Annotated in this window: 55 protein-coding genes, 1 pseudogene and 3 other annotated features (1 of these 59 running past the window's edge); of the genes and pseudogenes, 11 read left to right on the plus strand and 45 right to left on the minus strand. The window is 48.3% G+C overall.

Translation table 11 applies throughout. The annotated features are described in order from the left end of the window. Positions 1 to 260: pseudogene (locus PMI05_RS26255) on the minus strand (glycosyl transferase family 1); the annotation flags it as partial. Positions 261 to 471: 211 nt separating this feature from the next. On the opposite strand from PMI05_RS26255, the gene PMI05_RS26260 reads away from it, so the two are divergent. Both PMI05_RS26260 and PMI05_RS26265 read left to right on the plus strand, forming a co-directional pair. After that, the gene (locus tag PMI05_RS26260) at positions 472 to 1,605 is read left to right on the plus strand and encodes a glycosyltransferase (protein ID WP_039961427.1); all 1,134 of its coding nucleotides are present in this window, start codon (positions 472 to 474) and stop codon (positions 1,603 to 1,605) included. A 162-nt stretch (positions 1,606 to 1,767) separates the two neighbouring features. After that, positions 1,768 to 2,595 (plus strand): M55 family metallopeptidase, encoded by an 828-nt coding sequence (locus PMI05_RS26265; protein ID WP_007728484.1) that lies wholly within the window; start codon positions 1,768 to 1,770, stop codon positions 2,593 to 2,595. Between the two features lie 257 nt (positions 2,596 to 2,852). Here PMI05_RS26265 and PMI05_RS26270 read toward each other — a convergent pair whose 3' ends face one another. The 6 genes from PMI05_RS26270 to PMI05_RS26295 all read right to left on the minus strand — a co-directional run bounded on the left by PMI05_RS26270 (position 2,853) and on the right by PMI05_RS26295 (position 9,001). Further along, positions 2,853 to 3,053: a cold-shock protein gene (locus PMI05_RS26270; RefSeq protein ID WP_007728493.1), complete on the minus strand. Its 201-nt coding sequence runs from the start codon at positions 3,051 to 3,053 to the stop codon at positions 2,853 to 2,855. 106 nt (positions 3,054 to 3,159) lie between these two features. After that, positions 3,160 to 3,924 (minus strand): DUF4179 domain-containing protein, encoded by a 765-nt coding sequence (locus PMI05_RS26275; protein WP_007728494.1) that lies wholly within the window; start codon positions 3,922 to 3,924, stop codon positions 3,160 to 3,162. After that, positions 3,903 to 4,490 carry a sigma-70 family RNA polymerase sigma factor gene (locus PMI05_RS26280; RefSeq protein ID WP_007728495.1) on the minus strand — a complete coding sequence of 196 codons (588 nt, stop codon included), beginning with the start codon at positions 4,488 to 4,490 and terminating at the stop codon, positions 3,903 to 3,905. Before PMI05_RS26280 ends, PMI05_RS26275 begins: the two co-directional genes overlap by 22 nt. 145 nt (positions 4,491 to 4,635) lie before the next feature. Further along, positions 4,636 to 5,934, minus strand: coding sequence for a nucleotide sugar dehydrogenase (locus PMI05_RS26285; RefSeq protein ID WP_007728499.1), 1,299 nt, complete (start codon positions 5,932 to 5,934; stop codon positions 4,636 to 4,638). 281 nt (positions 5,935 to 6,215) lie between these two features. Next, entirely contained in the window at positions 6,216 to 6,626 is a 411-nt protein-coding gene (locus PMI05_RS26290; protein WP_007728502.1) for a DUF350 domain-containing protein, read from the minus strand. 17 nt (positions 6,627 to 6,643) lie between these two features. Beyond that, positions 6,644 to 9,001 (minus strand): endonuclease MutS2, encoded by a 2,358-nt coding sequence (locus tag PMI05_RS26295; protein ID WP_007728505.1) that lies wholly within the window; start codon positions 8,999 to 9,001, stop codon positions 6,644 to 6,646. A gap of 245 nt (positions 9,002 to 9,246) precedes the next feature. Between PMI05_RS26295 and PMI05_RS26300 the strand changes: the two genes are divergently transcribed. Next, positions 9,247 to 9,621, plus strand: coding sequence for a phage holin family protein (locus PMI05_RS26300; RefSeq protein ID WP_007728508.1), 375 nt, complete (start codon positions 9,247 to 9,249; stop codon positions 9,619 to 9,621). A gap of 96 nt (positions 9,622 to 9,717) precedes the next feature. Here the strand turns inward: PMI05_RS26300 and zapA are convergent, their stop codons facing one another. The 3 genes from zapA to pheS all read right to left on the minus strand — a co-directional run bounded on the left by zapA (position 9,718) and on the right by pheS (position 13,549). After that, positions 9,718 to 9,993, minus strand: coding sequence for a cell division protein ZapA (gene zapA, locus PMI05_RS26305; RefSeq protein WP_007728510.1), 276 nt, complete (start codon positions 9,991 to 9,993; stop codon positions 9,718 to 9,720). Positions 9,994 to 10,075: 82 nt separating this feature from the next. Then, entirely contained in the window at positions 10,076 to 12,499 is a 2,424-nt protein-coding gene (gene pheT, locus PMI05_RS26310; RefSeq protein ID WP_007728515.1) for a phenylalanine--tRNA ligase subunit beta, read from the minus strand. Positions 12,500 to 12,514: 15 nt separating this feature from the next. Beyond that, positions 12,515 to 13,549, minus strand: coding sequence for a phenylalanine--tRNA ligase subunit alpha (gene pheS / locus PMI05_RS26315; protein ID WP_007728518.1), 1,035 nt, complete (start codon positions 13,547 to 13,549; stop codon positions 12,515 to 12,517). Positions 13,550 to 13,729: 180 nt separating this feature from the next. Beyond that, positions 13,730 to 14,016 (minus strand) — a binding site (T-box leader). 120 nt (positions 14,017 to 14,136) lie between these two features. Here pheS and PMI05_RS26320 point away from each other — a divergent pair. Next, entirely contained in the window at positions 14,137 to 14,856 is a 720-nt protein-coding gene (locus tag PMI05_RS26320) for a DUF2225 domain-containing protein (protein ID WP_039961445.1), read from the plus strand. Here PMI05_RS26320 and PMI05_RS26325 read toward each other — a convergent pair. Both PMI05_RS26325 and PMI05_RS26330 read right to left on the minus strand, forming a co-directional pair. Further along, positions 14,853 to 15,680, minus strand: a complete 828-nt coding sequence (locus tag PMI05_RS26325) for an RNA methyltransferase (RefSeq protein ID WP_007728523.1) — start codon at positions 15,678 to 15,680, stop codon at positions 14,853 to 14,855. The genes PMI05_RS26320 and PMI05_RS26325 overlap by 4 nt on opposite strands. Before the next feature lie 4 nt (positions 15,681 to 15,684). Beyond that, entirely contained in the window at positions 15,685 to 16,338 is a 654-nt protein-coding gene (locus PMI05_RS26330) for a TrkA family potassium uptake protein (protein WP_007728524.1), read from the minus strand. Between the two features lie 171 nt (positions 16,339 to 16,509). Here PMI05_RS26330 and sspI point away from each other — a divergent pair, with 171 nt between their 5' ends. Further along, positions 16,510 to 16,746 carry a small acid-soluble spore protein SspI gene (gene sspI / locus PMI05_RS26335; protein ID WP_007728525.1) on the plus strand — a complete coding sequence of 79 codons (237 nt, stop codon included), beginning with the start codon at positions 16,510 to 16,512 and terminating at the stop codon, positions 16,744 to 16,746. Positions 16,747 to 16,773: 27 nt separating this feature from the next. On the opposite strand, the gene PMI05_RS26340 is transcribed toward sspI, so the two are convergent. From PMI05_RS26340 to PMI05_RS26385, 10 genes are all read right to left on the minus strand, one after another. Further along, complete coding sequence (locus PMI05_RS26340; RefSeq protein ID WP_007728526.1) at positions 16,774 to 17,904, minus strand: endospore germination permease; 1,131 nt, start codon at positions 17,902 to 17,904, stop codon at positions 16,774 to 16,776. A 13-nt stretch (positions 17,905 to 17,917) separates the two neighbouring features. Further along, entirely contained in the window at positions 17,918 to 19,048 is a 1,131-nt protein-coding gene (locus PMI05_RS26345; protein ID WP_007728527.1) for a Ger(x)C family spore germination protein, read from the minus strand. Continuing rightward, positions 19,041 to 20,201, minus strand: coding sequence for an endospore germination permease (locus PMI05_RS26350; protein WP_007728528.1), 1,161 nt, complete (start codon positions 20,199 to 20,201; stop codon positions 19,041 to 19,043). The genes PMI05_RS26345 and PMI05_RS26350 overlap by 8 nt, the downstream gene beginning before the upstream one ends. Beyond that, positions 20,198 to 21,739, minus strand: coding sequence for a spore germination protein (locus PMI05_RS26355; protein ID WP_039961434.1), 1,542 nt, complete (start codon positions 21,737 to 21,739; stop codon positions 20,198 to 20,200). Before PMI05_RS26355 ends, PMI05_RS26350 begins: the two co-directional genes overlap by 4 nt. Positions 21,740 to 21,865: 126 nt before the next feature. Continuing rightward, positions 21,866 to 23,146 carry a kynureninase gene (gene kynU / locus PMI05_RS26360; protein ID WP_007728531.1) on the minus strand — a complete coding sequence of 427 codons (1,281 nt, stop codon included), beginning with the start codon at positions 23,144 to 23,146 and terminating at the stop codon, positions 21,866 to 21,868. A gap of 94 nt (positions 23,147 to 23,240) precedes the next feature. Further along, positions 23,241 to 23,624: a DUF1294 domain-containing protein gene (locus PMI05_RS26365; RefSeq protein WP_007728533.1), complete on the minus strand. Its 384-nt coding sequence runs from the start codon at positions 23,622 to 23,624 to the stop codon at positions 23,241 to 23,243. Between the two features lie 3 nt (positions 23,625 to 23,627). Then, complete coding sequence (locus tag PMI05_RS26370) at positions 23,628 to 24,245, minus strand: DedA family protein (protein WP_007728536.1); 618 nt, start codon at positions 24,243 to 24,245, stop codon at positions 23,628 to 23,630. A 173-nt stretch (positions 24,246 to 24,418) separates the two neighbouring features. Further along, the gene (locus PMI05_RS26375; RefSeq protein WP_007728538.1) at positions 24,419 to 25,087 is read right to left on the minus strand and encodes a DNA alkylation repair protein; all 669 of its coding nucleotides are present in this window, start codon (positions 25,085 to 25,087) and stop codon (positions 24,419 to 24,421) included. Between the two features lie 44 nt (positions 25,088 to 25,131). Then, on the minus strand, positions 25,132 to 26,910 hold the full coding sequence (locus PMI05_RS26380; protein WP_007728540.1) for a B12-binding domain-containing radical SAM protein: 1,779 nt from the start codon (positions 26,908 to 26,910) through the stop codon (positions 25,132 to 25,134). 122 nt (positions 26,911 to 27,032) lie between these two features. Next, entirely contained in the window at positions 27,033 to 27,539 is a 507-nt protein-coding gene (locus PMI05_RS26385; protein WP_007728543.1) for a molybdenum cofactor biosynthesis protein B, read from the minus strand. Between the two features lie 175 nt (positions 27,540 to 27,714). Here PMI05_RS26385 and PMI05_RS26390 point away from each other — a divergent pair, with 175 nt between their 5' ends. Both PMI05_RS26390 and PMI05_RS26395 read left to right on the plus strand, forming a co-directional pair. Then, a complete protein-coding gene (locus PMI05_RS26390; protein ID WP_007728544.1) occupies positions 27,715 to 29,157 on the plus strand; it encodes a PLP-dependent aminotransferase family protein in 1,443 nt (480 codons plus the stop codon). 86 nt (positions 29,158 to 29,243) lie between these two features. Beyond that, a complete protein-coding gene (locus PMI05_RS26395) occupies positions 29,244 to 30,590 on the plus strand; it encodes a TrkH family potassium uptake protein (RefSeq protein ID WP_007728546.1) in 1,347 nt (448 codons plus the stop codon). Between the two features lie 72 nt (positions 30,591 to 30,662). Here the strand turns inward: PMI05_RS26395 and leuB are convergent, their stop codons facing one another. The 10 genes from leuB to PMI05_RS26445 all read right to left on the minus strand — a co-directional run bounded on the left by leuB (position 30,663) and on the right by PMI05_RS26445 (position 41,193). Next, positions 30,663 to 31,757 (minus strand): 3-isopropylmalate dehydrogenase, encoded by a 1,095-nt coding sequence (leuB, locus tag PMI05_RS26400; RefSeq protein ID WP_007728548.1) that lies wholly within the window; start codon positions 31,755 to 31,757, stop codon positions 30,663 to 30,665. 78 nt (positions 31,758 to 31,835) lie between these two features. Continuing rightward, positions 31,836 to 33,374 carry a 2-isopropylmalate synthase gene (locus PMI05_RS26405; RefSeq protein ID WP_007728550.1) on the minus strand — a complete coding sequence of 513 codons (1,539 nt, stop codon included), beginning with the start codon at positions 33,372 to 33,374 and terminating at the stop codon, positions 31,836 to 31,838. A 56-nt stretch (positions 33,375 to 33,430) separates the two neighbouring features. Beyond that, on the minus strand, positions 33,431 to 34,453 hold the full coding sequence (ilvC, locus tag PMI05_RS26410) for a ketol-acid reductoisomerase (protein WP_007728552.1): 1,023 nt from the start codon (positions 34,451 to 34,453) through the stop codon (positions 33,431 to 33,433). A 56-nt stretch (positions 34,454 to 34,509) separates the two neighbouring features. Continuing rightward, positions 34,510 to 35,016, minus strand: coding sequence for an acetolactate synthase small subunit (ilvN, locus tag PMI05_RS26415; protein WP_007728554.1), 507 nt, complete (start codon positions 35,014 to 35,016; stop codon positions 34,510 to 34,512). A 1-nt stretch (position 35,017) separates the two neighbouring features. Further along, positions 35,018 to 36,754 carry a biosynthetic-type acetolactate synthase large subunit gene (gene ilvB / locus PMI05_RS26420; protein ID WP_007728555.1) on the minus strand — a complete coding sequence of 579 codons (1,737 nt, stop codon included), beginning with the start codon at positions 36,752 to 36,754 and terminating at the stop codon, positions 35,018 to 35,020. A 673-nt stretch (positions 36,755 to 37,427) separates the two neighbouring features. Next, positions 37,428 to 38,567: a sulfate adenylyltransferase gene (sat, locus tag PMI05_RS26425; protein WP_039961437.1), complete on the minus strand. Its 1,140-nt coding sequence runs from the start codon at positions 38,565 to 38,567 to the stop codon at positions 37,428 to 37,430. Beyond that, a complete protein-coding gene (locus tag PMI05_RS26430; protein WP_007728561.1) occupies positions 38,549 to 39,250 on the minus strand; it encodes a phosphoadenylyl-sulfate reductase in 702 nt (233 codons plus the stop codon). The genes sat and PMI05_RS26430 overlap by 19 nt, the downstream gene beginning before the upstream one ends. Positions 39,251 to 39,487: 237 nt before the next feature. Next, positions 39,488 to 39,721, minus strand: a complete 234-nt coding sequence (locus tag PMI05_RS26435; RefSeq protein WP_007728563.1) for a hypothetical protein — start codon at positions 39,719 to 39,721, stop codon at positions 39,488 to 39,490. Positions 39,722 to 39,881: 160 nt separating this feature from the next. After that, positions 39,882 to 40,121: a hypothetical protein gene (locus tag PMI05_RS26440; protein WP_007728564.1), complete on the minus strand. Its 240-nt coding sequence runs from the start codon at positions 40,119 to 40,121 to the stop codon at positions 39,882 to 39,884. 157 nt (positions 40,122 to 40,278) lie between these two features. After that, a complete protein-coding gene (locus PMI05_RS26445) occupies positions 40,279 to 41,193 on the minus strand; it encodes a R2-like ligand-binding oxidase (protein WP_255344523.1) in 915 nt (304 codons plus the stop codon). Positions 41,194 to 41,384: 191 nt separating this feature from the next. On the opposite strand from PMI05_RS26445, the gene PMI05_RS26450 reads away from it, so the two are divergent. Next, a complete protein-coding gene (locus PMI05_RS26450; protein ID WP_007728566.1) occupies positions 41,385 to 42,071 on the plus strand; it encodes a LuxR C-terminal-related transcriptional regulator in 687 nt (228 codons plus the stop codon). 66 nt (positions 42,072 to 42,137) lie between these two features. Here PMI05_RS26450 and PMI05_RS26455 read toward each other — a convergent pair whose 3' ends face one another. The 10 genes from PMI05_RS26455 to PMI05_RS26500 all read right to left on the minus strand — a co-directional run bounded on the left by PMI05_RS26455 (position 42,138) and on the right by PMI05_RS26500 (position 52,349). Continuing rightward, positions 42,138 to 42,503, minus strand: a complete 366-nt coding sequence (locus PMI05_RS26455) for a hypothetical protein (protein WP_007728567.1) — start codon at positions 42,501 to 42,503, stop codon at positions 42,138 to 42,140. 158 nt (positions 42,504 to 42,661) lie between these two features. Next, complete coding sequence (rplT, locus tag PMI05_RS26460) at positions 42,662 to 43,021, minus strand: 50S ribosomal protein L20 (protein ID WP_007728568.1); 360 nt, start codon at positions 43,019 to 43,021, stop codon at positions 42,662 to 42,664. 91 nt (positions 43,022 to 43,112) lie between these two features. Then, positions 43,113 to 43,310 carry a 50S ribosomal protein L35 gene (gene rpmI, locus PMI05_RS26465; RefSeq protein ID WP_007728569.1) on the minus strand — a complete coding sequence of 66 codons (198 nt, stop codon included), beginning with the start codon at positions 43,308 to 43,310 and terminating at the stop codon, positions 43,113 to 43,115. Positions 43,311 to 43,340: 30 nt separating this feature from the next. Next, positions 43,341 to 43,847 carry a translation initiation factor IF-3 gene (gene infC / locus PMI05_RS26470; protein ID WP_007728570.1) on the minus strand — a complete coding sequence of 169 codons (507 nt, stop codon included), beginning with the start codon at positions 43,845 to 43,847 and terminating at the stop codon, positions 43,341 to 43,343. A 41-nt stretch (positions 43,848 to 43,888) separates the two neighbouring features. Further along, positions 43,889 to 44,039: a sequence feature (ribosomal protein L20 leader region), on the minus strand. A 71-nt stretch (positions 44,040 to 44,110) separates the two neighbouring features. Next, positions 44,111 to 45,130, minus strand: coding sequence for a GTP 3',8-cyclase MoaA (gene moaA / locus PMI05_RS26475; protein ID WP_007728572.1), 1,020 nt, complete (start codon positions 45,128 to 45,130; stop codon positions 44,111 to 44,113). Positions 45,131 to 45,344: 214 nt separating this feature from the next. Continuing rightward, positions 45,345 to 47,399 carry a methyl-accepting chemotaxis protein gene (locus PMI05_RS26480; RefSeq protein ID WP_007728573.1) on the minus strand — a complete coding sequence of 685 codons (2,055 nt, stop codon included), beginning with the start codon at positions 47,397 to 47,399 and terminating at the stop codon, positions 45,345 to 45,347. A 134-nt stretch (positions 47,400 to 47,533) separates the two neighbouring features. After that, positions 47,534 to 49,447: a threonine--tRNA ligase gene (thrS, locus tag PMI05_RS26485; protein WP_007728574.1), complete on the minus strand. Its 1,914-nt coding sequence runs from the start codon at positions 49,445 to 49,447 to the stop codon at positions 47,534 to 47,536. A 60-nt stretch (positions 49,448 to 49,507) separates the two neighbouring features. Next, positions 49,508 to 49,743, minus strand: a binding site (T-box leader). A 25-nt stretch (positions 49,744 to 49,768) separates the two neighbouring features. Beyond that, positions 49,769 to 50,689 (minus strand): putative sporulation protein YtxC, encoded by a 921-nt coding sequence (gene ytxC, locus PMI05_RS26490; RefSeq protein ID WP_039961439.1) that lies wholly within the window; start codon positions 50,687 to 50,689, stop codon positions 49,769 to 49,771. 182 nt (positions 50,690 to 50,871) lie between these two features. Next, entirely contained in the window at positions 50,872 to 51,978 is a 1,107-nt protein-coding gene (gene mqnC / locus PMI05_RS26495; protein ID WP_007728576.1) for a cyclic dehypoxanthinyl futalosine synthase, read from the minus strand. A 146-nt stretch (positions 51,979 to 52,124) separates the two neighbouring features. Beyond that, the gene (locus PMI05_RS26500) at positions 52,125 to 52,349 is read right to left on the minus strand and encodes a hypothetical protein (protein ID WP_007728577.1); all 225 of its coding nucleotides are present in this window, start codon (positions 52,347 to 52,349) and stop codon (positions 52,125 to 52,127) included. Between the two features lie 209 nt (positions 52,350 to 52,558). Between PMI05_RS26500 and PMI05_RS26505 the strand changes: the two genes are divergently transcribed. Further along, positions 52,559 to 53,125, plus strand: a complete 567-nt coding sequence (locus tag PMI05_RS26505) for a YqaA family protein (protein ID WP_007728578.1) — start codon at positions 52,559 to 52,561, stop codon at positions 53,123 to 53,125. Positions 53,126 to 53,178: 53 nt separating this feature from the next. Here PMI05_RS26505 and PMI05_RS26510 read toward each other — a convergent pair whose 3' ends face one another. Genes PMI05_RS26510 through PMI05_RS26520 form a run of 3 tightly spaced genes read right to left on the minus strand, consistent with a single transcriptional unit; the run spans position 53,179 to position 56,971 of the window. Continuing rightward, the gene (locus tag PMI05_RS26510; protein ID WP_007728579.1) at positions 53,179 to 54,990 is read right to left on the minus strand and encodes an acyl-CoA dehydrogenase family protein; all 1,812 of its coding nucleotides are present in this window, start codon (positions 54,988 to 54,990) and stop codon (positions 53,179 to 53,181) included. Then, positions 54,987 to 56,558, minus strand: a complete 1,572-nt coding sequence (locus PMI05_RS26515; RefSeq protein WP_007728586.1) for a class I adenylate-forming enzyme family protein — start codon at positions 56,556 to 56,558, stop codon at positions 54,987 to 54,989. Before PMI05_RS26515 ends, PMI05_RS26510 begins: the two co-directional genes overlap by 4 nt. Next, positions 56,555 to 56,971 carry a MerR family DNA-binding transcriptional regulator gene (locus tag PMI05_RS26520; RefSeq protein WP_007728588.1) on the minus strand — a complete coding sequence of 139 codons (417 nt, stop codon included), beginning with the start codon at positions 56,969 to 56,971 and terminating at the stop codon, positions 56,555 to 56,557. The genes PMI05_RS26515 and PMI05_RS26520 overlap by 4 nt, the downstream gene beginning before the upstream one ends. Before the next feature lie 168 nt (positions 56,972 to 57,139). Between PMI05_RS26520 and PMI05_RS26525 the strand changes: the two genes are divergently transcribed. Both PMI05_RS26525 and gerQ read left to right on the plus strand, forming a co-directional pair. Next, on the plus strand, positions 57,140 to 57,562 hold the full coding sequence (locus PMI05_RS26525; protein WP_007728590.1) for a cell wall hydrolase: 423 nt from the start codon (positions 57,140 to 57,142) through the stop codon (positions 57,560 to 57,562). Positions 57,563 to 57,594: 32 nt separating this feature from the next. Continuing rightward, positions 57,595 to 57,671: the start of a spore coat protein GerQ gene (gene gerQ, locus PMI05_RS26530; RefSeq protein ID WP_007728592.1), read on the plus strand. 376 nt of this gene lie beyond the right edge of the window; 77 of the gene's 453 nt are visible here — the first part of the coding sequence; it begins with the start codon at positions 57,595 to 57,597; its stop codon lies off the right edge, out of view.

Below are 57,671 nucleotides of genomic sequence, written 5' to 3' on the forward strand. Positions count from 1 at the left end.
TTGGCACTAGCTGATGCGGCTTGTCCCCCTCGATTCGGCAGCAACTGCCACTCCTTCGCACGGTGAATGGTGACATCACTCGGCAGCTGTGCCAAAAGGGATGGATCGAGCGTCGCATGATAAGCAGGATCTACTGTCAGCACATGGACATTCCAGCCAAACTCCCCCAAATATTTGGCCATTTTCAACGGTCTTGGCACGCCGCCTCCACCAATAGGAGGAAATATGTAGCATATGATCAACACGTTGTGCGTATTCATTTACGTAACCGTCCTTCTCCATTTCAATTTTCCATCATCAACGATACCATAAGTGCTGTCTTATTGCGAATCTAGCGGGCATCTGCTATAGTGAAAATGGCTTTGTTTATAAATGATCGTTCATTTTTTCGGTACACCGCCTCTATTCGGTCGTACCTCCATTTACATACCTCAGTAAGAGGTTTTTTAATTACGATTCGGGTGAATTCAGATGAGCAAATTACGAGTCCTCCACGTGATTGGCGGGGGGGAATTTGGCGGTGCTGAACAACATATTCTCAATTTGGTCACTACTTTTCCTGTCGACGAAGTAGATGTCGCAGTCGTATGCTTCTATGATTCTCTATTCGCGAGTAAATTGCGGGAATCAGGCATCCAAGTCATTACACTGAATCAGTTCGGACGTTTTGACTTACGATTGCTGCAGGCTCTGCGGAATGCCTTTTCCACATTCCAACCAGCGATCATCCATACGCATGGGATTAAAGCCAATTTCTTTTCCCGACTGGCAGCTCGCGGTATGAAGATGCCTTTGCTGACCACTGTTCACAGCTCCCTCCGTTATGATTATACAAGCTCCTTGGCCTATGCCATTGTCAACATAATGGAAATGAGCACGAGACATTGGAACCGTCATTATATCGCGATCAGTGGTGCGATTGCCGATATTTTACAGGGTCAGGGTGTTCGTTCGTCTGACATTAGTGTGATTTATAACGGAATGGACATGAAGCCTTATCGGCAAAACCATTTACGAGCGAATGACCGCAATCGACTACGTGCGGAATGGAACATACCAGAGGACGCCTTTTTGTTCGGGACAGCAGCTCGCTTTGTTCCCGTAAAAGGTCTCCCGATTCTGCTCGATGCTTTTCATACGCTAATGACGGACAAGACAGAGGCTCCTTATCTCGTGTTGATTGGAGACGGCTCTGAACGGGCTGCGCTCGAAGCCAAGGTAAAAGAATTGGGGCTGGAATCGCATGTTCGCTTTGCTGGATTTCGGCAAGATATTCCTGCGTGCTTGCATGCCTTAGATGGCTTTGTCCACTCTTCTCTGTACGAAGGGCTAGGTTATACCATCATCGAGGCGATGGCTTCGGAGGTTCCTGTCGTAGCAAGCAGTGTCGGCGGTGTGAAAGAGTTTGTTTTCGATGGCGATACGGGGTTGATCGTAGAACCGGGAAATCCCGCTTTGTTGGCGCAAGCAATGGAACGGCTATGGACTTCACCACAGTTGCGTGAGACCATGGTGCAAAACGCGCTGAACAAAGTAGAATCCACTTTTACCATTCAACTCATGACCGAACAAATTGTTGCTCTTTATCGTACGTTACTGAAATGACGAAAAGCACGGTGAAACGCGAACAGCGGGCATCGTGCTTTTTCATATGATTTGTTTGAAGAATCTGTTTTTATGGTTGCCTACTCATGATCAATCTGGTTACATATGAATTGGAACTATTTTGTATAACAAGCTGCACCAGACAGAAAGGGTGAAAATAAGATGAAACTATTTCTTTCGGTAGACATGGAAGGTATTTCAGGTATTGTGGATACGAGCTATATTAACCCAGATTCGGGGGTTAACTATCAGCGTGGTCGCCAGTTTATGACAGACGATGCCAATGCGGTTATTGAAGCTGCACTTGAGTCTGGTGTAACGGAAATTATTGTAGCAGACAGTCACAACACGATGAACAATATTCTCTGGGAAAAGCTCCATCCGAAAGCGAGACTGTTGGCAGGTTCTCCACGCGATTCGTCCATGATGCAGGGACTCGATGAGAGCTTTGATGCAGCGATGTTTATCGGCTATCATACCCGCCAAGGGATTCCTGGCGTGCTCAGTCATACGATGTCCGGTGTGGTTCACAATATGTATATCAACGGACAAGTCGTGGGTGAGTTCGGCTTTAACGCCGCGATCGCGGGCATGCACAACGTTCCTGTTGTCATGGTGTCTGGTGATAATCTCATCGCCGTCGAAGCACAGGAACTGATTCCAGGCATTCAAACTGCAATCGTGAAGGAAGCTGTATCCCGCACAGCTGCTATCTGTCTCTCGCGTGAAGAAGCGACCGCTGAACTGAAACGCAAGACAGCCAATGCCTTGCGCAACCGGAACAACATCCAGCCATTCCGTACAGCTGTACCTGTAGAGCTGGCGATGGAATTCTCCCATGCAGGACAAGCTGAGATGGCCGCAATTGTCCCGGGCACGCGCTATGAAACAGCAACAAACACGGTTTATTACAATGCAGCCAATCCGCAAGATATGTACAAAACGATGCGCGCCATGCTGAACCTGGCGTCGGGTGCTGAATTTTTTTAAAAAGCTAAGGGAGGAACGGAAGGGCTGAAATCAGTTCTTCCGTTCTATTCTTTTTTCCATTTTTTAATTGGTTTTATAAAGCCACTGAGAAAGAAGTGAATTTCCAGTCTTAGCGCCTCTGGAGCCGACAGTACCCTCCCTCAGCAGGGCGTAGGCCGAAGCGTAGACTGGAAATGCGCTTCTTTCCACCACTACAGCTACTTCAAACCAAATTAAAAAGCAGACCCATCACCTGAGTCTGCTTGTCGTTTCAGCTTTTATAGTCTCCGAACGTTCGTCGCTTGAGGACCGCGTTGACCGTTTTCTACGTCAAACTCAACCTCTTGTCCTTCGTCCAAGGATTTGTACCCTTCGCCCTGAATAGCGGAGAAGTGAACGAATACGTCATCTCCACCATCACGCTCGATAAAACCGAAACCTTTTTCGCTGTTGAACCACTTTACTCTTCCACGTTCCATTTTTGCCTCCTAGCATGTAACCCTTACATGACATTTGAAATATTGTCTTACCTCGGTTACTATTGCCATTTACGAGGCTTATTATACGTGACCAAACTTTTTTCTCCTACTTCGCAGCCTCTGTTGCTTCTTTGGCTTTGCTCTGGTCCACAATAAATTGTCCCTTCCAGTCGCCCTTTGTTTTACCGATCCGGTTCACATCGATATTTAAGGTGAGTGGCTGCGGTAGCTTGAATTCATGCGCGGCGAAGGCAAGAACGCCCTCTGGCTTGTCATGTTCGGCTATTCCAACCTCTACTTCCTTACCGGACTCGTCTGTTAAGTAGAAAGGCAAATTATCCTCTTTGCTAGTCCCGATAAAGCTTAGGACACTTGTCCCTTCCAAGCCTTTATCCTGGTACACAGGATTGCCATTTGCTTCGCCTACCACATCTAAACCTGTCGTATCGAATTCGAAAGGCACCAGTTCTCCATTTTGTTGTTCAATGCGATAGTGCAACAGAACTTTGCTATCTTCCGCATACACTTCCGTAAAATGAATCGTAATCCCCTGATCGGTAATTTTTTGATCGATCGGAATGGACAACCCTTCTGCCGCTGCTCGCTTAACCTCTTCACCCACCAAACCGTTCAAGTCTTTTGGATTGTCTGCAAAATAAGAGGTTCCATTTAAAGCCGCATATACTCCAGTCGGCAGTATAATAGCAGCAATTAATCCCATCATAACTAATTTTTTCTTCATCGTTACAGTCTCCTTTTTTTTGTGATAGCGATGAAAAGACTGCCTGACGCGCTGGTCGAGTTCATCAGGGATCGTGGTTTCGTCCATTTGTTTGGTGAGTGACTGTTTTATGATTTTTTCGATAGACATGTTTGGAGTTCCTCCTCATTCCATTCGACGTCAATCCACTCGCGGATTCGCTTTAATGCCAGATGATTTCTCGATTTTGCTGTGCCCACTGGTATTTGCAGCAGTTCGGCAATCTGATCGTACGTATAATCGTAGTAATACCGATAAATCACGACGATGCGCAGCTTGAACGGCAGCATTTGGATTGCTTGCTGCATCTCTGTGGCAGACTCCATCGCAAGCATTGGCTCATCCGGCGTTTCGACATGTTGCTCTTCTTCCAAGCTCTGTTTTCGTTCTAACAGACGGAATCTTCTCCAAATCTGTCTACGCCAGTTTTTCACCTGTCTAATGACAATCCCATTCACCCAGAAAAGAAACGGACGCTTGCGATCATAAGCAGGCAGTGATCTCCATAGCTGATAGTAAATTTCGCTTACAATATCATGAACATCTTCTTTATTCGTGACCATGGCTGCTACGGTACCGTAAATTTTTGTCCGTGTCATGCTGTAGACCACCTCAAAAGCTTCCTGGTCTCCATCTAGCAAACGGTCCAGCCACAGTTCTAACATTTGATCATTCATCGGAGGGCCCCCTGAATTTGTATACACCTTGTATTGGCTCTCTCGTTCAATATGGTTCACTACTTTATGAAAAAAACCTCTCCAAACGCTTTTACGTGCGTTTAGAGAGGTTTTCTCGTACGAATCACTGGGACTTGTTTAAGAATTAAATGCGCACCACAGTCGCCTTGCTGACAAGGTCACGCGGGATGCGGTTCTTCGTATCGAAGAGAATCGGCGCATCAGCCATCTTTTCAGCAACATTGGCCCAGTCCGCCTCAGCAAATTCCTTTTGAACAGCAGTCAGGAACAAAGCATCTGCTCCATTCACTGCTTTCTCCAGACTATCAACCTTGTGATCATACACAGTCGGAACAGCCGGATCGTAGGAACGAACGTCTACTCCTTTTGCTATGAGCACCTTGATCAGGTCGTGGACAGGGCTTACGCGGTCGTCATTGGAAAAGTCTTTCATCGCCATCCCCAATACAGCTACGCGGCTTCCTGCCAATGTCTTGCCATTATCCTTCAAGGCTTGTTCGAGCATGCCGATTAACACTTCAGGTACCGCATCATTCGTATTGCGAGCCAGTTGCAGAATCGGCATGTTTACTTCCAATTCACGTGCCTTAGGCTGCAAGTAGTACAGCGCATTCGGCAAGCAGAAGCCGCCTACACCCGGTCCTGGCGATAACAGGTTTACGCGTGTGTGCGTATTAGCAACCTTGATCAGCTCGAACGTATCGATGCCGAATGCCTCGGAGAAACGAGCGAATTCCTGCACCATCGCAATGTTCACATCACGCTGGATGTTCTCGATGACTTTTGCTGTCTCGACTACGCGGATATCCGTGATCGTGATGTCCGTCTCACTGATGAAGGACAACAACTCTTTTCCTTTTTCAGCGCTTTGTTCATTGATGCCACCCAGAACGAGCGGCATATGGATGAACTCTTCAAAAGCACGCCCCTCTGCAATTCGCTCCGAGCAGTATGTCAGGTAGAAATCGACACCAGCAACAAGACCGCTTGTTTCCTCCAAAATCGGCAGAATCACATCTTCTGTCGTTCCTGGTACGACGGTACTGCGGATCATGATAGTATCGCCTTTTTTCAATACACCACCGAGCGACTGTGCACAGCTTTTCAGCGGCCCGAGATTAGGATCGCCGTTATGAACAGGCAATCCGACTGTTACAATATAGTTATGGACTTCCGCAGCCGCTTCCTCGTAGGAGGACGTTGCACGGAAACGTTTTGCTTCAATCTGCTCTTTGAGGATCTCTGGCAACGTTTTTCCCTGATAGGACTCCAGGTGATGGGAATGTGCCGCATTGATCTCATCGACGACATGCGGTAAGACGTCAATACCGATGACGTTCGCTCCTTTCATGGCATAGGTAAGCGCCAACGGCAAGCCTACAAACCCCAATCCCACAACAGCTACGCGTACAGGTTGAGTCATTGCGTATCTCCTCTTTCACATTCTCTAAGTAAGGTCCGTATGACTGTAGTAGTCACGCGGCCAACTTGCGCATATTTTTAGGACAGGTAGTAAACACCTGCAGCGATAAAAAGCACACACAATCCGATGAGGACCTTGTACAACGTTTCCAAGGCTGTTCCTCCCCCATACAATCTTGGCTTGTCCTCTTTTTCGTAAAAAGGACTTTGATTGGGCAGAATAGTTTGGTACTCTTTCGCCAAATCAAATTATACTCTCGTTTGAAATAACGTTCAACCCGTCTAACGAGGCAAGGATGCCCCTATGATATACGAAAAACCGATGGACAGGACCATCGCAATAAAACCAATGGCCCTGTTATCTTTTGCAATTTCCTGATCGACATTAAATGTAGGGGTCATGAATTCAAAAATGAAGTACGCAGACAACAACAGGAAAAATCCGAATGTCGCCCAAATCAACGCTTCGCCCAAAGACAAATGCGCCTGAATGGAATAGCGGAAAATGTTCGCGATCCCAAAAATTTTCCCGCCTGTTGCCATTGCTACTGCCATGTTCCCACGCTTCAATTCTTCCCAAACACGATAACGCGTCACTAGTTCAAAAATGGCTAAGAATAAAACCATCGCCAGTCCAGACACAGTAAAATAAGCTGCAGTTGCAAAATATGGATTGTGTAGAAGGCTTTCCATATGTCCCTCCCGACCTCTTATTTCAATTCGGCAATGGTAGCACCTACGCCGCCTTCTCCTTGACCACCTAAGCGGAAGGATTTTACATTACGATGACTTCTCAAATACTCGTGTACGCCTTTGCGCAGTACTCCTGTCCCGTGTCCGTGAATGATGGAGACCGAGTGCAAGCCTGCCAACAGCGCATCATCTAAAAACTGATCGATTTCCCGAATGCTGTCCTCGACGTTGTAGCCACGCAAATCGAGATCCATCTTGATATTGTCACTGCGACGCTTCACAGAGGTGTACGGAGCCGCTTGCGGTTTTTGTTGGATCGAGTTTTGTACATGCATATCATCGCGCTTCACTTTCATTTTCATGATTCCGATCTGCACGAGGAATTCCTCATTGTTTACTTTTTCCAGCACGGTTCCTTTTTGTCCGAAGCTCGTCACCATTACCTCGTCGCCCACCTTGATCTGTGTGGCACGAACTGCTTTTGCCGGCTTCTTCACCTTTTCCTTCTCCAGCTCAAGGACGGCATTGCCCAAGCGCTTCTTCGCATCGATGAGACGATGCTCCTTGATTTCCATGCCTTCTGCCATCATTTCGCGCAGCTCGCGAATGATCGTTTCAGCTTCTTCTTTTGCGAGTTGAACAGCAATTCGCGCTTCGTCCTCTGCTCGCTCCATTCGCTTGTTTTTCTCTTCAGCAAATTGCGCGCGCTCTTCTTCCAGCTGTCTACGCAGCTCTTCCGCTTCCTGGCGTGCCGCTTTTGCCGCCAAACTGTCTGCTTCCGCTGACTTGCGATTACGCTCCAACGACGCGATCATGCTCTCGACCTGATTGTCTTCCTCACTGATCGAGCCGCGCGCTACATCAATGATGTGTTCTGGCAATCCCAGACGTCTTGCGATGGCAAACGCGTTGGATCTGCCAGGCACCCCGATGAGCAAGCGGTAAGTAGGACGCAGTGTCTGTACGTCAAATTCTACGCTGGCGTTGATGACCTCGGGCCTATCGTAGGCATACGCCTTCAATTCACTGTAGTGAGTCGTAGCAACCAATCTCGCGCCGGAATCAATCACATGGTCGATGATGGACATGGCCAGAGCAGCACCCTCTGTCGGGTCTGTTCCTGCCCCTAGCTCGTCAAACAGCACCAAGCTCTTGTCGTCCATTTTCGCCAAGATTTGAATAATATTGGTCATATGGCTCGAGAATGTAGACAGGCTCTGCTCGATGGATTGCTCATCCCCGATATCGGCAAAAATGGAGGAGAATACGGTCATCTCGCTCTCTTCCTCTGCCGGAATATGCAAGCCTGCCATGGTCATCAAGGACAGCAGTCCGATTGTTTTGAGGGAAACGGTTTTTCCGCCTGTATTCGGGCCTGTCACAACAATCGCCTGATACTCTCCACCTAGCTCCACATCTACAGGAACGACAACTTCTCGTGGAATGAGTGGATGACGCGCTTTTCGCATGTTTACGTATCCGCGATCATTGATGCGTGGGCAAATCGCCTTCATGCTCCAGGCAAGCTGAGCCTTGGCAAACATAAAATCGAGCTCTGTCAGCGCTTCTGTGTTCTCGATCAAAGCCTCTACCGCAAAGGATACCTGCTCCGTCAACACATACAGAATGCGCTCCACTTCACGCTCCTCGCGCAGGCGTAGCTCGCGAAGCTTGTTGTTCATCTCAACGATTACTTCCGGTTCAATAAAGAGCGTCGCCCCAGATGCCGACTGGTCGTGGACAATTCCGCCAAATACAGAACGATACTCCTGCTTCACCGGAATAACGAAACGATCGCCACGAATCGTAACGATGTTTTCCATCAGCATTTTTTGGTAAGTAGACGAACGTGTCATTTGATCGAGCTTTTCGCGAATGCGCGACTCGAGCTGTCTAATCTCCTGACGTACCTGTCGCAATTCAAGACTCGCGCTATCCAAAATATCGCCATTTTCATCAATACAGCGGCGAATTTCGGTTTCCAACTCGCGCAGGCCCTCAATACGCTCTGCCTCCTGTTGCAATAATGGCAGCTCGTGATCCTCACACATATCGAGCAAAAACGTTTTGAGCCTGCGTCCGGCCATAACGGTGCTGGCGATATCCAGCAATTCCATCGGGGCGAGCATGGCGTTCAATCTGGCACGCTGTACGGGACCGCGGATATCGCGAATGCCACCGAGAGGCACGCTGCCTTTTAAGCGTAACACGGTTGCTGCTTGTTCAGTCCCTTGCTGAGCGGTAATGACTTCATCCAAGCGTAAAAAAGGAATCAATTCTGATGCTTTTTCTTTACCATATGTGCAAGATGCCTTGTCAATCAACAGGGCGACTATTTTATCGTATTCTAACGTCTTAAAAACCCGTTGTTCCACTGTGCTCCTCCTTCTTTATCCAGCGGCGACCGTTGTACCGTGCGGGCGGGAGCGACGGTCTATACCGGCAATCATTACGATATCTCCCCATTATAGCATGGCAGCGGAGCTTAGAAAACTTGAGCAACGGATAGCTTCGGACAGGCACCACCGTCGAAGGATAATTTTACACGTTTTCGTTAGGCATAGTTCTACTCTTTGCGTGAGAGAATGAAAGGTGAAACAACCCTAAAGGAGGAGTACACTTGACGATCATGCGCCATATCGTCCGCTTTATCGTCGCTGCCGTAGTCCTGATGTTTGTCGGCTTTCTGGTCCCCGGCTTTTCGGTTAGCAGTTTTTGGACAGCTCTGTTCGCGGCCGTTGTCATCGCACTGATTGGCTGGGCCGTAGAAGCCATTTTCGGAGATCGAATTTCGCCGTACAATCGTGGTATTATCGGCTTCTTGGTTAGCGCCGTCGTGATTTATCTCACTCAGTTCATCGTCTCTGGCTTCCGCGTAACGATTCTTGGAGCGCTTCTGGCTTCCTTGGTGATCGGGATCATCGACTTGTTTATCCCGATCAAAACCCATATGGATTTGCGCGATGGAGATGCCGGGAACAAGCAGGAGACATAGGCAAAATGCATCAAAGAGCCATCCCATCAAAGGCGGGGTGGCTCTTCTCATTTTTACCCACAACGTGAAAAGAGAGGCATTGCGCCCCTCTTTTCCTTAATCTATCGGTTTAGCCTTTGCCTCTTCCTGAATGATTTTCAGCAGTTCTTCGTACTCCTGACGCAAGCGGAAGTATTCATCCGCGATATTGACCGCAGAAAGTACGGCAATTTTGGCAGTATCCAGTCGATGGTTGCCGTTTGCGATTTCGTTCATCTTGTCATCAACGAAACCGGCCACCATGCGTATGTGATTGACACTTGCCTTGCCACTGAGCCGGTATTGTTGGCCAAAGATGTCCACCGTCAAACGATTTTTCCCATCACCTTGCACGAGAGGTACCTCCCTACTGCGACCTTTGCTCTACTTTACCCTTTTTTAGGTTACTGAAAATGTCAGATTTCGTCAAGCAATCTTACATGCGCAGTTCAGCGCCTGTGTTGTTTTTCAAGGCTTCGATGACAGCAGTAGTCACTTGTTGAATCTCTTCGTCCTGCAAAGTACGCTCTGCGTGACGGAATACGAGGGCAAATGCCATGCTCTTCTTATCTTGGGCAATACGCTCACCCATGTATACATCGAACAAGGTTACGGACTCGAGCAGCTCACCTGCTGCTTCACGAATCGTTGCTTCCAATGCACCAGCAGCTACACTGCGATCCACAACGAGAGCCAAGTCACGCGTTATCGCTGGGGACTTCGGCAACTGATTGTAATGTCCTACCTCGGCAGACACATCAATCAAAGCAACTACATCAAATTGGAATACGTACGTTTCGGACAGATCATACGCTTTTTCTGTACCCGGATGAACTTGCCCCAGGTAGCCCAGACGTTTTTCTCCTACCCATACTTCTGCGGTACGTCCTGGGTGCATACCTGCAATGTCCTGAACCGCTTTGTATTCGGCACCTCGGATACCCAAACGAGCAAAGAGTGATTCGACAATCCCTTTGGTTTGGAAGAAATCAACAGGCTGCTTGGCACCCATCCAGTTTTGTGTGAGCAGTTGTCCAGTCAATGCACCCGCTACATACAGACGCTCTTCCGGAAGCTGCGTGAGTGTTTCTTCTTTCGTCAAGAACACACGGCCCAATTCGAAAATCGCAACATCGTGGTTTTGACGGTTTTTATTGTAAGCGACTGTTTCCAAGAGGCTAGGAATCAAGCTCGTGCGCAGAACGCTATGGTCTTCACTCATTGGCATCATGAGCGCAACAGGGTTTACTTTTTCCTGATGCAGACCCGCTACTGCCTCGACACGATCTGGATGAACCAGTGCATAGGAAATCGCTTCATTCATGCCAGTACCGATCAGGTGATGACGGATAGTACGGCGCAGTTGCTGTTCTTTTGTCAACTGTCCCTGTGTAGTCGAACCGGAAGGCAAGCTGGTCGGAATGTTGTCGTAGCCGTACAGACGCGCAACCTCTTCCACCAAATCCTCTGGCAGCGTAATGTCGCCACGTCTCGTTGGAACGGTTACCGTCCATTTGTCGCCCGCTACTTCATACGGGAATTGCAGACGCTCGAAAATCGGCGATACTTCAGAAGCCGACATGTCGGTTCCGAGATGCTGATTGATTTTTGCAAGCGTAACGGAAACAACAGCAGGCGCAGCTTCGCTTACAACAGCAGAGCTGATTCCTTTGGATACTGTTGCCCCAGACAATTGCTGAATCAGCGCAGCGGCGCGCTCACCAGCTTCTTGTACACGTGCTTGGTCAACGCCTTTTTCCCAACGTACGCAGCCTTCTGTACGCATGCCGAGCATACGAGCTGTGCGACGTACAGTTTTTGGCGTGAACCAAGCTGCTTCGAGAATGATTTCACTCGTCTCACCAGTAATTTCGGAGTTCGCTCCGCCCATTACACCGGCGATCGCCAAGCCTTTGGTCTGGTCGGCAATCAGCAAGGTTTGCTCATCCAGCGTGCGCTCTTGATCGTCCAATGTCACGAGCTTTTCGCCCTCTTTTGCCAGTCGAACGACAATAGAGCGATCAGCTACCTGTGTCGCATCGAAAGCATGCAGCGGCTGACCGTACTCGAGCAGGACATAGTTGGTCACGTCTACCACGTTGTTGATCGGACGAATTCCCGCTGCCATCAGGCGATTTTTCATCCATTGCGGAGATGTCGCGATTTTGGCGTTGGTGAAGTGACGACCGTGGTATTGATAACTTTCATTTGTAGCTTCGATCTTGACTTGGATTGGGTTTTCGCCACCATTTTCGGTCAGCTCGATTTGCGGGAATACCACTTCTTTGCCCAAAATAGCGGCTACCTCGTAAGCAACCCCCAGCATGCTCAAGCAATCCGAACGGTTCGGCGTCAGTCCCAATTCCAGCACATAGTCATCCAAGCCGAGGTACGAAATAGCATCCATTCCGATTTCCGCATCCGCTGGCAAGACCATAATGCCTTCTTGCTGATCTTTTGCCAAAAGCTTTTCGTTTAAGCCCAATTCTTTTGCCGAGCAGATCATCCCTTGGGATTCTACACCGCGCAGCTTGGAACGCTTGATGTTCAGACCATCTGGGAGCTTCGCACCGACCAAGGCAACGAGAACTTTTTGTCCCTTGTCTACGTTCGCTGCACCACATACGATTTGCAGGTCTTCTCCTTGTCCTGCATCAACGACGCATACGTTGAGACGGTCTGCATCCGGGTGCTTGCTGCGTTCTTTTACATAACCGATCACAACACCGGATACACCTGCATTGCGCGATTCAACTGCGTCTACTTCAATCCCGCTGCGAGTCAGCTTTTCAGCCAACTCCTGGGGCGTCGTTCCACTCAGATCGACGTATTCAGATAACCATTGGTATGATACCTTCATCTTTGCCTCTCCTCTCTAGCCTCGATTGAACTGACGCAGGAAACGAACGTCGTTGGTATAAAAATGGCGGATGTCCTCTACCGCGTATTTGAGCATCGCAATTCGTTCTACACCCATACCGAATGCAAAGCCGCTGACTTCCTCAGGGTTGTAGCCGGCCATTTCCAGTACGCGCGGGTGAACCATACCAGCACCCAAAATCTCGATCCAACCCGTTTGCTTACACACACGGCAACCGTGACCACCGCAGTTGAAGCATTGCAGGTCTACTTCTACGGAAGGCTCCGTGAACGGGAAGAAGCTTGGGCGCAGGCGAATTTGTTGGTTTTCCCCAAACATTTGACGGGCAAACGTCAAGAGGGTACCTTTCAAGTCACTCATCCCGATTTTTTTATCAATCACGAGACCCTCGATCTGCGTGAATTGGTGGGAGTGTGTCGCATCGTCATCATCGCGGCGATACACTTTACCCGGACAGATCATTTTGAGTGGGGTCTTGCCTTCTTTTTTCAACATCGTGCGTGCTTGCACAGGAGATGTCTGCGTACGAAGCAGTAGCTCTTCTGTAACGTAGAACGTATCTTGCATATCGCGTGCCGGGTGATCTTTCGGCAGGTTCAGCATCTCGAAGTTGAAGTGGTCCATTTCAACCTCAGGACCTTCTGCCACCTCAAAGCCCAAACCGATGAAAATGTCTTCGATCTCTTCAATGATCCGAGAGAGCGGGTGCATGGTGCCTGCTGGTACTGGACGTCCTGGCAGTGTCACATCGATCGTTTGAGAAGAAAGCTTGGCAAAGAGAGCCGCTTCTTCAAAGGCTTGTTGTTTGCCGGAGAACGCTGCTTCCAGCGCTTCCCTTACTTCATTCACCAGCTGACCGACAACTGGACGCTCTTCTGGGGACAGGCCGCCCATTCCGCGCAGCAGTTCTGTCAACTCGCCCTTTTTCCCCAGGTATTTGACGCGCAAATCCTGGAGTTGTGCGGCTTCTGTCACTTGGCTGATTTGGCCCAATGCGGACTCTTTCATTTCTTGCAACCGAGTTTGCACTTCGAATCGCTCCTTTTTTCATTTGATAAAATAACCTCTATCGAGGCCTTCTCATGGATGAGCGACCGCGTCTTAGCGGAAAGTTATTATGCGCTCCGGAAAGTTTAAGCACAGTCGCTTTTTCAAACTGTGAAGCACTTAAACTTTCTTCCATGTAAAAAAAAGAAAAACCCGCCCCAAAAAAGGGACGAGTTACTTTTTTCTCGCGGTACCACCCTTGTTAGACATTTCACTTCCACCCTGTGACAAATCCATGACAACATCACTAGTGGAAAGAGACATTTGTCTCACTTCAGATCATTGGTAACGGGTATGACCCGGCTGCTCCTACTGCGCAAAAAGCGGTTCAGAGTGCGGCTTTGGAGTGAATTCGGCAGCTATCATGTTAAAGATGCTCGCAGTCTGTGACATCTTCTCCCTGAAAAAACAGATAGGTCCTGCGTACTAGTCTCCGTCATCGCTTTACGTTATAATTGTGACGTAAGGAAAATTATAGCGCAACAAGAGCGAACTTTCAATTCTACAAATGTTACATATCAAGAGAGTGTTTTCATATGTATGTTACCCATTCGAAAGGGGATTTTGACATGATTGATAATGTTTCCGCCCTTTACGATAAGACAAGCAACTGCCGCCACTGCCAAGCTACCTTTTCGACTAAAAGGATCAGAAGCGGCACGTTGACGATGATTCATCGCGACAGCGATTTTTATACCACTTTTAAAGAGCAATCTTTAAATCCCATTATATATACCGTCAATGTCTGCCCTGAATGCGGCTTCGCCTTTACGGATCAATTCCGGGACAAGCTCGCCCCTTGGCAAAAACAGATTGTGGATGAACAAATCTCCTCGAAATGGACGCCAAAAGATTTTGGCAATGTTCGCCATGTACCAGAAGCCATTGTCAGCTACAAACTGGCCATTTACGCTGCTGAACTAACGGATCAGCCCCATTCCGTAAAAGCGGGTTTGTATTTGCGTCTCGCATGGCTTTATCGATTCCAGAAAAATGTAGCGGAAGAAATGCGCTTTATCGATATGGCTGTGGAAGAATATGAACAATCGTATATTCATTCCGACTATACACGCGGCGATAAGGAAATGACCGAAGTCCGCTTGCTGTACTTGATTGGTGAACTCTACCGCAGACTCGAAAAGTTTGACTTAGCCATCAAGTATTTCGGCAAAGCTCTAGCTTTTCGCAACCACACCATTGAGAGCGGCATTATCCGGATGGCGCAAGATCAATGGCAGCTCGCGCGCGAAGAGTACAAAGAGAAAAAAAGTGAGCAAAAGATCGGCTAAGCATGCCGATCTTTTCTTTTGCGTTGTACCTCGTATACAAAAATTCCTGCCGCGACTGCTGCATTCAATGACTCTGCGCCGCCATAAAGCGGGATGTGAACGAATTGATCTGCCCTGGTAAACATCTCTTTGGAGACGCCTCTTCCTTCATTTCCGATTACCATTGCCGTCAGACCAGCATAATCAGCCTCGTCATAGGAAACACTGTTTTGCTCCAAGGAAGAGATCAGAACTCGCCCTCCCTTTGCCTTCCATTCATCTGCCGTCTCGACTAACGACTGTGTAAAGACCGGGATGCGGAACAGTGCCCCCATTGTGGCCCGTACCACTTTTCCATTGTAAATATCGACACTGCCACTTCCAAGTACGACACCATCAACTGCTGCCGCTTCTGCTGTACGCAAAATCGTGCCGAGGTTGCCCGGGTCTTGTATTTCGTCCAAAAAGAGGAGTAGCAAGCTGCCTTGTTCCTCTCTCTTCTTATCTACCCATTTTGTCCAATCTACTGCTGTTTTTTTCACTTCGGCCACAATTCCTTGCGGCGACTTTGTTTCGGACAGCTTCGCCAGCACTGCTTCTGATGCCGCAATGACCTGAACAGATTCCGGATGATTAGCCAGAGCACGCTGACAGGCAGGGTCCATGTCACGCTGTTGATCGTAAATAACGGTGACTACCTCCGCCCCGCTTTTTAACGCCTCCTCTACCAGATGCGCCCCTTCCACGAGAAAACGCTGCTGCTCTTCTCGTCCTTTCCGAGACAGCAACTGGTGCAATCGCTTTACCAGAGGGTTTTGTACCGAAGTAATGATTTCATTTGTCATAAACCTATGCCCGCTCCTCAAATTCGCGTAAGTCTTTGTTGTTCCCGATCACCACAAGCACGTCGCCGTATTGGATGACTTCATCCGGGCTAGGAGCGATGTTGAATTTATCTCCGCTTTTGATGGCAATAACGTTGACCTCGTATTTTTTCCGAATATCCAGTTGCCGCAAGTTTTGACCGACCAGCTTGGACGACACGACTACCTCCGCCACGCTGTAGTCCTCTGCCAGCTCAATAAAATCAAGAACGTTAGAGGAGATCAGATTGTGGGCGACCCGCACCCCCATGTCACGCTCAGGGAATACGACACGGTCAGCTCCTACCTTGTACAATACTTGCCCATGGCGCTCATTCTGTGCTTTTGCCACGATCTTTTTGACACCCAAGTCTTTCAGCGTCAATACCGTCAGGATGCTCGCCTGAATATCGACCCCAATGGCCACGACAACCACGTCAAAATTACGGATGCCGATTTCCTTCAAGGCGCGTTCATCCGTAGAATCAGCTGCTACCGCGTGCGTTACGTACTGAATATTTTCGTTAATACGCTCCTCGTTCTCATCTATTCCCATGACTTCATAATCCATCTCGTACAGCGTTCTCGCCACGCTAGAACCAAAACGTCCCATCCCGATAATGGCAAATTGCTTGGACATATTAATCTTCTCCTTTACGGAACTTACCAATATCAAGCATTATAGCACAACAAAAACATCCGCCACAAAATGCTCATGAACGTTTTGTACGAAATACATGGTATGCACAAAACAGCGTTTACAAATACTATTTCTTGAATTCATTCTCACAAGAGAGGTGCAAGCACGTTCATGAATATTGCCTCACTCAACTTACGACAAGCGATCATGTACAAGATGCAAGGCTCAGATCCAAACGCAGTGGAAGAAACCATCAGTGATGCCATCTCTAGCGGTCAGGAGAAGACTCTCCCAGGTTTAGGCGTTTTGTTCGAAGTGCTGTGGCAAAACAGTGATGCGTCCTCACGTCAATCCATGATTACGACTATCGCGGAACACTTGCCTGAGCAAGCCGAAAAACCGATCTAAAAAAGCAAGCTACAAAGGGAGGGACTCTTATGTCCCTCCCTTTTCATTGTTTACTTCCCGGCCTTTATTGAACTGATTGCGTATGAATTGGGTGATTGCCAGCAAGATGGGAATGATGATGGTTATCAAAAATCCCACGACAGTCAAATGCTGTGTATAAGAAAACAGCTCCACTATATTTTGCGGTACTAATGTTAGGAAAGATAGGGGCACCATGATCACAATCGCGGTGATTTGTTGAAAACGAATGCCTTTGCGAAACCAGCGCCGCAGTGAAAAAATCGTCGCGTAAAGCATATTCCCGATCGTTGTAAATACAGTAGCAACCCATATCGCAAGAAAAGCGGACTCAAAACGCTCCAAAAACCAGCCGGTTCTCTGCGTTACCTTGACCAGTTCAAGTGTAGGCCAAACCAACCTCTGCAATTCTTCATAGCCAAATACAGTAATGCCTGCGACAACTGTGATCACATAAACGACAAGAGCAAAGCTCATACCTGTCATGCTGGCTACCCCTAGCCTTGCCCCGGGAATAGCGAAGGCAAAGTAAACCATTAACAGCTCATATCCGGTGTAGAGCGTATACGTATTCAGACTCGTTTCCATGACATGTGTCCATGACTCTAGATGGAATGGCAATAAATTGTACCAATCTGCGTTCATGAAGGAGACGAGCGGAATCAAAAGAGACGGGAACAGGAGGAAAGGAATCAACAGCTCATTTACCCTTGCCACAACTTCAATCTCATGAAAACAAAGAAACATGACCAACAATAGCAATGTGATGATAATTACTTCCAGTGGCGTTTGCGGCAATACAGAGGTCACGACGACTTCCCCGAACAATCTGGCTGTGATTCCCGCATTGAGGAACTGATAGAGAATGAAAAGAAACACACATAGGGTACCGATGGCAACGCCAAATATCCTCGGCATAAATTCGACAAAGGTAAGGCCAGGAAACTGGTTACCTAAATAAACGATAGCCGCCACAGCCACGGATGCTATCAAAGCACCTGCTATGGGTCCCAACCACCCCATTTGAAGAAGAAGTTTGGTTGCCGTTCTCGGGATGATGAGGATACCCACCCCGATCATCGAACTGATCATAATGCTTGTCAGTTGCCAGGTACCAAAATTACGTTGCTGATTCTCCACAGTGATCGCTCTCCTATTGCATTTCCATACCAAGACGGCGTAGCTTGATTGTGTATGTAACACGGACCGGAAAATCCCTGAAATCTTCCTTCCAATTGTGAGTTTTCCAGTAGTCTTGGTAATGCGTCGCACGCAGTGTAAGGCCCAGTTTCAAAATGTCACTATTGTACTGCTTTTGTAATTGCTGCAATAGCTTCTTTGCGCGGTTTTCCATTTCTTTTTGGATAAGTGCTTGCATTTGTAAGACGAATTGCTCCGCCGGAATTTTCAAGTCTTCTGTGAGTTCGACAATATCTCCTTGGAGCTCGCAATGATAAGTAGCGGAAGAGGAGTTGTGAATGATCACCTTTTTTTTTACAAAGTGCGGACGAAAACCCACATATCCGTTCTTGGTTTTCGGCAACGGGATCACAATGTCTCCACCCGGTTTTTCATTGCGCAGCTGGAGCAATATCCATGTATGCACGTGATCCAATATCCCCACCATCTTGTGTCCGCGAAACACAGCAACCCCTTTCCAACTCACCTCATTCTTACTTGCCTCTACATAATTCAAAAACGGCTCCATGGTTAGATTAGAGGTCTGATTGAAATAGTCGCCCAACGTTTGGTCCGGAATTCTTCCTAATTTCATGCCATTTTCGATCAGCCCCATCATATAGACGACTGGAATCGGCTCGATCCTCGGCTTGATTTCTAGCAAGGTAGACGCTTTGCCCTTTACGACGATCGGCCACAGGAGTCGCCGTATTTGCGGTTCGCGACGAAAGCTGTCCATGATGTCTTGGATTCCCTTTTTAGCGACCTCCTCACTCACGGCAAGAATACGGGTATGTCCAAGAAACAATCGCTGGTTCAGCCGCATTTGCAAGTTGTTGGCAGCGTCTGTCACCGTTCTTCCTGTCACGCTCATGATTTTCACGGCATCTGCATTATTTCCTCCACCCTTCCCGCTACTCCCTGCGATTTTGATGGGAATCGGAATTTGGACGGTCAGTTTGTACAGTTTTTCATTTTTTTCATCCTGATCAATCGCAATAGCCAACACCGATGCGCGTTCCTCTAATTCACGTCTGTCCCAGCACCCTGTCAGAAAGATTGTACAAATGATCAGCAAAGCGAAGTATCTAAGAGACTTACCCATCGATATTCCGCCCCTCTCGTCGGGTCACCATGTCACGGATAAGGATTGCTATCCAGTAAACGACAGGGATCAGCAAATTAATGACCAGACTAGACAACCCCAGCAACGACGACCACTTAAATACTTCTGTAATGTTTTGTGGAATAAGGGCAAAAAAGAATAATGGGACGAGAAGGGCAGCAGCCACGATTCTTTGAAACCTGATTCCCTTGCGAAACAACTGTCTCAGTGAATAAACAACCGCGTAATACGCATTAGCTACCGTAGTAAATACAGCCGAAACCCACACTGCCAAAAAAGCGGACTCCAATCGCTCCAAGATCAATCCAGGCACCTGGGTCGTCTTGACCAATTCAAGTGTCGGCCACGTCACCCTCTGCAACTCTTCGTACCCAAATACCGAAATGCCAGCCACCACAATTAACATGTAGAGCAATGCTGCAATTAACAAACTGTAAAATCCCGCTAATTCTCTGTTCGTGTTTTGTTGCGCATAGGCGAAAAAGACGAACATAATTTCAAAACCGGAATAGGAATAAATTCCTTCGTATACTCCCTCAACCATTGAACGGATTGACACATGATTAATCGGGAGGAGATTCCCTAATTCCGCCTTTTGGAACGACGCAATCGCGATAAAAAGAAGTGGAAAGATAATAAGAGGAAACAGCAGCTCGTTCACTCGCGCTACTACTTCCACCTCATGCATGCACAAAAATAGCACCAGCAAAAACATCGTGATAAGCATAACTTCCAACGGAGTCTGCAAAAGAACGGAAGTCACAACCACTTCACCAAATACGCGCGATACGACTGCCGTGGAAAAATACAGGTAGACCAGATAGATACAAATCCAAGGGAGGCTGAATACTTTGCCCACCCAAGGCCGTCTGGCAGATCCCCATACCTTGTGACTGTATTCAATAAAGGTTTCCCCTGGGTAACGCCTGCTTAATTTGACAATTAACCATAAGGAGACATACGCACCTGCTGAGCCAATCAGAGGAGCGATCCAGCCTGCCTCAAATAATTTCGAGCTGGTTGTGCGAGGAAGGGTCAATACGCCGACACCGATTAAGGTACTTGTGATGAGACAAATTTGCTGCCACATCGATAGAGCCTGATGCCAGCCGTGCCCCTCCCTCCTGTTCATTTCGGTTTTTCCTCCTCTCTCATCCGGATTTTATCTTGAACATGAAACATCATCGGCCTTGTTTTCATAAGATGATGCGGGGCCCGTACGAACAAGTCCTTCATTCCATTCAGGTTGAGCGGACTGAGTGGGCTCATATAGGGTACTCCAAACGATTTCAGTGAAGACAAGTGAATGAGGATGACGATCAAAAACAGCATAATACCGTAAAGACCAAACATCCCTGCCAAGATCATAACCGGGAAGCGGAGCATGCGAATGGCAATTGCTGCACTGTAACTCGGGGATGCGAACGAGCCGATTGTCGTCACAGCTACGATGATCACCATGACAGGACTGACAAGCCCGGCCGTTACCGCTGCTTCTCCGACCACGAGTGCTCCAACAATCCCGATCGTAGGACCTATTGGCCCCGGCAGCCTCACGCTCGCTTCCCTCAATATCTCAATGGCCAGCTCCATAATCAGGGCTTCGATTAAAGAAGGGAATGGAACGGTAGATCGTCCTGCCGCCATCGCAATGACCAGCCGAGAAGGGATCATCTCTGGATGAAACGCACTAAAAGCGATATAAAGAGAAGGCAACAGCAAGGCGATACTGATACTAATAATCCGAATGAAACGAATCAAGGTCGCGATGTAAAATCGCTCGTAATAATCCTCGGGACTCTGATAAAACTGCGAAAATACAGCTGGAGCAATCAAGCCGAACGGAGTCCCATCTACCAGAATGCCTACCTTCCCTTCCAAAAGATTGGCCACTACTTTGTCAGGACGTTCCGTATTTTGAATCTGCGGGAATGGGGACCATCTCCGATCCTGGATCATTTGTTCGATGTAGCCACTCTCCAGCACAGAATCCACACGAACATTACTCTCTATTCTCGCAATCACTTCCTCGACCATCGGGGGATACGCAATGCCGTCGATGTGCATGACGTAAATGTCAGTCTGTGTTCGTTCACCGACAACCATATGACGCACTCTGAGATTGGGGTCCTTCAACCGGAAGCGGATCAGCGCTGCATTCACGCACAACGTTTCACAAAAACCATCGCGTGGCCCTCGTACGACTGATTCCGTCTGAGGCTCTTCCACTGAACGCCTGTCCCAACCTCTCGTGTTATTCAAATAAGCATTTTGACACCCATCGATGATCAGTACCGCACATCCAGACAAAATATTTCGGACGATCTGCCTCAGTTTGTCTGTCAAATCCAGCTCATTTGTCGCCGGGTCATGATAGGTGATATCGGGAGTCGTCATATAGCGAATAATAAAATCACTGATGACATTGCGATCCACCATGCCATCTATAAAAACGATAGCGGCTTGAGCCTTCGACTTTGTTTGAAAACGACGAACGACGAGATCGTCACACTTTCCAAACTGCGCTTGAATCAATTGGATGTTTTCTTCCACATTTGTCGTGAGCGCAACATCCGATACGCTTTCCATGCTCTTGTCGGAGTGCTGCTCCAACGTTTTTGACTGGAGGGCTTCTTTTCTTTTTTGCCATGCTTGAAAAAACTGGTTCAAGCTGCTCACCCTTATCCATGGAATGTATCCTGCCTACAGGTACGGATAGTGTGCCCAATAATGGAAAGGAAATCCCGTAAAAGGCGTATTCAAAAAGAAAAACAGGTCCAACCTAAGTCGGACCTGTTAAGCAACTACCTCACGCTTGTTCTCAAATTTCTCGTAGTTCTTCTCTTGCATGATCGTCTTTAAGATCTGGATACTTTCCCAAACCTCTGTATAAGTCGTATAGAAAGCAACGGGAGCTAACCGGATGATGTTTGGTGCACGGAAGTCAGGAATAATGCCCGCGTCCTTCAAGGCCTTGCATATACGTATGGCCTCATCATGCTCAAGGCTGACATGCCCACCTCGGCGATCATCCTGCTGTGGGTTCGCAATCGTAAAACCCATGTCTGCTAGCTCGACCTCGATCAAATCCATCATGAATCGCGTTAAGGCTAGCGACTTGGTACGAAGCTTTTCCATGGACACCTCCTGGAACATTTCCAATGAACCAAGCAGTGGGGCGAGACTCAGCATATGTGGGGTACCAATTTGGTAAGCGCCCGCACTTTCGCAAGCATCCAACGTATGTTCCATATCAAACTGCTTATCCTTTTTCGAACTGAACCATCCCGCCAATCCAGGAGCCCTGCCAAAATGCTTGCGGTTGACATATAGGCTACCCACGCTTCCGGGCCCTGCATTTACGTATTTGTAGTTGCACCAGTATGCAAAGTCCACTCCCCATTTGCTGAAGGAATGCGGTATCGCACCTACAGAGTGACATCCGTCAAAACCAATCAGAATGCCTCTCTCATGTGCGGCTGCTGTCAATCGTTCGATATCGAGCAGCTGGCCGCTGCGATACAGGACGGTCGGGAGAACAACCAGTGCTACTTCATCCGTCATTGCATCGATAATGTCCTCTTCTTCGATCAGGCGGCCATCTCTTGACGCTACCCGAACTAAATGCTCTTCCGGGTCCAGTCCATGGAGCTTCATTTGACTCTGGAGTGCGTATATATCGGTAGGAAAATCCAGCTCGGTTGCAATCACCTTCGTCCTCTTCCCAACCGGATGATAGAAGGTAGCTGCCAGCTGATGGAGGTTGATCGTCGTAGAACCCGTTACGATCACTTCCTCGGGGCTTGCCCCTACAAGTGCTGCGCTCATCTCTCCTAATTTCTCCGAGAAGAAAAACCACGGTTGGTTACCTGTTGTCCAGCCTTCCACACCCAGCTCCTTCCAAGACTGCATCAGATCCATGACACTCTTTTCCGCTCTTTTTGACATGAGGCCAAGCGAGTTTCCATCCAAATACAGGCTCGGAAGCAGATAAAACTCTTCGCGATAGCTCGCGAGTTCGTCCTGTGCATCCAATTGCTGTGCGTACGCTTTCGTTAATGGGCTTGATTGAGACATAACTACCTCCTCAGCTTGTTCTATCGTTATCTCTATTATAGGCTGAATTTTCAAACAAGAAAATCCCATTTGCAAAAAGAAAATCTCGTGCCACCTACGACACGAGATTTTTATCCAAGTATAGTTGCGTTAACCAAATGACTAGCAAGATTTGCGCGATGCAAAAGAGCGGGACCAGGATGAGAAAAGAGGTATGCTTGGTCTTATGCCGTTGAATAAGCATGCCCTCAAGCGCACCGATCCCTCCTCCTAAAAATGCGACCAGCAAAAGGCTCAGTTCCGGAACCCGAAAACCTTTTTCTTTAGCCAGACGCTTGTCTGTCTGCATCAAGTAGTAAGCATAGCCATTCAGCAGTAAAGCTCCTGCCGCCAGCACCCAGACATTCGAATTGAAGTATCCTACCAAGAGGAGGGCCCAGCTTATGACGAGCACCAGCACGAAATTGCGGCGATGGGCAGCTAATTGTTGATGGTACATTTCTTAATCTCCTTTTGCCCGATATGCCCGACTTGCCATAAACTGCTTGCGTACGAAAAATACCACACCCAAAACAACCACAATCACCAGCAAAGCGTAGAAACCGTATTTACGGATGACTTCGATAATGGCTTCCACATTATTACCGAATACATGGCCGAGAAAGTAAAAGGCGATAGTCCAAACCAACCCGATCGGATAAGACAGCATCGCATAACGACGGAACGTCATACCGCCAAGCCCAACCAAATAAGGTACCACATGACGGACAACCGGAAATAAGTAGCTGATACAAAGAGCAGTAGTACCATACTTCTCCAGCAAGCCCGTTGATCGATTCACGGCGTTCCTCATTTTCTCGGTTTTGCAAAGCCATTGCAATATCGGTTTCCCAAAGTACTTTCCAAGTAAAAAGCCAATCGTCAATCCGGAGGCAACCCCTAAATATCCCGCTAAAAAAGAATACCATGGGTTTAGCACGCCAATGGAGGCAAGAAATCCTCCTGTAGCGACAACCAGCTCATCGGGAATCGGCAAACCTACAATCCCCAGCCAAAGCAGGAAAAAAATCGCTACGTAGCCGTATTGCTCTATGATTGACATCAGCAGGTCGACTTCCATGAGGCAAAATCCCCTATCCTTGCCAAAGTGCGGTCATTTCTTGACATACTAGCAGCTATGGCATCGCACGATATCTGACTCTATGTATTACGTATGAACCTCAAAAAAGGTACTTGTTTATTTTGCAATAGATTTACGTATTTTATCAAGCACAGATACGCCAGACGACTCTATCATGATAGATGTTTGAGCGCTTCACGCCTGGACAAACTCGCGAGTGGCGTCGCTTCCACAAATTCACGTACGGCATTAGGATTTGTTTTCGCATACTCTCTCAACGCCCAGCCGATTGCCTTTTGAATAAAAAACTCTTTGGAATCCGCGCATCTCTCCACCAAGGAAATGAGCAGCCGCTGATCTGTCTTGTCTTTGTATGACAACTGAAATAAAATCGCCGTTCGTTGCAGCCACATGTTGGTTCCATTCATCCAGGCTGTCGTATTCGATTCGATCAGTTCGGGATGCAAGGCAAACAATCTGCTCGTTGTATGGGAAGCCAAATAATCCACGGTATCCCACCACGATTTTGTCGTGATGAGTTCGACAACGAACGGGAGATGGTCAGGGGTGAGACGCTTTTTAGACTTCTCGAGTACGTCAAGCGCTACATACTGGTACTCTCTCGCTGGCAAAGCCCATAGGGAACGAACGACCTGCTCCCAATTTTCGGGTACGCCATAATCACGAAAGATTTGTTTGGTCAGTTCTTTGCGCTGTGGTGATTTGATCCCCAGAAAAGGAAAATGATTTTTCATGTAATGCTCCATTGGACCAGCCACATTCGAATCACCATGTGCACGCAACAGTTCCTCGACAACCTCCGTATACTCGCTTGCGTTCATCTGCGTCTCCTCCCCCTCCCCAACTCATCTGATAATCCGGTAGTTTAGCCTGCTGCTTGGACGTCCTGCTTGACGACAGCAAAAGCATTTTGCTCTTCATCTTTGTACGGATAATACACGACGAGTGTAAAATCTCCTTCGATAAACTCACCGGTTTCCATCCATTTTTCAATGTCAAAGGTCACCTTGGCAGTCAGCGTGTGCTTGAAGTAATCTTTTTCCAATGCAGCATGTGCCGCAAAATCATCGCGGAGTCGCTCACGCTGCTCGGTTAGAACAGCGAAAGTCTGTTGCATCTCTTCCTTGTCCATGACATCCTCCCACCACAGCTTGCGCGGGCGATGCTTCTGGTTGCGCAGGAAATCGAATTTCATCATGCTGAGCACATGCCCCATACCGTCCACTTGCTGGAATTGCAAAAACTTCTGCAAGCGCATGAACAAATCCTCTAATTGATGACCGATACGGCTCCAGCCTTGATTTTCCCAATAGTCACCAAATGTCTGGAAGAAGTCAAAAGCCGTTTCGAACTGATTCGCCAACAGCCACTCCACTGTATAGTCCATCCGGTGCGCATTCCAGTACTTTTCCAGAATGTCTTCTACACGCTTGATTCTTTGCATGTCATCAAAGGAAAGGACGTTATTGCCCAAAATTTCGTAAGGAGCCTCATCCATAAAAACATAGCCATGATTAGCCGCACGCGCACGAACGCCTGTCCCGCGGAGCATTTTCAAAAAGCCGAGCTGAAGCTCTTCGGGGCGTAGACCAAACACGTCATTGAAGGTTTTGCGGAAGGATGCATAATCTTCCTCAGGCAAACCAGCGATCAAGTCCAGATGCTGATCGATTTTTTTCGAATCCTTGATCTGTGTCACTGTACGCGCAAGACGATCGAAGCGCTGAATCCGCTGAACAAGGCGGTTGGTTTCATCATTTGTGGACTGAACCCCAATCTCGAAGCGGAAAATGCCTGGCGGTGCGTTCTCGGTCAAGAAGTCGAGTACGTCCGCTCGCAAAATGTCTGCTGTGATCTCGAATTGGAAGACCGTTCCATTGTGGTTGTCGATCAAAAACTGAAAGATTTCCAGCGCATATTTTTTATTGATGTTAAACGTGCGATCCACGAATTTGATCGTTTTGACGCCGTGATTGATCAAACGCATGAGATCTTCTTTCACTCGTTCCAGACTGAAATAACGTACGCCGTCTTCAATCGAGGACAGACAGTATTGGCATTTGAACGGACAGCCACGGGATGCCTCAAAATAGACGACGCGGTTGTTCAGCTCGTCCAGATGGTCCGCGTATGGTGAAGGAATGCTGTCCATCTCTTCAACTTGCGCACGCGGCATGGAAAAACGCACGTACTCCTCTTCGCGATATGCGATTCCGGCTACATCACGCAGGCGTGGAGGCTGCTTGGTTTGCAATGATTCCTGATACACCTGCAAAAGCTCCAAGAAGGTCTGCTCCCCTTCACCAATGCAGATGACATCGATTTCAGGGTGCTTCTTCATCCATTCATCCGCATCGTAGGTCACTTCTGGTCCACCAAGGATAATCGGAACATCCGGGCAAATCTTTTTCAGCGTGCGCATGACACTGAGTGTCTCGCGAATGTTCCAGATATAACAGGAAAATGCAACGACATCGGGCTTGCGCTTGTGTATATCTGCTACTATATTTAACGTCACATCGTTGATGGTATACTCCACCAGCTCAATCGAAGGAAATGCTTCCTGAGCATAGCTTCGCAAATAACGCAAAGCGAGTGAGGAGTGAATAAACTTGGCGTTTAAGGTCGATAGTAAAATCTTCATGGATGGGTCTACTCTCCTTGCAAAATTCGGCACCAAAAAACCATCTGCAATCGATGGTTCTTGGTATGACCGATCTTTTTCCTTTCGTAACAGTACCATACGAGACTACTAACGGCAAATCGTTAACGATTTAATTCGCGCACCACATGCCCCAGCTCTGGCACGATCAACCGATTCATCGCCAGTCGTACCGCACCTGTCGAGCCTGGCGTGGAAAAAATCATTTTCCCTTTCCGCGTCCCTGCAATCGCACGACTGAGCATCGCTGCGGAACCGATGTCTTCTGTAAAGCTCAACATCCGAAACAGCTCGCCAAATCCCGGCATTTCCTTATCAAGCAGGCCAGAAACAGCCTCAAAGGTATTATCTCTTGGCGAAATGCCAGTACCGCCATTGAGAAGAATGACTTGAACGTCCTCATGTGCGATTCCCGCTTCGATCGCCGCAATGACTTGTACAGGCTCGTCCTTTACAATTTGATAAAGAGCAATGCTGTGACCGGCTTCAGTCAGCAGCTGCTTCATTAACTGTCCGCTTTTATCTGTATCCTCTGTCCGGGTATCGGAAACGGTTATGACCATGCATGTGACTTGCTTGGGCGATAGCGCCTTGTGTTCCTGCGTACTCATCCGTAATTTCCTCATTTCTTCAATCTATATCTATTTCTCATGATACCATGTTCGGGTTTCCAATACCCTCGTCGTTCCGGCAACAATTTCTTCACTCCCTATACCCGAGATGCTTCTCTTTCCTATATAATGCTGATGACTGCTATTTTTCCGACAGACTAGGAGGCGTGCGCGAATGCCAGAGCGACCTTATTTTTCTTTTCATTTCCACAAACAATCGCACACACCGATCTATGTACAACTCGCTGAACAATTAAAAACAGCGATTCTGCGTGGTGCCTTTCTTGTAGATGGACAACAATTGATATCACTGCGCGATATGAAAACAATTAGCGGCTGCTCGTTGGAGACAGTCAAAAAAGCATACGATCATCTTGCGTTGGAAGGCTGGCTAGAAGCTGTGCATGGCAAAGGCTATTACTTGACGCAGCTTGCCAAAGAAGCTCGTCTGGAAAATCGCCTCCCGCTCACAGATATTCCAATCGCTTCCCTGGCTGATTCCTCCCCTCGTCCAAGCGAAGAGCTGGTGAAGCGATTGCGCGGTGCTTTTTACGAGAGCCTGACCGTATTGGATGAACCGTCCGCACAAAAGAAAATCAGGCGTACACAAGCTGCCAAAGTGTTTGCCGATCACCTCGGCCGCCGGGGGCTTCCTCACTCACCTGAGCGCCTCCTGCTTTTTAATAGAAGCACGAGCGGCTTCGCCTTTCTTGCGCAGCGTGTCATGAATTCACGTGATGTCGTCTATGTGGAGGAATACAGCTATCCGGTATTTCTTCGCCTGTTGAGCCAGTGCGGAATTACCGTTCGCCCGATTCGCATGGATGAAGAAGGCGTTTGTATTCAAGCTCTCACGGAAGAGCAGGAGCATTACCCGGCGAAGTGGCTTTTGATTAACCCGCATTATCAATTCCCTACAGGCATTAGCTACTCGTTGAAACGAAAGGAAGATCTACTCGAATGGGCGCAGAGACATAACGTACGTCTTGTGGAAAACGACCATTATGGCGATCTCTGGTTTGAAGAACCGAGTGTTCCGCTGTACCAGATGGCTGCACAGGTAAAAAGCCCTGTGGAGGTCTACTATCTGCATTCGTTGTCCAAAACGTTGGCTCGTGATCTGCAATTGGGCGTGCTGATGCTTCCTTCTGATTTATCGGATGACGAGTTGGAGCGCTACAGTCAGCTCGTTTCCATGACAGGAGCAGAGCCATCCTTGCTCGTCGTGGAATCCGCCGTTCGACTCCTCGATGATCCGTGGTTTTATGAAGAGTTTCTGACGGATCGTCGCGCCCTGTTCCAGACCCGCTTCCTGCGATTGTGGCAGGAAAGACGCCAGGCACTCCCCGAACACGCGCGAATGTACCCCATTTCAGGTGGCTTAAATACGTGGATCAAATGGGGCACACCAACCGCAAGAGCAACCGAACAAGAAGAGAGAGTCGTCGCTATTCTTCGGGAGGAGGGTCTCGAGCTGACTGGTGGCCATGCTTTTCGCGTAGCGGATGAGCCTGCGGATATTCTACGCTGCCCGGCTGTCCGTTTCCCACTTGCTCCACTGGAAGAACGAGAATTGAAGCATTGGCTTCACCGATTGGGTGCTGCTCTTCTTCGGTAAGTTTTCCAAGGGAAATGCCATACTAAGAGATGGGTTTCCCTTCTTCTTATACACTAGACTCGAAAAAAGCCGAGGTATAACCTGCTATGATTAAAAAAATCGTAGAAAAGCTTCACCTTGATCCACCAAAAACGCTTGTACTTGGGTTTGCCTTGATTATCTTCCTGGGAGCGCTGCTTTTGACACTCCCGGTCGCTACAGTTGATGGACTTGGCCTGCATTGGCTTGATGCTCTGTTTACAGCCACCTCTGCTACGTGTGTAACAGGCTTGGTTGTCGTCGATACTGGAACGACTTTCACTACCTTTGGTCAACTCGTCATTTTGTCACTCATCCAAATTGGTGGACTTGGCTTTATGACGCTCGCTACCTTTTTCGCACTGATCATGCGCAAAAAGATCTCCTTGCGCGAGCGACTCATCCTGCAAGAATCCCTAAATCAGATGTCGATGGAAGGTATCGTCCGTTTGGCCAAAATGATCCTGGTTTTTACTGCCCTCACTGAGCTGATCGGCGGTGTGCTTCTCTCCATTCGCTTTGCCTTTGATTTCCCATTGCCCAAAGCGATCTACTTCGGCTTTTTTCATGCAATTTCTAACTTTAATAACGCTGGCTTTGACTTAATGGGTGAATTCGCCAGCTTGACAGCCTATGTGGATGACCCAGTCGTCACGCTTGTTGTCTGTCTGTTGATCATCCTCGGCGGGATTGGATTCATGGTTGTGAGTGAGCTGTACGATTACCGTCAGACCCGCCGCCTTTCTCTTCATACGAAGGTCGTTTTGTCTACTACCGGGATATTAGTTGTGGCGGGAACTGCTCTGATCTTTCTTTTGGAGTATACGAATCCGAAGACCTTGCAGCCTTTGTCTATGATGGGCAAAGTGCTTGGCTCGCTTTATCAGTCAGTCACAGCACGTACGGCAGGGTCGAACACCTTAAGTATCGGTGACATGTATCAGTCGTCCCTTTTCCTCATTATTATCCTGATGTTCATCGGTGCTTCTCCTGGCTCGACGGGAGGCGGTATCAAGACGACGACATTTGCCACACTGATTGGTGCTGTTATCGCCCAAATTAAAGGAAAAGAAGACGTGATCTTCTTCCGACAACGCATCCTGCCACACATGGTCTACAAATCGCTGACATTGACGATGATCGCCTTGTTCATTGTTCTTGTCATGACGATGGTGCTTTCCATCACAGAGACAAGTGCCCGATTCGAGATGATTCTGTTCGAGGTCACTTCTGCGTTTGCTACGACTGGACTATCCATGGGGCTAACTCCTCATCTGACTCCAATCGGGAAAACCCTGATTATATTGACGATGTTTGCCGGTCGGGTGGGACCTCTCACGATTGCCTTTGCCCTCGCACAACGCAAGCAAAAGGAATACTTCCGTTATCCAAAAGGGAAAATCACGATCGGATAAGACGTATAAAAATGAAGAAAACCCTGCCAAAGCACCAGAAGGACTTTGGCAGGGTTTCGTTTTGTGCATAATTTATTGTTTTTGCCACTGTTTGGACAGCTCGTCACGAACCAGTTGGCCCATCTCGATTGTACCAATTGCTTTGCTTCTGTCTGCCGCGATATCGCCAGTGCGATGTCCTGCTTCCAGTACGGACCAAACTGCGTTTTCCACTGCTGCTGCCGCTTCATCCATACCGAGCGAGAGACGAAGCATCATTGCTACGGATAGAATGGTTGCCAGCGGATTGGCAATGCCTTTTCCAGCAATGTCAGGGGCAGAACCATGAACCGGTTCATACAGGCCATAGCTGCCTGCTGCCAGACTCGCCGAGGACAGCATCCCAATCGAACCAGTCAGCATCGCTGCCTGATCGCTCAAGATGTCGCCAAACATGTTCTCCGTCACGATAACGTCAAACTGTTTTGGTTCACGCACGAGCTGCATCGCGCAAGAGTCTACCAACTGGTGAGACAGCTCTACATCTGGATAGTCAGCCGCTACTCGCTCGGCTACCTTGCGCCAGAGGCGGGAACTTTCGAGGACGTTTGCCTTATCTACAGATACGAGTCGCTTTTGGCGTTTGCGCGCAATGTCGAAACCGACTCGAATGATTCGCTCGACTTCCGCTTCATGATAGATGCACTGATCTTCTGCAACTTCACCATTTGGACCGTCATAGCGTTTTTTCTCACCGAAATAAATCCCCCCGGTCAGTTCACGTACAACGATCAAGTCAACGCCAGAAACGACTTCTGGCTTGAGGGAGGACGCATCCACCAGAGAGCTGTGCATGGTAGCTGGGCGAATGTTCGCAAACAAACCGAGCGCTTTGCGAATACCGAGCAGCCCTGTTTCTGGACGAAGATGCCCAGGATTCTGATCCCACTTCGGTCCGCCAACGGCTCCCAAGAGCACAGCATCCGCTTGCTTTGCCAGCGTTACCGTTTCTTCTGGCAATGGTGTTCCATCCGTATCGATTGCGATACCACCGATCCGGCCTTCTTCACATGTAAAAGTGACATCTTCAAGTTCCCCTACGAGTGTAAGGACTTTGACTGCTTCCTGCATGATTTCTGGTCCAATACCGTCTCCAGGAAGAACGGCGATGCGATAGTTTTTCTTCATCGTTTATCCCGCTTTTCTATACGTAATGGTTTCCGAACGCTGCTGGTTCCTATGATCCTATCCATATTTGACCTATCTTTATATCGTTGCACTGACGGGCATAGGCTCGCCACGACGCTCCATGATCTTGTTCACTGCCCGTACATAGGCGATTGCGCTCGCTTCCAGCACATCTGTGCTCACACCGCGGCCCGTAACGATCAGATCACCCTGCTGTAGACGGACGAACACTTCACCCAGCGCATCTTGCCCGTGAGTAACGGAAAGGATTTTGTAATCGACGAGGGTAACTTCTTCTCCGGTAGCGCGGTCAATCGCTTTGTAGATGGAATCAACCGATCCATTTCCACATGCGGCTTCTTCGCATACCGATCCGTCGGCACGAACCAGTCGCACACTCGCTGTCGGAACGGAAATGTTGCCGTAAGCGAGCTGTACGGATTCCAGCTGGAACGCTTCTGGTCCGCGAACCATCTTGGAGTCGACCAATGCGAGGATGTCGTCATCCGTGATTTCTTTCTTCTTGTCGCACAATACTTTGAACGCTGCAAACGCTACGTTTACCTCTTCTTGCTCCAAGTGATAGCCCAGATCAACCAACTTTTCTTTGAAAGCATGGCGCCCAGAGTGCTTGCCAAGAACCAGTTTGTTTGACTTGAAGCCGACCGATTCCGGACGGATAATTTCGTACGTAGTGACTTCTTTTAACACACCATCCTGGTGAATACCGGACTCATGCGCAAACGCATTTGCCCCCACGACTGCTTTATTTCCTGGCACGATCATCCCTGTCAAACGGCTCACCAGCTGGCTGGTCCGTGCGATTTCTTTCAAATTCAACTTGGTCGTCGCCTGGTAGTAATCCTTACGCGTCTCCAATGCAAGCGCCACTTCTTCCAGAGCAGCATTTCCAGCGCGCTCTCCGATTCCATTGATGGTGCCCTCAACTTGGGTAGCTCCACCCTCGACTGCAGCGAGACTGTTGGCCACTGCCATCCCGAGGTCATCGTGGCAATGGCAGCTCAGACGAATCAGATCGGTAGAAGGTACCCGTGTTTTCAGCTCACGGAAAATGTTTCCGTACTGGTACGGAGTCATGTAGCCAACCGTATCTGGAATATTTACCGTAGTAGCCCCTGCCTTGATAACCGCCTCTACTACCTCTGCCAAAAAGTCGATCTCGGTACGCGCCGCATCCTCTGCGGAAAACTGAACTTCCGTAAAGTACTTTTTCGCATAGGTGACCGCTTCTACCGCCCGAGCAAGGACTTCTTCCTTGCTCATGTTCAGCTTGAACTGACGGTGAATCGGAGATGTTGCGAGAAAGACGTGGAGGGAAGCGTTTTGTGCGTTGCGAAGCGCTTCGTATGCCTTATCCATGTCGTCTTTTACGGCTCGAGCCAGACTGACGACGGTTGCATTCTTCACCCGTTTTGCAACTTCGGCCACAGACTTTTGGTCACCTGGGGAGGCAGCAGCGAAGCCCGCCTCAATTTTGTTTACGCCCAGCTTCTCGAGTTGAAGGGCGATCTCCACCTTTTCGTTCGTGCTAATATTGACGCCCGGAGACTGCTCCCCATCGCGCAGTGTCGTATCAAAAATCTCAATGGTCCGCATGAACTTTTCACCTCCACATTTTTCCCTACATTATATATAGATTTTTCACACGGCAATTATTGGCCGATTTTCGCTTCTTCTTTTTTCGTATCTTTGTTGATCCAAGACATCATGCCACGCAGCTGCTCCCCTACTACCTCGATACCATGCTCGGATTCCAGACGGCGACGGGAAGTGAAGCCAGGACGGTTTGCTTGGTTTTCCAAGATCCAATTGCGAGCAAATGTACCGTCTTGGATTTCTGCCAATACTTTTTTCATTTCTTTGCGAGTTTCATCTGTGATGATGCGACGACCTGTGCTGTAGTCACCGTACTCAGCTGTGTCACTGATGGAGTAGCGCATACGAGCCAAGCCACCCTCGTACATCAGGTCAACAATCAGCTTCAGCTCATGCAAGCACTCGAAGTAGGCGATCTCAGGAGCATAACCTGCTTCTACCAATGTATCGAATCCTGCTTTTACCAGCTCGCTTGCGCCACCGCACAATACTGCTTGCTCACCGAACAGGTCTGTTTCTGTCTCTTCACGGAAAGAAGTTTCGATTACGCCTGCTTTTGTGCAACCGATACCGCTGGAGTAGGCGAGTGCGAGATCTTTCGCGTTGCCAGTTGCATCTTGGTAAATTGCGATCAAACCAGGTACACCGAAGCCTTCTTGGTATACGCGACGAACCAGGTGACCCGGGCTTTTTGGCGCTGCCATGATTACGTCTACATCAGCTGGTGGCACGATTTGCGCATAGTGGATGTTGAATCCGTGAGAGAAGCACAGTGCCGCGCCGGATTTCAGGTTTGGAGCGATCTCGTCGCGGTATACTTGTGCTTGACGCTCATCTGGCATCAGGATTTGAACCACGTCAGCCCGTTTGGTTGCTTCTGCTACTGTCAGAACTTCAAAACCGTCTTTTGCTGCGACATCCCAAGATTTTCCTGGGCGAAGACCCACAACTACTTTATAACCGCTGTCGCGCAGGTTTTGTGCTTGTGCATGACCTTGGCTACCGTAACCGATGATTGCGATTGTTTTCCCACGCAGTACCTCTTGTTTTACGTCCGCTTCATAATACATTTTTACCATTTGTATAGCCTCCCTAAAAATGTTTAGTTTGAATTTTTATTCTGAAATTTGGCAATTTAAACCGTTGCTGCGGCTGTTGCTGGAACAATACTGCGCGCCATCGCTACTGAACCTGTTCTTGTCAATTCAATAACGCCGTAGCTTTGTAATAGTACGAGCAGCGCATCAATCTTTTCGGTGTCACCCGTTACTTGCACGATCAGTGAGCTAGGACCCACATCGACGATCGCGGCACGGAACGGCTCAACAATCCCGTTTAACTCTGCCAGCTGGCTAGGCGATGCCGTCACTTTAATCAGTGCCAGTTCCCGTGAAACAAAAGAGTTCTCACTGAGATTCGTGACTGAGATGACATCGATCAGCTTGTGCAATTGCTTCATGAGCTGATTGATTTGGCGATCATCTCCCCCGGTCGTAATGATCATCCGGGACAGCCCCTGTTCTTCCGTGCCTCCCACCGTAATGCTGTCGATGTTGAAGCCGCGTTGGCCGAACAGTGTCGCCACTCTGGTCAAAACGCCTGGTTGGTCGTTGACGAGTACGGAAATGGTATGTTGCTGCATCCTAATCGTCCCCCAATTCCATCTGATCTAGTGTGTTGCCTGATGCAACCATCGGATATACGTTTTCTTCCTGTGCAACGCGGAAGTCCACCACGACTGGTCCATCATGCGCAAGCGCCTCTGCCCAAACTGCTTCGGCTTCTTCCGGCGTGCTTGCTCGCAAGCCTTTTACGCCATATGCTTCCGCCAGCTTGACAAAATCCGGGCTGCATGTCAGATCGATTTGGCTGTAGCGATTATCATAGAAGAGCTCCTGCCATTGACGTACCATTCCCAAGCACTGGTTGTTCACAATCGCTACTTTGACCGGAATGTTGTATTGGGAGACGATTGCCAGCTCCTGGTTGGTCATCTGGAATCCGCCATCCCCAACGACGGAGATTACCGTGCGATCCGGGTGAGCGATCTGTGCGCCAATTGCTGCCGGGAAGCCAAAGCCCATCGTGCCGAGACCACCGGAAGAGATAAAGGAGCGCGGGTGCTTGAACTTATAATATTGAGCTGTCCACATCTGGTGTTGTCCAACGTCTGTTGTGACGATCGCTTCCCCATCTGTGGAGTTGTACAAGAGTTCAATGACTGCTTGTGGCTTCAATACATCGCCATCTTTTTTGTACTTGTACGGATATTGTTCTTTCCACTCTTTCAACTGGCTGATCCACGCTTCCGAATCACAAGTTTTTGCGAGCGGAATTGCTTTTGCCAGCGTGCTCTTCACGTCGCCCGCTACTGTGACGGCTGTCTCTACGTTTTTCCCCAGCTCTGCTGGATCGATGTCGACGTGTACGATGCGGGCTTTTGGTGCGAACTCTTTCGTGCGTCCCATCGTGATTCGGTCATCAAAGCGTGCTCCCAGACCAATCACACAATCCGCATTCAAGAGCGCTTGGTTCGCTGTGTAATTTCCGTGCATCCCTGGCATTGCCAGCGACAGCTCGTGTGTTCCAGGGAAACCGCCCAATCCCATGAAGGTGTTGATCACAGGGATGCGTGTTTTTTCAGCAAAGTCGCGCAATTCATTCTCTGCTTGAGCTGCAATGATTCCCCCGCCTGCCAAAATGACTGGACGCTTCGCTTCGCTAGCGACTTTTACAAACTCTTGTACTTGCTCGTCGCTTGGTACGAGTGAAGCGCGGTAGCCGCGAATCTCCACTTTATCCGGGTAGGTAAATGGTGCCTTATCATTGGCGACGTCTTTGGGAATGTCGATCAATACTGGGCCCGGACGACCGGTTGTCGCGATGTGGAAAGCTTCCTTCACAATCCGTGGAAGATCGCGAATGTCGCGAACAAAGTAGCTGTGCTTCGTAATTGGGATGGTAATCCCCGTAATGTTCGCCTCTTGGAACGCATCGGTGCCAATCAGCGACTGTGCCACGTTACCTGTGATGCATACCAGCGGAACCGAGTCCATCTGAGCGGTTGCAATCCCCGTTACGAGGTTCGTTGCTCCCGGACCGGAAGTGGCGATACATACACCCGGTTTGCCTGTTGCTCGGGCATATCCGTCAGCAGCGTGGATAGCGCCTTGCTCGTGGCGAGTCAAAATGTGCTTGAAGTAGCTCCCGTACAGGGAGTCATAAATGGGGAGCACCGCACCGCCTGGATAGCCGAAAATGTATTCGACCTGCTCCAGGATTAAACAGCGCAGCAGCGTTTCTGCTCCTGACACTTCTTCCCCGAACTGAATCGGTGGAATGCCGTTCTTTTTCTGCAATTCGGCCATTTCAACACTCATTAACCTCTCCTCCTCCCAATTCTCAACAGGTATTGAAAATAACTATAGACACATAGAAAAACCCTTTCGCCCCGACACGGTTTTATTTCCATGTCTTTTGGGGCGAAAGGGTTCGCGGTACCACCCAACTTTATCGGCGCCTCACGGTCAGCCGATCTCAGCCAGTCACAACAAATGTGGACTGTAACACGTTAACGGGTGTTAAGCGGTTTGGCCTACTACCTGCAAAGCAAGTTTCAGCTAAACGGCTCGGAGGTGAGCAATGCGACGTACCCAATACCCGTTTCTCAGCATCAGGGCTCTCTGTAAAAGGGGTAACGCGCACCATCCTCGTCAAGGCCTACTATTAAAACAATATTTTCAATATTGTTGTTGTCAGAATAAAGTGTTACGTCTGATTATAGCTAGGCACCTAGGGGGTGTCAACGAAAACAAAAAGATTTTACTGGACTTTCGTCCGAACGAATGCTCAGTTGGAAACGGCTTTACAGCGCGGTTTTTACGTGAAAGCGGATACATCAAACGGTCAAAAACGTTTTGTTGACCGCAAACGCTCGCGTATACTTTTTGAAAAACGTCGATACGTTTTTCACTGAAAACAGAAAACTTGTCCAGTTTTTCGCATCGGAAAAAGAACGGCTTTGCCGTCCCTCTCCTGCTTTTTCGTTCCGTTTTATTTCGAAGCTTTCAATCCCGCTATCAAAACCGTTGCGACTTCCGGGCGTGTAAATTCCGGAGGTGGCGTGATCCCGTTTCTCAACATTTCCCTCACCTTTGTTCCCGATAAGGTCATATGAGAGTCTTTGTCATGCGGGCACGTCTTGGTCGTTGCCATCCCTTGGCATGCCTTGCAATAAAAGCTGTGCTCAAAAAAGAGAAGCTGGATACCGAGCTCACCTGGCGCAAACTCGGAGAAGATGTGCTGCGCATCATACGTGCCGTAATAATCGCCTACCCCTGCGTGATCGCGGCCGACGATAAAGTGAGTACAACCGTAATTTTTTCGTACCAATGCGTGGAAGACAGCCTCACGCGGACCCGCATATCTCATGGCAGCCGGAAAAGCTCCGAGAAGTACACGGTTGTGCGGATAGTAATTTTCCAGAAGGGAGAGATAGCTTTTCATTCGCACTTGTGCAGGAACATCGTCTGATTTCGTTTCCCCCATCAATGGGTTCAGAAAAAGGCCATCGACAATCTCCAATGCCGCCTTTTGAATATATTCATGCGCCCGGTGAACCGGATTGCGCGTTTGGAATCCAACGACCGTTTTCCAACCATTTTCTCGAAATCTTTCTCTCGTTTCTGCTGGCGTCAAATAAAAATCCGAGAAGCGCTCAGGCCTTGGCTTTTGCAGTATTTCTACAGGCCCACCCACGTATAGATTTGGCTTTTCAAACAGCTTTTTCACACCGGGGTGAGCGAGATCCACCGTGCGAAAAACGAGCTCTGCCTCACGCCTTTTATCTGGCACAAAGCAGCTATTCACCTGCAAAATCGCATAGTCCACTCCATCTTCCCCACGTAACAGAATACTGTCACCAGGCACAAGATCGTCGTGCTCATCTGCATCGACAGCCAATGTCACTGGCAACGGCCAAACAGCTCCATTGGCTAGACGCATCGTTTCCACGACAGTGTGGTAATCCGCCTCTTCCATGAATCCAGTCAACGGCGAAAATGCTCCGATGGCAAGACACTCGATGTCCGACAGGGTCCATTTGTCCACGATAATGGCTTTTTTGATCCCGTGCGGCAAGATCGTTTGCTTCACATCTTTCCCTCCTGCGCTGTTCATTTGTGCAGACCGCATTCGGTCTTTTCGAAGCCAGCCCACCGACCCGACCGAGAATCCTGGCCAGGCATGACAGCGCGCGTGCATGTTCGGCAGCCAATGCTTGGATAGTTCCGGTCGTGCAATGGATTGTAAGGGACATCATGTGCATGGATATATTCCCACACCTGGGCCTCCGTCCAATCTGCTAGCGGATTGAATTTGACCAGGTTGAATTTTTCGTCCCATTCCACTTTTTGGGTATTCGCTCGGGTAGGTGATTGCTCGCGGCGAATGCCTGTAATCCACGCCTGATAGTTGGACAGAACGCGCTTTAACGGCTCTACCTTCCGAATCTCACAACAAAGATTCGGTTCTCTCTCCCACAGTTTGTCTCCGTGTTTTTCAGCCTGCTCGGCTAGCGTCAGCTGTGGCTGCACTTGAATAAATGTCGTGCCGTATCTGGCTTGCAGCTTGTCACGCGTATCATACGTTTCAGCAAAATGAATGTTGGTATCGAGGTAAAATACAGGAATGGTGGGAGCCAATTTGTGCAGCATGTCGATTAAAACGACATCTTCAGCGCCAAAGCTGGCAGCTAGGATCAGACTGGCTGCATAGTTTTCCACGGCGTTCACAAGCACGTCCTGCGGCGCTTGAGCTTCCAGTCGGCTTGCCCATTCCTGTATTGCCTCATCCGCCATTTTCTGGCGATTACTCATCAGCGAAGCTCCTCTCTTGCTAGGATTCACCCACCATCATATGCCTAGTGACTGGAAGTGGCGCATCGTCCACCTATATCCAACTCGCCCAAACCAAACGGTCATGATCGTTTGGTTGACCACAAACGGTCGCATCCACTTTTATGAAAGACGTCGAGATGTTTCGATCCCCCGATGAGAGGGGACGTTTTTCACAGAAAAAAGCCGCCAGACAGGGTCTGACAGCTTTCTGCTGCTTTATTTATCCTCTTTTTCGTTTACTGTGGGGGCGAAAATAAACGAGGCTCCCGTTTGTTGCGCGTTTTTGGCCTCGGTTTTTTGAACCGTTGGTACGGCGTACGAACCAGGGGTTATCAAGGAAGGTGTCACGGTGTAAGAATCATCCTTTTCTTTTGCAAACGCTCCTGGCACGAGCAATGCTGAACAGACAACTGCTGTTACACCCATCATCATCCATTTTTGTTTTCTCATCTATGTCTCTCTCCCTATCCAATGTTTTCCTGTAACGCTTTTTATTGTATGGCATTGGGAAGTCTGCTCGACACGGACGAAAGATTGTTTTTTTCTCAGACTTGAGACGGAATCGTTTTTTACAAAAGAAAAAGCATCCTGTACGGATGCTTTAACCCCATTAGTTTTCTTCTTTTTCGTTTACATTTGGAGCGAAAATAAATGCACTTCCTGTTTTTTGCGTGCCTGTCACCGCATCTGTTTTCTGGACTACTGGAGCCGTCGTGTACGGAGCAGGGGCGAAGAAAGCATTCGTCACGGAATGTGCATCTTCTTTCTCTTTGGCAAACGCCCCTGGCACAACCATCGCTGCACAAACAACTGCTGTAATTCCCATCATCATCCACTTTTGTTTTCTCATTTTAATCTCTCTCCCTATCCAATGTTTTCCTCTTATGGCTTTATTGTAAGGGATCAGCCAAGCTGACTAACACGGACGGGAGGTTGTTTTTTACTCAGACCTTGGGCGGATTCTGCTTTAGGACCAGAGCCCAGTTCTGTAAGTGGATCTATTTTTCTTACACATCGATCGTTGTTCTTGTATGCTTATACAGCTCTTCAATCGTCTGCCCTTTTGCTCGGGCAAGTACCTCCATGCGCACACTCAGTTGCTTTTTCGAAAACTGCTGCAAATCAGCGACCTTCACCCCGAATGCACTCACCCCTTGTGGGTCATCCATCCAATCGTACAGATGACTTGCCATTGGAGCCAGCTCATCCATCTTTTTGGCAATGACATCGTAAATATGAGGATGCTCACAGATCAATCGTTGCAGCAGGAATGTTCCGTAGCTGATGTGCCGCGATTCGTCTGTCTTCAAATACCCAATTCCTTGCATTAAACCAGGCATGAGCCCCGTTTTGCTGAGTGCTTCGTAAAACGCATAGTAGCCTGTCTCTGCGAGCACGCCTTCCACAAACATGTTGTAGACAGTAGAAGCTTCTGCGATGGCTTCGGGGGATTTATCCGTCAACAGACGATTGAGTGCATTCGGCAAGATCTCATGGAAAATTCGCTTGTACACATCATCGTGAAAATGATGCAAGTCTCCTGACTCGCCGATGTTGTCGAGAACCAACCGGAAAAACTCCGTATGCTTGGCCTCTTCAAAGAGGAAGGTCGTCAAATACATTTCTTCCTCTAATCGCCCTTCCTCTGCAATGACCATGATCAAAGGCAAAAGATCGAGGGTGACTGCCTCTTCCCCACCAAGAAAACCAGCAATCCGTCCCAAAGTTTCTTCCTTCTGCTCCGGATTCATATTCGCGTAATCTTCGCGGTCTTGCGCAAAATCAATGTCCTGCGGGTTCCAAATGCCGTATTTCTTCGCTTTTTGATACAATTGGTACGGCAGTAGCTCTTGATTCAATCCTTTTTGGCTGGTCGAAACAAAACCATTCCTCATCCCCATCCAACCTTTCTTTTTTCTCATGCGCCTTCTATTCCGAACGAATGAAAGAAGTCATAAATTGTTAATTTATCCCAAAACCATTCTTTACGCTCCGATCAGCGGTTTGATAAAATGAAGGCGCTGTAGGTAGATTATAGGTCAGGCTGAACGATCGTTCATATCCCCAAAAATCAGGGGGTGTTCATCACTCCAATGGAGGTGGCAATCACTCCATGGTCAGTCCAGAGCTGAACATGTACATCGATCGAATCGAAGAAACAACATTTTATGAGGAGAAACTGGTGCTTGCTGTACGCGGCTTCGTGGATCTCTTTCCTTTCATGGGAGCCATTCTGTGCAATTACTCGACGCTCAGTCAAATGGGTGAGGGACTATGGTCGATCCTTGACCAAGAGTTATGCTCCATCCGCGATATACGAGTGGACATGCGCAATATGCCCCTCATCCAGCATGCGATCCGTGAACAGAAAGCCGTCCTGCTAGATTCTGAGGCGATTCGTCAGTTCCCGCCCAATTTAGTGTATGGCGCCCCTTATGCGCTCATTCTCCCCATCAGCTATGGGCCTAACGTACTCGGCTACGCCGGTATTTCCTGGCATCAGGATGGCTGTTCCGGCATCAACCATCAATTGGTACAATCCTTAAGCGCATACTGTTTAATGCTGGGCAAAGTATTGGCAACCGACTCCCTTCGCCCTAAAACCGTCAAGCTCTCACGCCGAGAAGTCGAAGTCATGCAGCGGATGTCATGGGGCGAAAGCGTCAAGGAGATGGCGGACTGGATGGGAATTAGTGAGTTTACGGTGCAGGATTACATCAAGTCCGCCTTAAAAAAGCTCGGTGTGCAAAATCGCGCACAAGGTGTGGCAGACGCTATTCGCCAGCGAATCATTTGTTGAATAGAAATAGAAAAAAACAACCGAATGTGATCTCGGTTGTTTTTTCTGTGACTTAAACTTCCTTTTCTACGTTCTGATTTCTACCACGTTTCTCGGTGCTGATCTCGTCCGTTGAATCTCCCTGATTTGAGAAGTAGTCAGATTACGTCCCACAAAAATGAACGACGAGGTACGATTGTTGAAGTTGAAATTACCGAGGTTGGCAATATCTCGATTCCCCCGGAAGACAAGAAAATCCCCTCGATAAGCGGTTCCTGAAAACAAAACGAGTGTCACTCGGCCATTATTCCCTGCTCGTAATCGAAAACTCGACAGTACGTCATTGAATTCAAGCGCTTGGCACTGTCTGACTGCTACCCCACGTCTGCGAAAACGAATACGACGAGCTTCAAAGTTTCTGCCTGCCCATAGGCTTACTCGTAATTCTGCCATGCCACTCACCTCCTTCTATCTTTGCTGTAAGATATGACAAGGAGATTGATAGCGTGTGGACAGGTGTAGGATGCTATTCGTTTGATTTTGCTATCTAGACCACAACAAAAAAGCCAACCTTGCCCTCAATCGGGAAGATCGGCTCTTCTATTCAAAAATTAAGCGTTCAGTTTGCTTTTTGCAACTGTTGCCAGTTCGTTGAACGCAGCTTTGTCGTTAACAGCCAAGTCAGCCAGCATTTTGCGGTTAACTTCGATGCCAGCAACTTTCAGACCGTGCATCAAACGGCTGTAGGACAGACCGTTCATGCGAGCTTGCGCGTTGATACGAGTGATCCACAGTTTGCGGAAATCACGTTTCTTTTGACGACGGTCACGGTATGCATACAGCAGGGATTTCATTACCTGCGCATTAGCGGATTTAAACAGGCGATGTTTGGAACCGAAGTATCCTTTCGCCAGCTTCAGGATTTTCTTATGACGACGGCGTGTAACAATGCCACCTTTTACTCTTGGCATACTAAACTCCTCCTGGTCTTTCCAGCATGGCGGCCTACTACTAGGCGCTTAGGGAGCTCATGCTGCGAAATGGTGTGTAATAAAGAAAAACTTACATGTAAGTGAGCATTTGCTCAATACGTTTTTGATCGCCTTTGGAAACGAGTGCAGCTTTGCGCAGGTGGCGCTTAGCTTTCGTCGATTTGTTAGCGAACAAGTGGCTACCAAACGCACGGTCGCGCTTCAATTGGCCGCTTCCAGTCTTTTTGAAACGTTTCGCAGCGGCCTTGTTGGTTTTCATTTTAGGCATCTGAAAAATCCTCCTGTCTAAACTACTATCTTACTGCTTTTCCGCTTTCGGAGCCAGAATCATGATCATGCTACGGCCCTCGATCTTTGGTCTGCGCTCGGGCGCAGCGAGATCTTCACACTGGGCAGCTACACGTTCCATAACGCCTAGTCCAATTTCGGAGTGGGTGATTTCACGTCCACGGAAACGGATCGAGCACTTCACCTTGTGTTGATCCTCCAAGAACTTACGGACGTTGCGAAGCTTTGTTTGAAAATCGTGTTCCTCGATGTTAGAAGAAAAACGCACTTCTTTCAGCTCGATGATCTTCTGGTTTTTACGCGCTTCTTTTTCCTTTTTCGCCTGCTCGTATTTGAACTTTCCATAGTCCATGATACGGCATACAGGCGGCTTGGCTGTAGGAGCAACGTTTACCAGATCCAGTTCGGCTTCTTGGGCAATGCGCAACGCTTCCCTAAAGGGTACGACTCCCAATTGGCTCCCGTCAGCACCGATTAATCGGACTTCACGGGCACGGATCGCTTCGTTAATTAACATTTGATCCTTGCTAATACTTGCCACCCCCGTCAATTTCGAGAAGGAACAAAAATATGCGAACGCAATTTGCGCCCGCACATATCTCACCTAAGCAATTTCATCAGATCCGAGGATCTTTGCGTAAGAGTTACCTGTCAACAGTCGTAGACGACGTCGACCCAGGTGAGAAGCTGTGCGCCTCTGCTTGTTCTCGAAGTATGAAGTGTTTATACACGCCCTTTATAATACAGGGCTGCTTGGTTTTTGTCAAGGCTTCTAACAAATTAGCCGCCGATATGGGACATCTCCACTTTTTCGCGCTTGGCGAGACCAGGCGTTTCACTTAGTCGTTCCTCCGAGTAGCGCACGTCACGCCGCTCCCAGATCGCACGTATCAGCTCGCGAATCTCTTCATCCGTCCGTCCATCACGGACTGGTTCGCGCAAATCATCTCCGGATGAAGCGAAGAGACAATTGTACAATTTCCCTTCTGCCGACAGGCGAGCTCGCGTACAAGTGGAGCAAAAAGCTTGGGTCACTGATGAGATCAACCCGATCTCCTGGTCCGATCCCTCATAGCGATAGCGAGAAGCCACCTCTCCATAGTAGTTCGCTTCAGTCGCTACCAACGGCATCTCTTCATGGATCATGCGCACAATTTCACGGGAAGGTACGACTTGATCCAGCCGCCATCCGTTACTGTTTCCCACATCCATGAATTCAATAAATCGAAGGGTGTGCCCTTGCTCACGGAAGTACCGTGCCATCGGCAAAATATCTTGATCGTTAACTCCGCGTTGTACCACCATGTTGATCTTGATCGAAAGCCCGGCATCTGCCGCAACACGAATCCCTTCCAGCACGGTATCGACCTGATAGCCTCTACCGTTCAACATCCCAAAGCGCTCATTATCCAAGCTGTCTAGGCTGACCGTGACCCGATCCAGACCTGCTTCTTTTAGTGCTTGGGCATGGCGGGACAAGAGAGAACCGTTGGTCGTCATCGCAATATCTTGAACGCCTTCCACTTCACGTATCATTCGAATCAATTCAGGCAAATTTCTACGCATCAATGGTTCTCCGCCGGTAATGCGGATTTTCCCGACCCCAAGCGAAGTAAAGATCTGGGTCAAACGGGTAATCTCCTCAAAGGTCAGCAACTTGCTTTGCGGCAAAAACTCAAAATCTGGTCCAAAAATTTCGGCAGGCATGCAATAACGGCAACGAAAATTACATTTATCAGTGACAGATATTCGTAAATCTCGGAGAGGACGGTTCCGTAAATCAAGCACTTTATCTGGCATAGATGTTCACTCTCCTCTTATCTATATATAGGACGACTTTTCCCTTCATCATTACTATAATATCGCATTTCGACTTAGTACCAGTCTATTATCATAAATCGAAATAGCCAAATTTTCAAACGCAAACCGCACATTGTGTCATAAATGGGACCACTTTGCAAAAAAAAAGAGTACGAATACCTCCCGACATTCGCACTCTTTCCGTTATGCATTCTTATATCTTAAATTTACTGATCATTCTTTCCAGTTCGCGAGCCATATGATTCAAGGATTCAAATGAAACGGAAAACTCTTCCATAGTGGCCAATTGTCCTTTGGAGGAAGCAGCCAGATTTTCAGCATTGTGCGCTGAAATCCTTGCAATATGAGCAGTCTCGTCCACAGCAGCTGCTACTTGTTCCGATCCAGCGGACATCTGTTCAGAGACAGCAGATACCTCCTGAATTTGATCGGTTATCTGTTGAATTTCTTGTAAGATGCGTTGGAAGGCTTCTCCTGACTCCAGTACAGTAGACAATCCATCCTGAACATCTTGATTGACTGAATCCATCGCGTTGACCGCCATGGTCGTATCTGCTTGGATCTCCTGAATGAGGTTGGCGATTTGCCGAGCAGACTCATCAGATTGTTCAGCGAGTTTTCTCACTTCATCTGCTACGACAGCAAAACCACGTCCATGCTCTCCCGCACGGGCAGCTTCGATGGCTGCATTGAGAGCAAGCAGATTCGTTTGGGAAGCAATTCCCGTAATCACATCAATGATTTGCACAATTTCTTTGGATCGCTCACCCAATTGTTTGACTACGGATACGGAATGTTCCACAGAGTCACGGACGGAGTCCATTTGCTGGATAGCTTTTTGGATGGACTGGTTTCCTAGCTGCGCTTCATCCGCCGTACATGTAGATGCTTCCGAGATGATGGAGGTTGTTTCCGCCACACGTTGGATGCCGATCGACATTTCTTCCATCGCTCTTGCGGATTCCTCCGTACCTCTGAGCTGATTTTGCGCCCCGCTCGCTACTTCCTGTATGGTAGTAGATATCTTGTTCGTAGTATCTACATTGTCTGCCAAGCGAACCGATATGTTGTCTGACGAAGTAGAGAGGGTGTTAACCGCTTTTTGGACTTCGCGAATGAGTCCTTGGATGGATACTTGCATCACTTGAATGCTCTGACCAAGCATGCCGATTTCGTCTTTTCTTTCCAAAAGGTTTTTGGGCAATTCAACAGTAAAGTCACCACGTCCAATCTGGGCAATCTGGTCAACGATGGCAAGCAATGGCTTGGTGAATTTGTGCGAGAAAAGAACGGAAGCGACAACCGCTAGTAAGGCAAACAAAATGCTTAACATCCCGATGATGAAACCGATTTGATGAGCTTCAGCAGAGAGCTCGGCTTTTTCTATAAACGAAATATATTTCCAGCCGGTTTTGTCTGAAGTAAAGACGTTCGCCAAATACTCGGTATCGTTCATCGTGACCGAAAAGCTGCTGGGAGTATTCTCTCCGATAGCAGCCAATTCAGGAATTTGCGTATCTTTCAGTTTTTTCGAATTGAGCTCGGGGTTCTTCGGATTAGCCAAAATCGTTCCGTCTTTGCCAACCAGCATGAGATAACCCGTTTTCCCGATCTTAATTTCTTTCAGAATGTCGGTTAGCCCTTTTAAATTCACATCCAGTCCAACAACGCCCAGTGGTTCACCCTTGTCATCCTTTAGCATCGTCACGTTACTGATCACGATACTGTTGTCGCCCAAATAGAGATACGGATCTGTCGTGATCACTTTTCCCGGACTCTCCATTGGTGTTTTGTACCAATCCCTTGTACGCGGATCGTAATTCGGAATGACATCATCTGTCGGCCACTGTATGTATCCTCCGTATTTTGTCGCTAAATAAATAAATGCAGTATTCGGATGAGAATCGACAAATCGTAGGAAATCTTTAAAAATGGCCGCCTCTACCCCGCCATTTTGCAGTGGGGTATGCTTGGTTTTGGTTGGTTTGTCCATATACGTCGTGATGGTGTTATCTGCACTTTTTAATAAGGGACTGCCTGCTATCAGGTTTACGTTTTCACGAATCGAGTCGAAATACAAGTTAATCGCGTTGTCTACTTGAGCCACTTCTTTTGTCGAGGATTCAATAAAATAAGTCTGGATTCGCTCCTCCATACTGACATATACAAATGAGCTAATCACTCCAATCGGGATTAAAATAATGGCAAGAAATGCTGCTATCAGTCTTTGCTTGATGCTTACCCGCATACGTATCCCCCGCAGTTCTTCTTGATGTCCATAAGAACAATTACCCTACATCCTTTTCCCGTTCTTTTTTCCAAGTAAACGTATAATGAAAAAAGCCGCCCGAAACTTCAGGGCGGCTCTACTTTTATACGTTTTTACTTCATTTCATTGATTTCAGCGCGGATTTTTTCTACAAACGCATCCACTGTCATCGCGCCTTCATCGCCCACTCCGCGTTTGCGGACAGACAGTGTACCGTCAGCCACCTCTTTTTCACCGATGACCAGCATGTACGGGATTTTTTCAACTTGTGCTTCACGGATTTTGTAGCCGATTTTCTCATTGCGGCCATCCAGCTCTACGCGAATGCCAGCTTGTTGCAGTTTTTCTCTGACTTGTTCTGCATATGGCATGTGCACTTCGCTGATGTTCATGATGCGTGCTTGGATTGGAGTCAGCCAAATCGGGAACGCACCTGCGTAGTGCTCGATCAGGATACCAATGAAGCGCTCCATGGAGCCGTACATCGCACGGTGCAAGACAACTGGACGATGCTTCTCGTTGTCTTGACCGACATAAGTCAGGTCGAATTTCTCAGGCATTTGGAAGTCCAGCTGGATCGTTCCACATTGGTGACGGCGTTTCAGCGCATCGGTAATTTGGAAGTCGATCTTCGGTCCGTAGAACGCACCGTCTCCGTCTTTGATTTCATAGGCCATACCGAGCTCATCCAACACGGTTTTCAGAGAGCTTTCTGCTGCTTCCCACAGCTCATCAGAGCCCATGGAATCTTCCGGACGAGTGGACAGAGCCACACTGTATTCGAAGCCAAATACCTTGTAGATACTGTCAATCAAAGTGATCATGCCTTTGATTTCGCTCGCGATCTGATCAGGACGAACAAATACGTGCGCGTCATCCTGACAGAAGGTGCGCACCCGCAGCATTCCGTTCAATGCCCCGGAGTACTCATGGCGGTGAACTTGCCCGAACTCGGAGTAACGAATCGGCAGGTCGCGGTAAGAATGCATCTCGTTTTTATAGATCAACATGTGACCTGGGCAGTTCATTGGCTTCAAGGCATAAGTCGCGTTGTCTACTTCAGAGAAGTACATGTTCTCTTTATAGTGATCCCAGTGACCAGATTCTTTCCAGAGACGCTCGTTCATGAGGAACGGAGAGCGCACTTCTGTGTATTGTGCCAATTGTTGCAGACGGCGGGAGAATTGCTCCAGCTCGTTGCGAACAGTGAAGCCTTTTGGCAGGTAGAACGGCATACCTGGTGCTTCCTCGGAGAACATGAACAGTCCCAGTTCTTTACCCAATTTGCGGTGATCGCGCTTTTTCGCTTCTTCGATGAAGTGCAGATATTCATCCATGTCTGCTTTTTTCGGCCAAGCTGTACCGTATACACGTTGCAAAACTTGGTTTTCTGCTTTTCCGCGCCAGTATGCACCTGCCACGCTCATCAGCTTGAATGCTTTGATGAAGCCAGTGGACGGCAAGTGCGGACCACGACAGAGGTCGAAAAATTCGCCTTGCTCATACATCGTGATAGTCGCATCCTCTGGCAGGTCGCGAATCAGTTCCAGCTTCAGGTGATCGTTCAGTTCTTGGAAAATCGCAGTTGCTTCTTCGCGGCTTACGACTTTTCGGCGAATCGGCAGGTCTTCCTTCACGATTTTTTCCATTTCTGCTTCGATTTTGCCCAAATCCTCTGGGGAAAGGGACACCGGAATGTCCATGTCATAGTAGAAGCCATCTTCGATCACAGGACCGATTCCGAACTTCACTTCAGCGCCGTAAATGCGTTTTACCGCTTGAGCGAGCAAGTGAGCTGTACTGTGGCGGTATACTTCCAACCCGTCGGCAGAATCGAGGGTAACGATTTCAATCGCTGCGTCATCTGTGAGTTCTGTGTACAGATCGACAACCTTGCCATCTTTTTTACCAGCTACTGCCTTTTTCTTCAGGCTAGAGCTAATGGAGCCTGCAATGTCTTCGATAGTAATCCCAGCGTCGTATTGACGAACGGCTCCATCTGGGAAAGTAACATGAATTTGTGCCACTGTGGATTCTTCCTTCCTGTATCTTGTTTGGTTGAGAAAATAAAAAAACACTCATCCCCAAAAAGGGACGAGTGTGTTCTCGCGGTACCACCCTACTTCAAGTCTGTTCACAAAAACAGACTCCTCATTCCATGTAACGGTATTTAACCGGCATACCGATAGTAAAAGCCTACGCTTCGTTCCCGGTAGCTACTCGAAGGTGGTAGATCAATAACAGTTCGCAGCGAGCTTCCAGCCTGTGGCCCGCCTCTCTAGAGCGTCCTAACTATTGTCCGTGTCCTTCTCATCGTATTTATAAGCGCTGTAAAGTTGTTGTTGCTATTATAGTTTAGAGGGATTATTCCCGTCAAGTACACGTCGCTCGGATAGGCAAAGCGAACAAGAGTGGCAAGTAACGAGCCGACTGTCAAAAATACTGCGGATCGTCTGTGCAAGCCCAGGCTTTTCCGAAGCCATATGGAGCACGATACTCTCAGGAGCCAGTGTAACCAAAGCACTGACTAAATAATCCTCGTCCCTGCATTTTTGTTCGTCCATGTTCAGAACGGTATCCAACTGTTCAAGCCAAAGACGATCCCCTTTTTTATCATAAAGATGGAAAGGTTTGTCCACACTAGGAACGACATGAACGACTTCCTGCTTGGTTTCCTGTACAGCAATGAAATAGCGCAACAGCTCGACAAACTCTTGGTATTGCTTGTCTTCCAGATATTCATCAATGCCAGTTTCCACGAGTTCGAACAGCTCGTTCCAATGCTCCTGTAGTCGAAACCGGACGAAGCCCAAGACGTTGATTGTTCTCTCCCACTCCAAATAGGTGAAAACGTTGCGATATACGTTTGCCTTGCGTGTTGTAGCCGTTAACAGTTCCCTGCCATCAAGCTCGACTTCTTGGCACATGCGTTGAATATAAGGAAAAATCTCTACCCACTCGGTTTCCATCTGTTCGGCAGCGAGTAAATCAGCGGCCATTTCTTCCATAATTTTCGGTTCCTTCACCTGAATGACCCATTCGGCTAATGTAAGAGCAACGAAGGCTCTCGCCCACTCGATGGTCTGCGCGTCATACTCAGTCTCACACCAGCTTTGAAAGTAGAACAAGAGGTATCCATTCTCTTCTTGCTCCCTGTATGTAATGCGCACCGGTGCAGTGTTGACCCGCTCCGTCATCTTATTTACGATAGCCCGATACGTGTCACAATGCTCAGGGACATTCTCCAGCAATACGCGAAACGTCTGCATAACCATCCCCCCAACCGCCATTGTAGTTACAGTATATGTCCCGTCAGGAGCGATATACTTTTAAACGGTTGGAAACTCAGGGAAGGTTGCAGGTAAAAAATCCCTGATTAAAAAACCAAAAAACGCTCCCCTGCTGATTTCCCTTTGTTAGGAGGGGGGCAGAGAAGCGTTTTTTTGGTTTATTAGTTTTGCATTACAAAATCACGTTCTGCCATCTCGCCGTCTTTGAAAACGCGCAGAGTGTCATACTGTGTATTGCGCTGTGCAGGGATTTTACCTGCGCCGCGAATGAGCTCCAAAATTTGGTTCGTGTTGACCTTGTACGTACATGCCGCTGCGGAAACAACGTTTTCTTCCATCATCGTTTGGCCGAAATCGTTTGCTCCATAAGAGAGAGAAAGCTGACCGTAATGCGGGCCCATCGTCACCCAGGAAGATTGGAAGTTTTTGATATTATCTAGCATAAGGCGGCTGATTGCCAGTGTTTTCAAGTATTCCTCTGGCGTATTGTTGACAGCCTTCATGTTGGTGTTGTCCGGCTGGAAGGTCCAGACGATAAACGCTTTGAAGCCGCCTGTCTCATCTTGCGCATCACGAATGCGCAGAAGGGACAGTACACGCTCTTCCATCTCTTCCCCAAAACCAATTACCATGGTAGCTGTACCAGGCAAGCCTGCACGGTGTGCGGCTTTTTGAGTATCAATCCATTCAGTCCAAGAACCCTTCAAGCGGGAAATCTTCCGACGTGTACGATCATCGAGGATTTCTCCACCCGCTCCCGGCAAGGAATCGAGACCCGCGGCCTTCAGCTCTTTCAGCACTTCCTCGACAGACATGTTGGAAACTTCCGCGATTTTCATCACTTCCGCTACAGACAAAGAGTGCATCGTAATCTGCGGGAAGCGCTGCTTGATCTCACGCAAGAGGTCAGTGTAATAATCCAGTTTCAGATCCGGATTAGTACCGCCTTGCATCAAGATTTCTGTACCGCCAACGTCCACGGTCTCCTGAATTTTTTGGAAAATCGTTTCTTTTGGGAGAACGTATCCTTCAGAAGAACCCGGACGACGGTAAAAGGCACAAAAACGGCAATACGTGTCACATACGTTCGTGTAATTGACGTTGCGACTGATGACAAAAGTCGCAATCGGTTCTGGATGATGCTTTTGCATGACCAGATTAGCGTAATGTCCGATCTTTTCGATTTCATTGCTCGCAAACAAAGCCAGACCGTCTTCGAGACCCAGTCGTTCACCTGCGAGAGCACGTTCCAATATAGAATCGATCATAAGGATCACTCCTTGTAGCATACGTAAATTCCATCCCACATCATAACACAATACCGGGACATCGGCTATAGCCCGAGGTGCTGGCAGATTCGCTGCCATACGCGAAAAAACCCTGCAAGAGACAGGGCTTGGACTCGCAATTATTCTTATTGTTCTTCATATCCGATCTGTTCGTATACTTCTGGCTCCCAGTAAATCACGGTTTGCGCGAGTGGCAAATTCGTCTCGCGTGCTCCATTTGGTTGGCCATTAAAATAGATGATTTCTGTTATGGATACCCGATCACCACGTACGTCAATTTCCCCTGACAATTGCAAGTTAGTCCCGTTTGGCGCATAGAAAACGACTTTTCCCGAACCCAATGTTTTCATTGGTTCCTCCCATGATGTTTGTCCTGTTTCCCTACATTTTAGTGGATAATCTTTCCTAGCGTCAATGAAAAAACAAGGACTTCACTACCAATATTCGACCTAGGATAAGTGGGTCACAACCAAGAGCAGGGTAACTTCAGTTGTGGTCTTTCTTTGGACAAACTGGCATAGGATAGCTACAATAGAAAAAACCTTCTAAGGAGATGCTCATGCTCGAACATATCACACAGCTATTCATGCAATATGGGATGTGGGGACTTGTTGCCATGGCATTTTTGGACTCATTTATTAGTCCAATTCCTCCGTTTTTTATGCAAATTGCGATGAGTCTGCTCGATCCAGGCTCAGCGATTCAGTTTGCGACAGTGGCCTTTACTGCTTCCGTCCTCGGCGCTCCCATCGGATTTTTGTTGGGGAGATGGCTGGGAAAACCACTTTTGCACAAGATTCTCCCTGAAAAATGGGTTATTGTAGCGACGGAAAAATTCGCAAAAAACGGGGATGCTGCCGTACTGATCGGAGCTTTTACCCCCATTCCTTTCAAGGTTTTCACTGTGCTCTCTGGCGTATTCAATTACTCGCTGACCAAGCTCATGTTTTATGCGATCATCGGGCGGGGATTGAAGTTTTATTTGATTGGCACCTTGTTTTATTTGTACGGAAAACACGCAAAGGTTCTGATCGATGAATACTTTGAGATCACGCTGCTGGCGATCGCAACAGTGGTTGCTGCGACCTGGTTTATTTGGAGTATGCGCCGCAAGCGGTATGCGTAAAAATCAAAAGCGCCTTTGCCACCTCAACAAGTGGTCAAAAGGCGCTTTTTGATTTATCGGGTCTGAACAATAGCGGACTGTTGGGCCCAATCTTCTACGCTGACAAACTGATATTCCACCAGTTGGGTAAAAAACTGTACATCCAGCAAAGTATCGGCTTGAATCCCCCGCTTTTCTTTTGAGTGGAAATGCTTTTCGGCATACAGCTTTGCCAAAATATATTTGCGGGCATTTCCCTCACGCGTCACTTGATCCTCTGCTTCACTGACGATGCATGATAAGGTGTACAAATCTACCATATGGTCCGCGAGCGTTTTTAATTTGTACGTTACATAATCGTGGGTCTGTTGCATGAGATAGGCGATATTTTCCTCCAGGATGGCCAGTTCTGTCCGAATCAACTCGGCGTACGGCTGTGAAAAGGCATGCTTCCAGCCAGCTACGCTCTCCCGAAGCAATCTGCAAAACACTTCGTGGCTGTTTTCTTTTTGCATCACACGCAAAATATCGAGTGCGAGTATATTCGAGGTGCCTTCCCATACAGTCAAAACTTGCGCATCACGCAACAGACGCGGCGTCACGTACTCCTCGATATAACCGTTACCGCCATGAATTTCAATTGCGGTATGAGTCGATTCGACAGCCTGTTCCCCTGTACGGTATTTCAGCAAAGGAATCAGCAGGCGAGCAAGCGCGTTATCCTCTATGCTAGCAGAATTAGACTGCAAGCGATCATAAACAGCAATCATATCAAACACCGCACCCGTGCTGACCTCCGTATCCAATAAGAGGCTCACCAACATTTCTTTTACCATCGGGTACTGATCGATTGGCTTCCCGAATGCACGACGTTGCTCGGCATAATACCTCGCTTCGTAAAAAGCTCGACGCATGATCCCAATCGAAGCAATCGCGTTGCAAATGCGAGAGAGGTTCAGGGCTTCTGCCATGTACTTGAAGCCGTTCTGAGGCTCCCCGATCAAATTGCCCTCTGCTCCGTTCAATAGTATCTCCGCAGATGGTACGGCGTTGACGCCCAGCTTATCTTTCAGGCGGCGGACCTGGATGTGATTGCGTTCATTGTCAGGCTTTATCCAAGGCACCAAAAACAGTCCGAGCCCTTTTGTCCCCGGTTTCTCCTCATCGATTCTCGCCAAAACAGTCGCAACAAATGCTCCAGCATTGCTCGCAAAAAACTTTTCTCCTGTCAATCGGTACACACCAGGCTGACCTGCTACTGGCTTTGCTACAGTCAAATTCGCACCGACATCCGAACCGCCCTGTCTCTCCGTCAGCCAAGTAGCCCCTTCATACAAGCGAGTACGATCACGAGAGGTCAGTCCTGTCAGGTAAAGCTCCTTTTGTTCTTCGCTGCCATAGCGATCAAGTAAATAAGCAGCTGACATCGACAAGGTAACAGGGCAATAGAAGCCCGGCTCAGACTGACTCACGAGATAGCCCATGAAAAAGGAATAGCTATACGGCGCTTTTCTCCCCAACTCAGGAATGTCTTGATACAAGTAGCTGACGATGCCTGCTCCGTAAACTTCTGCTACTGTTTCCTTGTAGCCTTCATTGGTAATGATCTCGGAAATATCCTCACCCAGCCGATTGTACTTGCGCAATCTCGGCTTTCCTTCCCTGTCTGTATAGGCAGCACGCTCATCGATGGGTCCTGCCACTTGCGCCCCTAGCCAGCTCAATTGCTGTCTGGCCCATTCATGCATGGAAGCAGGGAGATAACGTTCCAGCAAATAATCAAGGTTGGGATCTGCTTTGAAAAAGTTTTGCGCCTGTGGTGTACGCGGGTGCGGGATATTGTCGCTGTATGCTCGCTGATCGATGCTCGTTTGCAAATCACTCATCGTAGTTCCACTTCCTTTTGGGAACTGACATCACGCAATACATGCTTCATGACTTTTCCGCTCGTGTTCCGCGGCAGTGCAGGAACGATATTCACTTGTCGCGGGAGCTTGTAATCGGCGAGATGACCACGCAAAGAGCCTTGGATCTCCTCTAGCCACTCTCGATTGGTATCGACTCCTGGTTTCAGTACCACATAAGCCGTAACTGTCTCGCCCCACTCCGGATGCGGCAAACCTACAACAGCTACCTCGCCAATCGACGGATGACGCTCCAACAACTGCTCGATTTCCTTCGGGTAGACGTTTACCCCGCCCGTAATCATCACGTCTTTTTTGCGATCAATCATCCACAGAAATCCATCCTCATCCACGCGTGCAATATCGCCAGTGTACACCCAACCATCCCGTATGGTTTCTGCTGTAGCCCCTGGATTGTTGTAGTATCCTTTCATTGTCCCTTCTCCGCGCAAGCGAATTTCGCCCGCTTCGCCACTGGCGCATCGCTCTCCTCGCTCGTCTACAACCTCCATTTCGGTGAACAATACACCACGATTGCCTATACTGCCGATTTTGTCCGGATGCTCTCGGTGCAAGAGGCACATTCCGGTCGGCCCTGCCTCCGTCAAGCCGTAGACGCACGCCAGTTTATCGCGTCCATATGCTTCTTCCATAAGCGAAGCCATCTCTTTGGACAGCGGAGCCCCGCCATACATCCAATGTTCGATGGAAGACAAATCGTACGCCGCAAACTCGGGATGCTTCATCGTCAGTAAATACGCCACTGGCGCTCCGAAGAAATGCGTAATCTGATGCTGCTGCACCAAATCCAAAAGAAGCTGCGGAGAGAAGGTCAGGGCCATTACCTGGGTGGCGCCAAGCATGAGCCCTGCAATGAAAAAGAGATGGAGGGGAGCCGAATGACTTAGCGGCATCAAATGCAAAATTCGAGAACGATGTGTCATCGTCAGTTCAATCGACATCATTTTCGCGACAGTCAATAAGCTTCTATGTGTATAAAGCACCCCTTTAGGGCGTCCAGTCGTCCCAGATGTATATAGGATGCTGACCTCGCTATCTTCGTTCATGTTCCCCAAATACGGCTGTGAAGAAAGCGCATTCATTTTATCAAAAGACACGTTATTGGCATCCCAGTCAGCGATTCCATGCCAATTCCCTTGACTCGCTCCTGTTTTGATTGCCACAAGCTGTGGCGTTTGAAGGACCCACTCATTCACGATAGGCACGAGGGCATCATGAACAAGAAGTGCCTTTGCTCCGGCATGTTCACATATATGTCGTACTTCTTCTTGTGTTGATCGTGCATTGATCGGTACGACGAGGGCACCACTGCGAATGACGGCGACGTAAAAAATGGCAAACTCCGGGCAATTGGGCATCAGCATGACAACCCGATCCCCTTGCTCGATGCCAAGCTCTTGCAAATGGCAAGCCCACTGAGTGGAGCGTGTATCCCACTGGGAAAAGCTGACCTCTACATCTCCTGCAATCAGCGCAGACTTATCAGGGCATTTCCTTCCGTTTGCTGTGAGCAGAGCTGATACGTTCATCGTTTCTCCTCCTCATTTTCTTCAAGCAATTTTTGTTCAAAGTTTTGCTTGTAGACGAGAATGTCTTCTCTCAGTTGTCGGAGTTCCATGATTTTCTCGTCGATCTCAGCCAGCTTTTGGTTGCCGTACTCAATCGTTCGCATAAGCTGCGCACGACCTGTACGGTCCTCGTCGAACAGCTCAATCATCTCGCGAATCTGATCCAACGAAAATCCGAAGCGCTTCCCTCGCAGAATGAGTCGCAGCCTGGCACGATCCTTGCGGTTGTAGTGCCTGCTTCCCTTCTCTGTCCGACTGGGGAAAATCAAGCCGAGCTCTTCGTAGTACCGAATCGTTCTGGTGCTGACATCTAATTGTTGAGCAAGATCAGAGATGGTCCACGATTCTTCCTTCTGTATTCCTTCTCTGCTCATGTCCAGCGCCCCTTACTTACATTTATAAAATTCCAAATTTACCGAATAAAATGATTGTAACTGCCGTTTACGTAAACGTCAACTTGATGAAAAATTTATCGGGCCAATCACCAATCTATTATTCGCCCATATATTGTTATTGTGATTTTTATGGAAGGAGGTGAAGCAATGGCCGTCATCAAAGCGAACTCCAGTGATGTCGATATGCTTGCCAGACTGATACGGGCCGAGGCTGAGGGTGAAGGTGAGTTGGGCATGCTCATGGTTGGCAACGTTGGGGTAAATCGGATTTTAGGTAACTGCCTTGACTTCAAAAACATTCGTAGCATGCGTGACATGGTCTATCAATCTCCTGGAGGATTCGAAGCGATCCAAAAACCGTATTTCTATCAACGGGCCAGGGAAAAAGACAAACGACTGGCACAGCGTGCAATCAATGGAGAGAAAACCCGCCCTGCGAGCAACGCGTTGTGGTTCTACCGTCCTGCTGGAAACTGCCCTCCTACTTGGTGGGATCAACAAAACTCCGGTCGCTATAAGGCACACTGCTTCTTCATTCCAACACCAGCAGATTGTCCACGCGTCTATTAAAAAGATTAGATAGATAAAGGAGCGAGTTCATCATGAGTCAACAAATGCCTTACACTGGTTTCCCTCAACAACAATACGGTTACGACATGTACCCATCCGCACAGTATCC

This window comes from Brevibacillus sp. BC25 (assembly GCF_000282075.1).
In the GTDB taxonomy this organism is placed as follows: domain Bacteria; phylum Bacillota; class Bacilli; order Brevibacillales; family Brevibacillaceae; genus Brevibacillus.

Coding starts and splice junctions, on each gene's coding strand:
- PMI05_RS26260 (WP_039961427.1), top strand. CDS start 472: ATGAGCAAATTACGAGTCCTCCACGTGATTGGCGGGGGGGAATTTGGC.
- PMI05_RS26265 (WP_007728484.1), top strand. CDS start 1,768: ATGAAACTATTTCTTTCGGTAGACATGGAAGGTATTTCAGGTATTGTG.
- PMI05_RS26270 (WP_007728493.1), bottom strand. CDS start 3,053: ATGGAACGTGGAAGAGTAAAGTGGTTCAACAGCGAAAAAGGTTTCGGT.
- PMI05_RS26275 (WP_007728494.1), bottom strand. CDS start 3,924: ATGTCTATCGAAAAAATCATAAAACAGTCACTCACCAAACAAATGGAC.
- PMI05_RS26280 (WP_007728495.1), bottom strand. CDS start 4,490: ATGAATGATCAAATGTTAGAACTGTGGCTGGACCGTTTGCTAGATGGA.
- PMI05_RS26285 (WP_007728499.1), bottom strand. CDS start 5,934: ATGACTCAACCTGTACGCGTAGCTGTTGTGGGATTGGGGTTTGTAGGC.
- PMI05_RS26290 (WP_007728502.1), bottom strand. CDS start 6,626: ATGGAAAGCCTTCTACACAATCCATATTTTGCAACTGCAGCTTATTTT.
- pheT (WP_007728515.1), bottom strand. CDS start 12,499: ATGAAGGTATCATACCAATGGTTATCTGAATACGTCGATCTGAGTGGA.
- PMI05_RS26320 (WP_039961445.1), top strand. CDS start 14,137: ATGATTGATAATGTTTCCGCCCTTTACGATAAGACAAGCAACTGCCGC.
- PMI05_RS26325 (WP_007728523.1), bottom strand. CDS start 15,680: ATGACAAATGAAATCATTACTTCGGTACAAAACCCTCTGGTAAAGCGA.
- PMI05_RS26330 (WP_007728524.1), bottom strand. CDS start 16,338: ATGTCCAAGCAATTTGCCATTATCGGGATGGGACGTTTTGGTTCTAGC.
- sspI (WP_007728525.1), top strand. CDS start 16,510: ATGAATATTGCCTCACTCAACTTACGACAAGCGATCATGTACAAGATG.
- PMI05_RS26345 (WP_007728527.1), bottom strand. CDS start 19,048: ATGGGTAAGTCTCTTAGATACTTCGCTTTGCTGATCATTTGTACAATC.
- PMI05_RS26350 (WP_007728528.1), bottom strand. CDS start 20,201: ATGAACAGGAGGGAGGGGCACGGCTGGCATCAGGCTCTATCGATGTGG.
- kynU (WP_007728531.1), bottom strand. CDS start 23,146: ATGTCTCAATCAAGCCCATTAACGAAAGCGTACGCACAGCAATTGGAT.
- PMI05_RS26365 (WP_007728533.1), bottom strand. CDS start 23,624: ATGTACCATCAACAATTAGCTGCCCATCGCCGCAATTTCGTGCTGGTG.
- PMI05_RS26370 (WP_007728536.1), bottom strand. CDS start 24,245: ATGGAAGTCGACCTGCTGATGTCAATCATAGAGCAATACGGCTACGTA.
- PMI05_RS26375 (WP_007728538.1), bottom strand. CDS start 25,087: ATGAACGCAAGCGAGTATACGGAGGTTGTCGAGGAACTGTTGCGTGCA.
- PMI05_RS26380 (WP_007728540.1), bottom strand. CDS start 26,910: ATGAAGATTTTACTATCGACCTTAAACGCCAAGTTTATTCACTCCTCA.
- PMI05_RS26385 (WP_007728543.1), bottom strand. CDS start 27,539: ATGAGTACGCAGGAACACAAGGCGCTATCGCCCAAGCAAGTCACATGC.
- PMI05_RS26390 (WP_007728544.1), top strand. CDS start 27,715: ATGCCAGAGCGACCTTATTTTTCTTTTCATTTCCACAAACAATCGCAC.
- PMI05_RS26395 (WP_007728546.1), top strand. CDS start 29,244: ATGATTAAAAAAATCGTAGAAAAGCTTCACCTTGATCCACCAAAAACG.
- leuB (WP_007728548.1), bottom strand. CDS start 31,757: ATGAAGAAAAACTATCGCATCGCCGTTCTTCCTGGAGACGGTATTGGA.
- PMI05_RS26405 (WP_007728550.1), bottom strand. CDS start 33,374: ATGCGGACCATTGAGATTTTTGATACGACACTGCGCGATGGGGAGCAG.
- ilvC (WP_007728552.1), bottom strand. CDS start 34,453: ATGGTAAAAATGTATTATGAAGCGGACGTAAAACAAGAGGTACTGCGT.
- ilvN (WP_007728554.1), bottom strand. CDS start 35,016: ATGCAGCAACATACCATTTCCGTACTCGTCAACGACCAACCAGGCGTT.
- ilvB (WP_007728555.1), bottom strand. CDS start 36,754: ATGAGTGTTGAAATGGCCGAATTGCAGAAAAAGAACGGCATTCCACCG.
- sat (WP_039961437.1), bottom strand. CDS start 38,567: ATGCGGTCTGCACAAATGAACAGCGCAGGAGGGAAAGATGTGAAGCAA.
- PMI05_RS26430 (WP_007728561.1), bottom strand. CDS start 39,250: ATGAGTAATCGCCAGAAAATGGCGGATGAGGCAATACAGGAATGGGCA.
- PMI05_RS26435 (WP_007728563.1), bottom strand. CDS start 39,721: ATGAGAAAACAAAAATGGATGATGATGGGTGTAACAGCAGTTGTCTGT.
- PMI05_RS26440 (WP_007728564.1), bottom strand. CDS start 40,121: ATGAGAAAACAAAAGTGGATGATGATGGGAATTACAGCAGTTGTTTGT.
- PMI05_RS26445 (WP_255344523.1), bottom strand. CDS start 41,193: ATGAGAAAAAAGAAAGGTTGGATGGGGATGAGGAATGGTTTTGTTTCG.
- PMI05_RS26450 (WP_007728566.1), top strand. CDS start 41,385: ATGGTCAGTCCAGAGCTGAACATGTACATCGATCGAATCGAAGAAACA.
- PMI05_RS26455 (WP_007728567.1), bottom strand. CDS start 42,503: ATGGCAGAATTACGAGTAAGCCTATGGGCAGGCAGAAACTTTGAAGCT.
- rplT (WP_007728568.1), bottom strand. CDS start 43,021: ATGCCAAGAGTAAAAGGTGGCATTGTTACACGCCGTCGTCATAAGAAA.
- rpmI (WP_007728569.1), bottom strand. CDS start 43,310: ATGCCTAAAATGAAAACCAACAAGGCCGCTGCGAAACGTTTCAAAAAG.
- infC (WP_007728570.1), bottom strand. CDS start 43,847: ATGTTAATTAACGAAGCGATCCGTGCCCGTGAAGTCCGATTAATCGGT.
- moaA (WP_007728572.1), bottom strand. CDS start 45,130: ATGCCAGATAAAGTGCTTGATTTACGGAACCGTCCTCTCCGAGATTTA.
- PMI05_RS26480 (WP_007728573.1), bottom strand. CDS start 47,399: ATGCGGGTAAGCATCAAGCAAAGACTGATAGCAGCATTTCTTGCCATT.
- ytxC (WP_039961439.1), bottom strand. CDS start 50,689: ATGCAGACGTTTCGCGTATTGCTGGAGAATGTCCCTGAGCATTGTGAC.
- mqnC (WP_007728576.1), bottom strand. CDS start 51,978: ATGATCGATTCTATATTGGAACGTGCTCTCGCAGGTGAACGACTGGGT.
- PMI05_RS26500 (WP_007728577.1), bottom strand. CDS start 52,349: ATGAAAACATTGGGTTCGGGAAAAGTCGTTTTCTATGCGCCAAACGGG.
- PMI05_RS26505 (WP_007728578.1), top strand. CDS start 52,559: ATGCTCGAACATATCACACAGCTATTCATGCAATATGGGATGTGGGGA.
- PMI05_RS26510 (WP_007728579.1), bottom strand. CDS start 54,990: ATGAGTGATTTGCAAACGAGCATCGATCAGCGAGCATACAGCGACAAT.
- PMI05_RS26515 (WP_007728586.1), bottom strand. CDS start 56,558: ATGAACGTATCAGCTCTGCTCACAGCAAACGGAAGGAAATGCCCTGAT.
- PMI05_RS26520 (WP_007728588.1), bottom strand. CDS start 56,971: ATGAGCAGAGAAGGAATACAGAAGGAAGAATCGTGGACCATCTCTGAT.
- PMI05_RS26525 (WP_007728590.1), top strand. CDS start 57,140: ATGGCCGTCATCAAAGCGAACTCCAGTGATGTCGATATGCTTGCCAGA.